The organism is Streptomyces ziwulingensis (assembly GCF_039542605.1).
Classification (GTDB): domain Bacteria; phylum Actinomycetota; class Actinomycetes; order Streptomycetales; family Streptomycetaceae; genus Streptomyces; species Streptomyces ziwulingensis.
Genome location: NZ_BAABIG010000022.1, coordinates 170332 through 228002, shown reverse-complemented (window position 1 = coordinate 228002; position 57671 = coordinate 170332). Strand labels below are relative to the sequence as shown.

Below are 57671 nucleotides of genomic sequence, written 5' to 3'. Positions count from 1 at the left end.
CGCGGGTGCGGGGCCCGGCCGGCCGTCGTGGGTCGTCGTCGTCATGCGCAGAGCTTGCGGGCGGGGCGGTTCAGGGGGGCTTCAGGGCGGTTTCAGTACACCCCGGTACGGTGCGCCGTACCGGGGCGTACTGAAACCGGACCGTCAGGCCACCGCGACCGTCAGGCCACCGTGACCGTCAGGCCGCCGTGGCCGCTGCCGGTCCCACCAGTTCGGACAGGACGTCCTCCATCGTCACGAAGCCCAGGACCGTGCCCGTCTCGCCCGTGACGGCGGCCAGGTGGCTGCCGGTGGAGCGCAGTGCGGTGAGCGTGTCGTCGAGCGGGGTGTCGATGCGGACGCGGGTGACCGGGTGCGGGGCCGTACGCGGGAACGGACGGTCGCGGTCGGTCAGACCCAGGGTGTCCTTGATGTGGAGGTAGCCGAGCAGGGTGCCGTTCGGGCCGGTGACCGGGAACCGGGAGTAACCCGCCTCGGCGGCCAGCCGCTCCAGCTCGGCCGGGGTGACGGTGTGCGCGACCGTACGCATCTGCGGGACCGGCACGAGGATCTCGCCGACCGGGCGGGTGCCCAGTTCCAGCGCGTCGCGCAGGCGTTCGCCGTCGGCCGGGTCGAGCAGTCCGGCCTCGCTGGCGTCGACCACCATGCGGGCGAGCTGGTCGTCGGTGAAGACCGCCTCGACCTCGTTCTTCGGCTCCACCCTGAGCAACCTCAGCAGGGTGTTGGCGAAGGCGTTGATGCCGAAGACGACCGGCTTGAGCGCCCGGGTGAGGGCGACCAGCGGCGGGCCGAGGACCAGCGCGGTGGCGGCCGGGGCGGCCAGCGCGATGTTCTTCGGGATCATCTCGCCGATCAGCATGTGCAGATAGGTGGCGAGGGCCAGGGCGATCGCGAAGGCGATGGGGTGGATCAGCGCGTGCGGGAGGTGCACCCCCTCGAAGGCGGGCTCCAGCAGGTGCGCGATGGCCGGTTCGGCGACCGCGCCCAGCACCAGCGAGGAGACGGTGATGCCGAGCTGGGCCGTGGCCATCATCGCCGAGAGGTGCTCAAGGCCCCACAGCGTCATCCGGGCGCGCTTGTCGCCCGCGCCGGCCCGCGGCTCGATCTGGCTGCGCCGCACGGAGATCAGGGCGAACTCACCGCCGACGAAGAAGGCGTTGGTCACCAGGGTCAGGGCGCCGATCAGCAACTGGACGACGGTCATCGGGCCACCTCCCGCTGCTTCTTGCGCTGCGGCCGCTGCTCCTGGGCGGGCAGGGCCGCCGGGGCGGGCGCGGTCAGGCGCAGCCGGTCGGCGCGGTGGTGGTCGACGTCGAGGACGTCGAGCCGCCAGCCGCCGTCCAGGTCGACCGAGTCGCCCTTGACGGGAATCCGGGACAGATGGGTGGCGACCAGGCCGGCCACGGTCTCGTACGGGCCCTGCGGCGCGGTCAGTCCGATCGCGGCGAGCCGGTCGATGCGGACCGAGCCGTCGGCCTCCCAGGCCGGGCGGCCGTCCGGCTCGGCGGCGGCGGGCTGGAGGTCGGGGATCTCGATGGGGTCGTGCTCGTCACGGACCTCGCCGACCACCTCCTCGACGATGTCCTCGACCGTGGCCACGCCCGCGGTGCCGCCGTACTCGTCGATGACGACGGCCATGGTGCGGGAGGCGCGCATCCGCTCCAGCAGGCGGTCGGCGGGCAGGCTGTCGGGGACCAGCAGGGGCGCGGTGGCCAGGTCGGTGACCGGGGTGACCGCGCGCCGGTCGGGCGCCAGCGCCAGTACGTCACGGATGTGGACCGTGCCGACGACCTCGTCCAGGCTCTCCCGGTAGACGGGGAAGCGGGACAGGCCGGTGGCGTGGGTGAGGTTGGCGGCGTCCGTGGCGGTGGCGTGCGCCTCCAGGGCCTTCACGTCCACCCGCGGGGTCATCACGTTCTCCGCGGTCAGCTCGCCCAGGTGCAGGGTGCGTACGAACAGTTCGGCGGAGTCCGCCTCCAGGGCACCCTCGGCGGCCGAGTGCCGGGCGAGCGCGACCAGCTCCGCGGGGGTGCGGGCGGAGGCCAGCTCCTCGGCGGGCTCCAGGCCGAGACGGCGTACGACACGGTTGGCGGTGTTGTTCAGGTGGCTGATGAACGGGCCGAACGCGGTCGTGAAGCCGCGCTGCGGGCCGGCCACCACCTTCGCCACGGCCAGCGGCCGGGAGATCGCCCAGTTCTTGGGCACCAGCTCACCGACGACCATCAGGACGACGGTGGAGACGGCGACACCGAGCACGGTCGCCACCGTCGGGGCGGCACCGCCCAGGCCGGCCGCCCGCAGCGGGCCGCGCAGCAGGACGGCGAGCGAGGGCTCGGCGAGCATGCCGATCACCAGGGAGGTGACGGTGATGCCGAGCTGCGCGCCGGAGAGCTGGAGGGTCAGGCGGCGGGCGGCCTTCAGGGCGCCCTCGGCGCCGCGCTCGCCGGCCTCGACGGCGCGCTCCAGGTCACCGCGCTCGACGGTGGTCAGCGAGAACTCGGCCGCGACGAAGAGGGCGCAGGCCAGGGTGAGGAGAAGGGCCAGCAGGAGCAGCAGGACCTCGGTCACCGCGCCACCCCCGCTCCCGCACGGGCCGCGGCGTGGTCACCGCGGCACAGGGCATGGCCGGTACTGGGAGGTTCCATTACGGAACGGGGCTCCTAACAGGTCGAACGGGGTGGGGCAGGAGTGGCGGTGGGGGCAGGGCCCGGCCACGCGCCACTCCATGGTAAAGGACGGGCAAAGCATGGGTCTCGGCCCGGGTGAGGTGAACAGTGAGGGAGGCCGCCTTGTTCCCGCCACCGGCCGGCGGGCTCACGCCGGATCGTCGGGCATCGCGGACCGGCTGGCCGCCGGCTTCCCCTTCGACGACGTGCACGTGGCCGGCAAGACCGGCAGCCTGCCCACCCTGCGCAACGAGGTGGGCGTCGTCGAGTACCCCGACGGCGGCCGGTACGCCGTCGCGGTCTTCACCCGCACCGCCCACACCGCCGCCGTCCTCCCGGCCGCCGACGCGGTGATCGGCACCGCGGCCCGCCTCGCGGTGGACGCGCCGCGCGCCCCGAGGACCCGGCCCCACCCACCCCGCCCTTCCTGACTCAACCATTCAACCCATTTGTCGCTTTTCTCACCCTTCGGGGTGATACTCGCAGTATGACTACAGCAACGGCCACGGCCGCCTACGAACTGCTGGCGGCGTCCCACGCACTCAAGATGACCGGGGCCTTCCTCTGCGGGCTGGTGGTCGCCGGCGCGCTGATCTGGGCCGTGCGCGTCGGCATGCGGGTCATGGAACGGGAGTCCGTTCGCCCCCGGGCGGACGAACAGACCAAGCTCCCGCTCACCGGTCCCGTCCGCGAGGAACGGGAGATGCGCGAGCCGGACGAGGTCCCCGTGATGACCGACGGAGGCGCCCGGCTGATGCCGTACGAGCTCCACCACGCGAGCACCCGCCGGGGCAAGGACCAGCAACGCCGCCGCTGGCTCCCGGGCTCCACCGGCTCCTTCGGGGGCGGAGGGCTGCCGCGGGGCCTGTGAGCCGCCCGTGGCCGGCGCCGCTACGGCGCCAGCCACACCGTCGTGTCCGCAGGGAGCAGGCCGTCGGGGAGGGGGGCGCTGCTCAGCAGGACGTCTCCGGGCGGGAGGCCGACCGGGTGGGGGGAGAGATTGGTGACGCAGCGCCAGGCCGGGGACCGGTCGAAGCGCAGGACGTCGGGCGGGGTGTCGTCCGCCCAGGTGAGGGACTCGCCGTCGAGGAGCCGGCGGCGCAGGCGCAGGGCCGCGCGGTACAGCTCCAGGGTCGAGCCCTCGACCCCGTCCTGGGCCTGGACGGAGTACCCGCCGAAGTCCGGTGGCTGCGGCAGCCACGCACCGCTCGCGCCGAAGCCGTACGACGGTCCGTGCGTCGTCCACGGCAGCGGCACCCGGCAGCCGTCGCGGCCCTTGCGGACATGGCCGGTCTGCTCCCAGATCGGGTCCTGGAGCACCTCGGTGGGCAGGCCGGCCACCTCGGGCAGGCCCAGTTCCTCGCCCTGGTAGACGTAGGCCGAACCGGGCAGCGCCAGCATGAGGAGGGTCGCGGCCCGGGCGCGGCGCAGGCCGGCCGCCTCGTCCACGGCCGGGGCGGTGCCGCCGGAGAGCAGCCAGGCGTCGGTGTCGGTGCCCGGCGGCAGCACCAGGCGGGAGGCGTGCCGTACGACGTCGTGGTTGGAGAGCACCCAGGTGGCCGAGGCGCCCGCGGCGGCGGCGTCGGCCAGCGAGGACTCGATGACCCGGCGCAGTTCGGCCGCGTCCCAGCCGGCCTGGAGGTACTCGAAGTTGAACGCCTGGCCCAGTTCGTCGGGACGGGCGTACAGCGCGCGGCGGGCACCCGGCACCCAGGCCTCGGCGACCGCCGCGCGGGGCGGGGCGTAGGCGTCGAGGATCTTGCGCCAGTCGCGGTAGATCTCGTGGACCTCGTCGCGGTCGTAGAAGGGGTGGGTGCCGGGGGCGAACTCGGCGAGCGCGTCCGCGTCGCTCAGCGCGGGGGTGCCGAGGTCGCGCAGCGGCTCGGTGAGGTCCTTGGCGAGCGCGTGGGCGACGTCGACGCGGAAACCGTCGACGCCGCGGTCCGACCAGAACTTCAGCGTGGTCCGGAAGTCCGCCCGGACCTGCTCGTTCTCCCAGTTGAGGTCGGGCTGCTGGGGCGCGAACAGGTGCAGGTACCACTGCCCGTCGGGAACCCGCTTCCAGGCGCTGCCACCGAACACGGACTGCCAGTCGGTGGGCGGCAGTTCACCGCGCGGACCCTGGCCGTCGCGGAAGACGTAACGGTCCCGGGCCGGGGAGCCGGGGCCCGCGGCCAGCGCCTCGCGGAACCAGGCGTGGCGGTGCGAGGTGTGGTTCGGGACGAGGTCGACGATGACCTTCAGACCCAGGCGGTGGGCCTCGGCGGCCAGCGCGTCGAAGTCGTCCAGGGTGCCGAGGCGCGGGTCGACGGCCCGGTAGTCGTCGACGTCGTAACCGCCGTCGGCCAGCTCGGAGGGGTAGAAGGGGCTGAGCCACAGGGCGTCCACGCCGAGCGCGGCCAGATGCGTCAGGTGCTGGGCGACACCCCTGAGGTCACCGAGCCCGTCACCGTCGGCGTCGGCGAAGCTGCGCGGATAGACCTGGTAGACGACGGCCTGCCGCCACCAGCCGGGGTCCTTGGACGACAGGTCGGCGGTGCCGGGAGCGGGACGTACGGACGCGGGGCGTACGGACACGCGGTCTCCTTCGCGGTGCGGGCGGGCGACACGAGGTGTACCCGCGCCCCCTGTCCCCACTCCCCCCGTCACCGTTCCACCGCCCCCAGGTACAGCTTCACGTAGCGCTCCACGTCGACCTCCAACGCCACGTCCACTAGGGGCTGTTCGCGGGTGCCCTCGTGGATCTCGGACTCGCCGGGGCGGGCGCGGCGGTCCACCAGGGTCTGGCCGCGGGCCGGGCCGGGGGCGAGGGAGATCTCCACGGGCAGGCGGTGGGTGGTCAGGCCCGCCGGGTCGAGGACCGCGCAGACCGCGCCCGCGTCGCCGAGGCCGCCGCCCGGGTCGCTCTCGTCGGTGGCGGGGCCGCGGTGGGCGAGCAGCTTCCCGGCGAGACGGGTGCCGGGCTCGGCGCTCGCGCACAGCCGCCGTACGTCCGGGCCGGGGACGACCACCCGCTCGAAGACGTCCAGGCCGTACATGGTGATCGGCACCCCGGCGGTGAGCAGCACCGCCGCCGCCTCCGGGTCGTGCCAGACGTTGAACTCGGCGACCGGCGTCGCGTTGCCGGTCGCGACCGCGCCGCCCATGAAGACGATCCGCTCGATGTTGCGGGTGACCTCGGGGTGGGTGCGCAGCAGCAGGGCGATGTTGGTGGCGGGCGCGGTGGGGATCAGGGTGACCGGGCGCGGGGAGGCGAGGATCTCCCGGCGCAGCAGGGTGACGGCGTCGGTGCCGGCGGCGGCGCGGGCCGGCGCGGGCAGGCCGAAGTCGCCCATGCCGTCGTGGCCGTGGACGTGCCGGGCGGTGCGTACGGCCTCGATCAGCGGGCGCTCGGCGCCGCGCGCGACGGGGATGTCGGGGGCGCCGGCCTGGTCCAGCACGGTCAGGGTGTTCCGTACCACCCCGTCCACGTCGGTGTTGCCGGCCACGCAGGTGACGGCCCGCAGGTCCAGGCCCGGGTGCCGGACCGCCAGCAGCAGGGCGAGGGCGTCGTCGATGCCGGTGTCGCAGTCGATGATGACCGGGATGGGCTGCGGGTCGGTGGGCACGCGGGGGCTCCTTGGGTTCTGCGGGAATCTCGCGCTCGACCCTACGCGGGGACCGCGCGACGCGGCCGCGGGCGCTCCCGCCACCCGGCCGGCCCCGCGCTCGCTCCGGTGGGCGGGCCGGGCCGATGACTGCCCGCCTCGGTCAGTCGGGCGCGTCGAAGTGGTGCCGGTGGGCGAGCACGTCCCGGGCCAGTTCTCCGACCGTGCGGTCGTGGGCGAAGGCGTGGGCGCGCAGCCGGGCCAGTGCCTCGTCGGCCTCGACGCCCAGTTGAGCCATGATCATGCCGACCGCCTGGAAGACCTCGTCGTGTCCGGCGGCGAGGCCGTCCAGCCAGGACGCGTCACCCGGCGCGTCACCCGGCGCGGTCTGCGGCAGGGCCATCAACGCCCTCGTCATGACCCCCGCGACCAGTTCGGCCGTCCGCAGCTCGCGGCCGGTGAGCCCGCCGGGGGTGTCCCGGTAGAGGTCGAGGGTGCCGACGCACACCGAGCCGGTGCCCAGCGGCAGCGCGTACACCGCGCGGACACCGGCGGCGGTCGCCTGCTGGGCGAAGACCGGCCAGCGGCCCGCGTCCGCGCCGGCCGCCAGGTCGCGGGCGAGCACCGGGGCGCCGGTCGCGGCGGCCTGTACGCAGGGCCCGTCGCCCAGCGTGGTCTGGATCTCGGCCATCCGGCCGGCCCGTTCGCCGCTGGCGCACAGCCGCACCGGTACGCCGTCGCCGCGCAGCGACGCGCTCGCGCCGTTCACCGGCAGCAACCGGACCGCCACCGCGCACAGCCGGGCGGGCACCTCGCGGGGCGGGGCGCCCCGGACGCCCTCGGCGATCAGATCGGCGTCGCTGGGCCGCACTCCCACCGCCTCCTTCGTTCCCGCGGTCGGTGCGTAGTCGGTGCGTAGTCGCTGCGTGGAGGCAGCCCGGTTACCCATGGTCGCCCCGGCGAAACCGAGGCACCTCCGAGGGGCCGCGCAGCCTCCCCGGTCCCGTCACAGGGGAGGCTGCGCGGGCGCCGGGCCGAGGGTGGTGGTACCGGGGGCCGTACGGTGTCCGAGGCCCGTGCGGTACGCGTCCAGGGCCGCCTCCACCCGGCCGGTGCGGCGCAGCAGGTCGCCCAGGAGCCGGCACAGGTCGGCCAGGTCACCGGCGGCCCCGGCCCGCTCCAGCAGGCTCATCGCGCGGACGTAGTGCTCCTCGGCGGCCTCGGTGTCCCGGGCGTCCTCGGCGATGATGCCGAGCAGCCGGTGCGCGGCGGCGGCGTGCACGGCGCCGCGCTCGGAGGACAGGTCGTCCAGGACACCGCGGAGCAGCTCGGCGGCCGCCGCGGAGCTGCCGCGCCGGTGCAGCACGTCGGCGAGTTCGACGGCGACCTGGCTGCTGTAGAGGGCGGCCCGCTTGGCCGACAGCATGTCCAGGGCCAGTCTCAGCTCGCTCTCGGCGCTCTCCAGTCGGCCGTTCTGCGCGTACACGTATCCGCGCATCCAGTGGCAGTTCGCCAGCTCGGTGCGGAGCTGGAGCGTGCGGTACAGCTCGGCCGCCCTGGCCAGCGAGGCGTCGGCCTCGGCGAAGCGGCCCTCGGCGAGCAGGGTGCGGGCGACGGAGCGGTGCATACGGGCCACCAGCGCCGGGTCGCCCGCCTGCGGGGCGAGCGCGAGGGCCAGCTCGGCGGCCTGCGCGGCCCGCGCGTGCGCGCCCATGTCCATGTACGGGCCGATGGCGCTGGCGTAGAGCAGGAGCAGCGCGTCGGGGTCGTGCAGGCCGGAGCGGTTCAGCTCGTCCAGGGTGGATTCGAGGAGGTAGACGGCGTAGCGGAGTTCACCGGCGAGGTAGTGGGCGACGGCCCGGCCGCGCAGCGCCGGGACGCGGGCCGGCAGGGGGGCGTCGGCCAGGCTCCGCTCGGCCCGCTCGAAGTACTCCCGGCCGGTGACCAGTTCGCCCTGCTCCACCGCGCACTCCCCGAGGCCGAGCAGCGCGGCGGCCGCCACCTCGGGCAGCCCGTGCGTCTCGGCCTCGGTGAGCAGCGCGGCGTAGCTCTCGGCCGCCGCCTCGGTGGCGCCGGTGGCCAGGGTGCGCTGGGCGCCGGTCAGCCGCAGCCGCAGGTCGGTGGCGAGGTGCGGCGGCCGGCCGGTCACCAGTTCCTCGTAGGCGACGCCGAGCCGCTCGGCGATGTGCCGCAGCGCCTCGTCGGAGGGGCGGACCCGGCCGGCCTCCAGGGTCGAGACGTAGGCCGGGGTGTACGCCGGTTCGGCGAGCTGTCGCTGCGTCAGTCCGCGCTCGGTCCGCAGCCGCTGCACCCGGCGTCCGATGACCACCGGATCGTCACGGTCTCCCACATTCAACGCCCCCTGTGCCTCTTGCCGTTCGGCTCGGCCAGCCCTAGGTTAAACCGAGAGTTAAGCGGGTTTAACCCGTCACTGTTCACCACGCCCGCCCCCGCGTCCACTTCACCCGCCCCACCGTTCGGTCCGTCGCACCACCGCGCTCATTCCGTCCGCCCTTCCCGTCTGCTCCCCCGCGTCTCCACCCCCATCCCTGTGGACCGCTGCTGCGAGGTCGCCGTGCTCGATCGCCCACGCACCGCCGAGCCCTACGCGCGGGGCAGCGCCGAGCGTTACGCGCGGGGTGTGGCCGCCGGTGTCGCGGCGGTGGCCTGTCTGCTGCTGGCCGCGAACGCGGGCCCGGCGCAGTCGGCGGCGCCCGCCACCCCGGCCGAGCGGACCGCCACCGACCCCGCGGAGTGACCGGGCCGCGCCCTCTCGCCCCCAGCACCCCCGTACCTCAGTCGGGCAGCGCCCGCCGCAGCTCGGCGTCCAGCCGCTCGGCGAGCGTCGCGTCGTCCGGCGGGTCCTCGGCGAAGAGCGCCCCGAGCTGAGCGGTGAACGTCTGGGTGAAGGCGCCGTACCGCGGGGTGCGCGGGCGCTGCACCGCCTTCCGCAGGGCCGGCAGCAGGACGGGGCGGGCGTAGGCGGGCCGGTCGGCCTTGTCCCGGGGCATGCGGTCGGGCCGCTCCCCGGTGGCCGCGGCGGACGGACCGGCGCCGGCCACCGCCACCGGGCAGTCGAGGCCGTCGTCGGAGTACGCCGAGGTACGGGTCGCCGCGAACCCGGCGTCCAGCAGGCAGCGTTCGCTCTCCCGGCCGGTGAGGAACTCGATCAGCTCGGTCGCCTTGGCCGCCCGGCGGGAGTCGGCGGTGACCGCCAGGTTCTGGCCGCCGAGCACCGCCCGGCCCGGCAGCGCCGTCACCCCGAGGTCGGCCGCGGCGAACGACTGGTACAGCGTGCGGTACACGTACGGCCAGTGCCGCAGGAAGGTGGTGCGGCCGTCGGCGAAGTCGCCGAGCGAGTCCGCCTCGTCGGACTGCACGGCGTCCGCCAGGGTGTACGGCTTCTGCGTGCGGCGGCGCAGCTCCGCGATGCCCCCGGTCAGCTCCTCGACCGTCGCCGTGTAGCGGCCCTCGTCGTCGGTGAGCCGGAAACCGGCGGCCGCGAACGCCTCCACCGCGTTGACCGTGCGGCCCTCGTAGGCGTCGAGCTGGGTCGTCCAGCCCTTCTCGTAGCCGGCCGGCTCCCGGGCGTCGAGGTCGTCCATCAGGTCTTCGAGGCCGGCCCAGTCGAGCCGGGGGCTCAGCTCCGTCGCCTCCACGCCGGCCTGGGCGAGGTGGTCGCGCCGGTAGTAGAGGAGGCCGACGTCGCTGTTGAAGGGCACGGCGTACACCTCGCCGTCCCAGCGGGCCGTGCTGGCCACGGAGTCGATGACGTCCGCGTCGATCAGAGCGCCGGGGAGCGGGCGGACCAGTCCGGCGGCGGCGAACTCCGGCACCCAGGTCACGTCCAGGTTGACCACGTCGTACGTGGCGCTGCCGGACTGGAGGGCGCCGAGCAGTTGCCCGCGCTGCTCGTCGGCGCTGCCGGGCAGTTCCACCAGGCGGGCCTGGAAGGCGGACCCCTCCCGCTGCTCCCGGTCGTTCCACGCGTCGATGAGCCGCTGCCGTACGCCGTCCTTGCCGGTGACGTCCCGGCCGCTGGCGATCACGATGTCACCGCTCACGTCGGCGGAGGACGCGGGCGCGGGTGCGGGCGCGGTGCCGTCGTCCCCGCCCCCCGTGCAGGCGGCGACCAGCGTCAACAGCACTACCAGCAAGCCGAGTCGGCGGGCCATCAGTCCTCCCCCGTGCCCGTGCGCGCCACCTCGTCGCGCAGGGCCGTGCCCAGGTCGTCGTCGGCGTCCAGGCAGCGGCCGCCGCTCGCCTCGGCGATCCGGGCGTCCGGCTCGCCCGCGTCACAGCCGCCGTGCGCCAGGGACACCATCGTCACCGGCACCCGGGCCGCGCCCAGGACGTCGGTGAGCCGGCCGCCGGCCAGCCGGCCCACGTCCTCGTCGTCGGTGACGTACACGATCAGGTCGGGCCGCTCCTGTGCGGCGCCGCGCTGTTCCAGGTGGTCGAAGGCGGCGAGCAGCGCCCGGCGCGGGTCGGCCTCGGCGTCCCGTACGGTGGCCTCCCGGTCCAGGGTGCGCACGGCGTCCGCCCGGCGGTGCGGGCCGAGCGGCAGCAGGGTTTCGTACGGGTCCGCACCCAGACCGGAGACGGCCCACACCCCGTACTCGTCCCGGCCGCCCAGGCCCCCGAGCGACTGTCTGAGCAGGCCGGGCCCGCCGCTCGGGCCCTCCCACTGCCCGCCCATCGAACCCGAGCTGTCCAGCAGGAACAGCACCCGGCCGGGCCCGTTGACACCCCGGTAGCCCTTCAGCGCCGCCTCCATCGCGTCCCGTCCGGCCCGTTCGATGAGCCGGGAGGGGGCCGCCAGCACCCCGTCCGCCACCTCCTCGTCGAGCAGTGCCCGGTCGTGGTCCGCCGCGCGGAAACCGGCGCGGCCGAACACGTCCTCCCCCGACGGCCCGGCGAGCCAGCGCCGGAAGTCCGCGACCGCCGCGTCCCGTCGCGCCTCGTCCCGGTCGGCGCCCTGCCAGCGCACCCGGACGAAGACGGGCTCCAGGCCGGGCACGTCGCCGGGGTACTGGGCCAGCCGTCCGGTGCGCCGCGCGCTGTCGCAGGCCACCCCGCTCTTCAGCAGGAACTCGGGGACGAGGGCGGCGGTGCGCTCGTCCACGGCGTCGTCGTCGGGCAGCGTGCACAGCAACTCGGCGGCGGTCGGCGAGGGCGGCCCGGACTGGGCGACCCGGCGTTCGGCCCCGGCGGCGTCCCGGGCGTCGCTGCCGGCGTGGGTGCCGTACAGCCCTATCGTGGCGAGCAGCCCGGTGTCGGTGAACTCGGGGTCCGGCCGCCGCACCTCGCCGCCCGGCAACCGGCCGCGGAAGGCGTCGATCATGCGGTTGAGCGGCGCCGCGACCCGGTCCTGGGTGAACTCGGCGGCGGCCGCCTCCGGCACGGCGAGGACGACGGGTGAGTAGGCGAGGGGATCCTCGTCGGCGTCCAGCGCGGCGACGGCGTCGGTGTCCTGACCGGAGATGACGCGGGCGACGTCGGCCTGCGAGGCGGGAATCCACACGTCCGGCTGGGGACCGACGTCGCGCTGCGGATTGATGTCGTCGCCGGGCTCGTGCCAGGCGCCGGTCTGCCGCCGCAGCGCGGTGACCGCGTCCTCGGTGCCCGCGCTGTACACGGTGATGCCACTGCGCCGGCAGCCGTCGCCGGTGGTGTTCGCGTCCGAGGTGAGGTAGGCGTCGGCGAGGGCGCGGACGGTGGACTCCAGATCGGGGTCGGTCAGCACCCGCAGCTCGGGCGGCGGCCCGCAGGACGCCTCGTCCCCGGCCAGGACCAGGCCGCGGTACGCGCCGACACCGAGGACGGCCAGGCCGAGCAGCACGACGAGGCCGGTCACCGCGCGGCGGACCCCCGGCGGGCGGGCGGGTTGCGCGCGGCGGCCGTCCGATGCGCGGCGGCCGTCCGGCGCGGGGTGGCCGTCCGGCGCGGGGTGGCCGTCCGGCGTGCCGGGCTTCACCGGTGCTCGGCGGCTCTCCGGTGCGCGGGAGCCCTCCGACGCGCGGCGGCCCCAGGGTGCGTGGGGGCTCTCGGGTGCGCGGGGGCCCTCCGACGCGCGGCGGCCTCCCGGTGGGGCGGGTCGCGCGCCGCGATCTTCCGGCGCGCGCCGGGCTCCCGGCAGGCCGGACTGTGCGCCGCGGCCCTCCGGCGCACGCCGGGCTCCCGGCGGACCGGGCCGCGCGCCTCGCCCCTCCGACATCCGGTGGCCCTCCGGCGCCCGGTGGTCGTCCGGCGCCCGGTGGTCGTCCGGCGCGCCGCGGCTCTCCTGTGCGGCGCGCCGGGCCCGGCGCAGCGGGGCGGTCAGCGCGCCGGTGGCGGTGCGCAGCCGTCCGAACAGGGCGAGCAGGGCGGCTCCGGGCGGATTCGGGGGCGCCGGGACGCGACCCCGGTCCGGCTCCGGGCCGACGGCCCCGCCGGTGCCGGTGTCGGCGGCCTCGCCGGTGTCCTGGACGGCGGCCCCGCCACCGACACCGGAGCCGGAGCCGAACCCGGAGCCGGACCCGGACCCGGAGCCGGACCCGGAGCCGGAGCCGGTGGTGGAGGCGGAGCCAATGGTGGAGGCGGAGCCGGTGGGTGCCCGCAGCAGTACGTCCTCGTCCGGCTCCGTGCGGCTCGGCGGCTCCTGCGGGTGGCCGCGCACGGTGCGGTGCCCGCCGGCCGCCATCTCCTCGCGCAACTCCTCCGCGAGCCGCCGGAACCACAGCCCGTCCCCGCCCCCGCCGTCGGCCCCGCCCTCACCCCCGTCCGGGGCCGTCTTCTCCTCCTCCAGCAACCGTACGAGGGCGGCGGTGAACGGCGTCGGCGTGCCCGGATCGCCCGCGTCCACGCGGTGGTTGGCCTGGACGCCCATCAGCAGCAGCACCCGCCGCTTGTCCCGGAACGTCTCCCACACCCAGGCCGCGTTGCCCGCGAAACAGCAGTCCAGGATGATCACGACGCGCCGCGCCGGGCTGCTGGCCAGCACGGTCAGCACGGTGGTGAACATCTCCGCGCCCGGGAAGACCGCGTGCCCGCCCGCCACCACGCTGGCGTTGCGCATCTGCAGGAACAGTTCGTCGCCCGCGCTCGGGATCGCCCCGTGCCCGGCGAAGTAGAGCAGCAGGACGCCCTCGGCCTCCACCGCGGCGGTGCGCAGCGCCCGGCTGAAGTCGTCCAGGGTGGGCGAGCGCGACAGGACGATCTCCCGCTCGCCGAAGACCCGGCCCTGCTGGAGCGCCTCGCGCAGCCGGTTGAGGTTGTGCTTGACGGCGGGCAGGTCGCAGGGGACCCCGTGCGGCGGCTCGGTGAGGTCGTACTCGGACACCCCGACCAGCAGTGCCCGGTTCACCAGCCCACGCGGGTCGAGAGCGGCCACCGGCCTACCTGTCGCGGTGGTTCACCGGGTCGACACGGCCTTCGGGCGGTTCACCGTCCTCCACTTCGCGCCGGTTCTCCCGCCACGCCTCCACCGCGCCCTTGACCTGGTCGAGCAGGTCCCGGAAGGCCACCGAGGCGGCCCCGGAGACCATCGCCACGACGATCTCCATGCCGACGCCCATCGGGGCCCCGGTCTCGTCGGGGTCGGTGCTGCTGCGTTCGTGGATCTGGAGCCGGCCGGCCCGGACCAGCTCGTCGAGCGGTGTCTCCCGCTCCAGCCATTTGCGCAGGGCGCCCACGTCGCTCTCGGTCGCGCTGCCGTCCAGTCGCACACGAATGTCCTGTGTGGCCACTTCGTCCCCCTCAGCCATAACGCCCCATCATGGCACCGGGCTCGCGCGCGGGCGAGGGTCCGTACACCCCGAAAGAGGGACGGGCCCGGTCAGCCCCACGTCAAGGAGGGGCGGGCCGGTCAGCCCTGCGTCAAAGAGCGGCGGGCCGGTCAGCCCTGCGTCTGCAACTGGCTCAGCTTGCGTCGTACGTCGTTCAGGGCGCCCTCGCGCCGGCCGGGCACCCGGCCGCGCACCTCGGCGAGCCGGGAGCCCAGTTCACGGGCCCGGTCCGGTTCGCGGATCTGCCCCCACTGGTGGTGGGCCCGGTCCACCGCGGACTCGACGGCGGGCGCGTCCGGCGACTGGCCGGCGTTCAGCCGGATTCCGGCCACCGCCAGCCAACTGCGGCAGCTCCGCGCCGGGTCCCCGGCGAACATCGCCAGGTCGGCCCGGACCTCCGTCCAGTGCAGCGCCTCCTCGGAGGCCGGGCCGTGCGCGTAGGACGCGGCCCGCTCGTGGGAGGCGGCGAGCGCGTCGGCGTCGGCGTGCCGCCCGGCCTGCACGGCCGCGGTGACGGCGGCGTGCGGATCACCGCTGACCGGGCCGGGCACCGCGAGGACCAGGTCCCCGAACCGGCCGCCGTTCTCCGCGGCACTGCGGGCCAGCGCCTGCTGGTGAAGCTGCTCCAGCGACGGCCGGTGCCCGCTGCGCAGCAGCGTCGCGACGCCGCGCATGTAGGTGGGGACGGCCACCTCGCGCCGGGCCGGGGGCGGCGCGATCCGCCCGTAGACGGCGTTGTCGCGCCCGCAGTCCAGCGGGTGGGCCCGCAGCCACTCCCAGGTCTCCTGGTCGGCGTGCAGATCCAGCAGCAGCGTCGTCGCGCCGCTCGGCCGCAGCCGGAGTTCCTCGGCGATCCAGTGCCAGGGCAGGGCGGTGTAGCGGACGGTCGCCGGGGTGGTGCGGGCCAGCGCCAGATGGGGCAGGCGCTGGCGGCGGTCGAGCTGGAGCTGCCCGGTGACGTACACCGTCAGCGGCCCCGGTGCCGCCGCGGCGGCCCGCAGCCGGGTGAGTACCGCCTGCGGCTCCAGCGGGTCGGCGAGTTCGACGACGTTGGCGGTGTCGGTGCCGGACAGGACGGCCGGTGACACCGCCGCGAGCACGGGGAGCACCGAGGCGGCGTCCACCAGGCACCCCTTGCCCACCGGCGAGGCCGCGAGCAGCAGCACGGTTCCGGGCATGTCCCCTCCCCTGTCGATCACGTACCGCAGCACGGTAACCGCTGCGACCGCGTAGAGGGGCACCGGAGGCGGACCGGTCACCCCTCGGGGCGGGGCCGGCGCACCGCGAAGACGGTCGTGTCGTCGCCGAGCCGACCCCCGCAGTGCCGCAGCGTGCCGTCCCTGACCAGCGCGACCAGCCGCCGGGGCGCCGCGGCGCGGGGGTCGGCGGCGACCGCGCGCGCGACCTCCTCGGCGTGCCCGTAGAAGCAGCCCTGGCGGTCGCGGGCCTCGGTCACCCCGTCGGTGACCATGAGGAGCGTCTCGTCGGGCGCGAGGCGGAGCCGGGAGACCGGCGGCGGACCGGAGCCGAGTTCGGCGAGGCCGAGCGGGAGCCCGCCGGTGACGGGCAGCGGCCGTACGCCGTGCGGACCGACCGCGAGCGGCGCCTCGTGGCCGAAGACGACGGCGTCCACGACGCCGGGGGCGTCCTCGGGGAAACCGATCAGCACGGCGGTGGCGAAGCGGTCTCCGTCGGCCCGCCCGAGGGCCGCGGTGTGCCCCCGGTGCCGCATCATCCGCACCTCCAGGCGGTCGGCGACGGTGGCCAGGTCGGGTTCGTGGTAGCCGGCCTCCCGGAAGGCACCGAGCAGCGCCGCCGCGGTCTCGACCGCGCCCAGCCCCTTGCCCTGCACGTCGCCGATGAGGACGCGGGTGCCGTGCGGGCCGGGCTGGATGTCGTAGAAGTCGCCGCCGACCCGGGCGTCGGCGTCGGCGGCGAGGTAGACGGCGGCGTGCTCCAGGCCGCCCCAGCCGGGCGGCAGCGGGCGCAGCACCGCGCGGCGGGTGGTGTCGGCGACGTCCCGGATGTGCAGCATCCGGCGCTCGCCGCGCACCCGCAGCGCGCACGCCAGCGTGGCGAGCAGGCCGCCGACGGCGACCAGGATGAAGTCGGGCAGTCCGCTCTGGTACTGGTGCGGCCAGGCGCTGTCCACGGCGAAGTACACGGCGACCGCGAGGACCGCGTAGACGGCGGTGCCCCACACCCCGCAGATCGCGGCGGCGATACCGGGGACGAGGACGATCCAGGAGATCATCCGGAACCGCCCGCCGGTGTTGGCGTCGGCGACCGCGACGGCGATCAGCAGCAGCAGCGGCGGCACCCAGCCGACGCTCAGGCCGCCCACCCGCACGAGTTGGTGCCGGTGCACGGCGTCGTCGTCGCGGGTGGGGTCCCCGGCGTGGGCGGCGTCGCCGAAGCGCCGGCCGAGCCGTCCCGGCCGGCCGCTCACCGGCCTCAGGACGCGACCCCTCACCGGCCCAGCGAACCACGGCCCCCGGCGGCCCGCATCCTGACTTGCCCGCACCCGGCAGCGGGTGTGCGCTGGTAGGCGGGGGCGATCGGGGGCGAGAGAAGAGGAGTGCGCTCATGGCACAAGCGGCATCCGCGTCCACCGGGACGACCAGGACCGGCGCGAGGACCGGCCCGGCCGACCGCCGTGGCGGGGCGAGCGGGCCGGGCGGTGCGGTTCCGGACGTCTTCGGCCCCCGGGCCCACCTGGCCGGGAAGGTGGCCCTGACCGTCGTACTGGGCCTGCTCTTCGGCTTCTGGGCCGCCGCCAACCGGCGCGACGGCGGGCCGATAACGGGCTGGAACGCGCTCTTCGGCTGGCTGGCCGCGCTCGCGTTCATCGTCGTGTTCACGGCCGTCGGACTGCTGGCGTCGAAGCTGCCGCGGGAGCGGCGCGCCCTGCTGTGGGCCGTGTTCGCGGGCATCGCGACCGGCTTCCTGATCAGCCAGTCGCCGCATGTGAGCCTGTTGCGGTCGGTGATCCCGGCACTGGCGACGGCGGTGGGCGTCTTCGCGGTGCTCTTCTACCGCTCCTACGCGAGCGAGGCCGGCGCGGAGACGGAGACGGAGGGACACCGCCGCATCTGACCGGAGCGGGACGGCGGTCGCCCCGAGGACAGCGGTCGCCCCGAGGACAGCGGCCGTCCCGTCGAGACGGTCGGTGGTTCGCGCACTGGTCCGCGCACTGGTCCGCGCACTCCGGCATTCGGCTCGACCTGTGCGCCCAGACGCAGTCACGGCGCCGGTGTGCGGTGACCGGCCCCGGCCGGCCGGGTCATGCCTCACAGGGTGCCCACACGTCTTCTCCGCAGCACCCTGTCGGCCGTACTGATCGCCCTCGCCTGCCTGCTCACCCCGTGCGGCGCGCTGGCCGCCTGGGCGACGTACGGGCTCTTCGACACCGGCCGGTACGCCGACGCCATGGCGCCGCTCGCCGCCGACCCGGCCGTGCGCGAGGTGGTCGCGGACACGGTGCGCGACGGCGTACTGGACCGGATCGCCGCCTCCGACCTCACGGCCTCGGACCTGGCCGCCTCGGCCACCAGCGCCTCGGACCCGAAATCCGTACGCCAGTTCGTCCACGACGCGGCGGAGTCCTTCACCCGCACCGCGGCGTTCCGGGCCGGCTGGGACGCGGCGAACCGGACCGTCCACGGCGCGGTACTGCGCGCCCTGCGCGAGGAGCGGGGCGCCGGCCGCGCGGTCACCGTCGACCTGGCCCCCGTCACCGCCCGCGTCAAACACCAGCTCGCCCGCGACCACGTGCCCTTCGCCCACCGCATCCCGGTCACCCACACCGCGGTCACGGTGCTGCGCGCCCCCGAGGCGGACCGGCTGCGCAGGGGCTACCGCGCGCTGGACGTCGCCGCCTTCTGGCTGCCGCTGACGGCCGTGGTCTGCGCGGCGGCGGGCATCGCCGTGGCCGCCTGCCGCCGCCGCGCGGTCACCGCCGCCGGCCTCGGCACCGCCCTGGGCGGCGCGCTGCTCGGCCTCACCGTCGTGATCGGCCGCCGGCTCACCCTGGCCGAGCTGCCCGGCACAGCCCACGGCCCGGCCGCCGCGGCGGTGTACGACGCCCTCACCGAAACCCTGCGCACAGCCGCCTGGCTCCTGCTGGGCCTCGGCCTCACCACCGCCCTCGCCTCCTGGCTCACGGGCCGCCGGACCCGCACCCGCACCCGCGCCCGACGGACGCCGCAACCGGACGAACGCCCCGGCTCCCGGACGCCCCTGTGACGAACGGACCCGAGGACCCGAAGAACCCGAGGACCCGAGGAGCCCGAGGAGCCCGAGGAGCCCGAGGAGGGCATCCGCGCTCCGGGCCGGGGAACTTTCCGGCCGTGCCCCCCGTCCTTGAGTAAGGCCGGGCCCCACCGCGGCCGCCCCGCCCCACCCGACCACGTCACCTCCGAGCGGAAGGCCGGGACTTGGACACGGACATCGCGGCCGCCGGACCGGCCGCCTCGCCGGGCGCGTCCGGACACCGGCGGGCCGGGCGGCGGGCCGGTGCCTGGGGCGCGGGGCTGCTCATGACCGGGGTGAGCATGGTGGTCGCCTGCCGTACCGCCGGCAACGACGGTGTCACCCCCGTGCCGCAACTGCTCGCCTTCCTGCCCTGGCTGCTGGTGCCCACCGGCGTCGCGCTGCTGCTGACGGTGCTGACCCGCTGGTGGCTGGGGCTGCTGTGGGGGCTGACACTCCTCGGCATGCTCGCCTGGTTCCTCCAGCCGTACGGCAGGACCGGCGATCCCATAGGGCTGGCCGTCGCCGAACTGCGCGTGCTGACCTCGAACGTCGAGTTCGGGCAGGGCACGAACGCGCTGGTGGCGGCCGTCCGCCGCGAGAAGCCGGACCTCGTGTTCGTCCAGGAGTGCGAGTACACCTGCGACGCGAGACTGAAGCGGGAGCTGGGCGCCGCCTATCCCCATCGCCGGGCCGTCGAGGGCGGCGGCTCCGAGGGGTCCGTGATCCTCAGCCGCCGGCCGCTGCGGGCCACCGCGGGCGTCAAGGGCACGATGGGCATGCCGGGCGCCGTCGCCGAGGTCGACGGCAACGAGATACGGCTCCAGCTCGCCCACCCCGTGCCCCCGGTGCCCGGCCAGGTCGGCCGCTGGCGCACCGAGCTGTACGCGCTGCGCGACGCCGTCGCCGGGGACGACCGGACGCCCACCGTCGTGGCCGGCGACTTCAACGCCTCGCAGGACCACGCCGCGTTCCGCCGTGTCATCGACACCGGCCTGAGCGACGCGGCCCGGCTGGCCGGCTCCGGCCGGACCCCGAGCTGGCCGGCCCGGACCACCCCGACCTTCGGCGTGCAGATCGACCACGTACTGGTCTCGGAGGACTTCTCCGTCCGGGACGCCCGCTTCCTCGACCTGGCCCGCACCGACCACCGCGCCCTGCTCGTCGACCTCACCCTGCACCGGGCCGGCTGACCGGCGGCCGGCCGGCCCGGGGCTCCACGGGTGCCGTCGGCGTGCGGGGTCAGACGCCGATGTCGGCGCCGTCCGCGCGCCACACCGCCACGACCGCCGGGCGTACGATCTTCCCCGGTCCGTCCGGCCAGGCGCTCGCCGGGTTGTCCACCGTGGCGCCGGTGATCTCGCCCGGGTGCTGCACGGCGACCAGGACGCGCCGGTCCTGGATGAGCGGACCGCAGGTCTCGGCGCCGTTCGGCACGGTCAGGAACTGCTTCAGCTCACCGCGCCGCGCACCGGCCGTCGCCACGCCGAAGAGGCCGTCGTGGGTGCCGAGCGCGTTGCCGTCCGTGGAGATCCACAGGTTGCCGTGGTCGTCGAAGGCCACGTTGTCCGGGCAGGAGATGGGGCTGACCGACTCCTTGGGGAAGCCCGCGAAGTACGTCGAGGGGTCCTCCGGGTCGCCCGCCACCAGGAACAGCGACCAGCCGAACCGCAGGCTGTCGGCCCGGTTGCGGTGCTCGGTCAGCTCCAGGACGTGCCCGTGCTTGTTGGCGTTGCGCGGGTTGGCCTCGTCGGCCTTGGCGTTGGCGCCGACACCGCGGTTGGTGTTGTTGGTGAGGGCGACGTACACCTTGCCGGAGTGCGGGTTCGGCTCGATGTCCTCGGGCCGGTCCATCTTGGTCGCGCCGACCTTGTCACCGGCGAGCCGGGTGAAGACGCACACCTCCTCGGCGCTCATCCCCTCGACGTGCGAGACGGCCCCGTCCTCGTCCGCGGTGACCAGCGGGATCCACACCCCGGCGCCGTCGAACTCGCCGTCGGCGGGCAGCTTGCCGGTGCCGTCGATCTCGATCGCCGGGGAGTCCCCGGTGAGCCTGGCGACGTACAGCGTCCCCTCGTCGAGCAGCGACAGGTTGTGCTCCCGCACGGACCTGCCCGACCCCTTGCGCATCCGCTTGCTGCCGATGAACTTGTAGAAGTAGTCGAACCGCTCGTCGTCGCCGGTGTAGACGACCGGCCGCCCGTCGGAGGTCAGCCGCACGGTCGCCGCCTCGTGCTTGAACCGGCCGAGCAGCGTGTGCTTGCGGGGCGTGGAGTCCGGGTCGTACGGGTCCAGCTCGACGACGTAGCCGAAGCGGTGCACCTCGTTCGGCTCCCGGGCGACGTCGAACCGCTTGTCGAACCGCTCCCACTTGCGCTCGGTCGCCCCGGTGCCGATGCCGTACCGCTTGTCGGTGGCGCTGGAGCTGTTGGCGAAGTACTGGTTGAAGTTCTCCTCGCCGTGCAGGGTCGTGCCCCACGGGGTGGTGCCGCCGGAGCAGTTGTTGAGGGTGCCGAGCACCTTGCGGCCGGTGCGGTCGGCGGAGGTCTTCACCAGGTCCGACCCGGCGGCGGGCCCGGTCAGCCGGAACTCGCTGGTGGCGGTGGCGCGGCGGTTGAGGTGGTGCCGGGGGACGGGCGTCAGCTTCCCGCTCCGCCGGTCCTCCTCCACGACGACGGCGGACAGCCCGTGCGCCGCCCAGGCGATCTCGACCTGCTCACGGGTCGGGTTCTCCGCGTCGTAGCCGCGGAACATGAGGATCTCGTCGGTGTACTCGTGGTTGGCGACGAGGACCTGCCGGCCGCGCTCGCCGGGCAGCGGCAGCAGGGCGAGGAAGTCGTTGTTGTACCCGAACTGGCCGGCCTGGGCCTTCGCCGTCTGCTTCTCCGGGTCGAAGGCGGGCGCGCCCCGCAGGATGGGCTCGCCCCAGCGGATCACGACGTCCTGGCGGTACCCGTCCGGGATGACGACGGCGTCCTGGAGGTTGGGCGCGACGGGCGTGAACCGCAGCCCCTTCGCCCCGCCGGGTTTCTGCCCATGCCCGTTCCCGTTCCCGTGTCCGTGCCCGTTGCCGTGGCCCTTGCCGGCCGCCGGGGCGGCCTGCGCCTGGCCGGCGCCCGCGACGCTCACGGCTCCCGCGCCCGCCGCGGCGACGGTGACCACGGCGGCGGCCCGCATCATCGAGCGGCGGCTGAGCGCACCGGCGATGACGTCACCGACGTACTCGTTGGCGCTGGTGTTGGGCACCTCGTGGAAGCAGGCGTCACCACACCGGAAACGACAGGTCATGGCGGAACGGCCGCCAGGGTGGGAATCGGACGGTGTTCCGATCAACGGCAGCAGCTTGCGCACTTTGCTCTCCCCTTGGATGCCCTTGGTGTCAGCGTGACCGTAGGAGCACATATGTGCGGCAGTCGGGCGCCGGGGTGAACACGGAGTGAACCGGCGCCATCCGGCGGAAAGTCGAGCGGAAAGTCGAGCGGGAGGCGGACCCGGCGGCCCGCCGTCCGCTTCCCGCCCTTGACGCGGGCGGGCCCGCTGTGCCAGACCCTGCCCTGGATCGGAAACGAGGGCCGCTAACCTTACGTGTCCGTCCTGGCCAGGGATTTACGGGCATCAACTCATGCGAAGGGTTGCGCACATGGGCATTCTCACTCTCCTGCGGAACGCGTTCGGCCGCTCACGCAAAGCGCGGGCCGCCCAGGCGGAGGAGACCACACAGGAGACGGCACCCTCGCGGGAACCGTCCCCCGAGCCCACCAAGGACCCCACGGTCCCCTCCCAACCCACCAAGGCTCAGCCTCCCGAGCCGGTCTCGGCGGAGGTCCCCGAGCCCAGAAAGAGCGATGACGACGACGGCGTCCACGACCTGGTGACGGCGGCCTTCGACAACGTCACGGTCCCCAGCCCCACCCGGTCCCCGGAATCCACATCACCGTCCGACCCGGCCTCGACTCAGCGCACCGAGGCCACCACGTCCCCGTCCCCGGACACCGACGCGGACTCGACTCCGGGTACGGCGGACACCGCCGCGGCCCCGGACTCCGACGCGGACTCGACTCCGCCCACGGACACCCCGGCGACCCCGGACGCCGAGCCGGCCTCGGCCCCGGTCTCCGACACCGCTACGACCCCGGAAGCGACGGTTCCGGCCCCGGAGCCCAGCACCACGACTCCGGAAGCCCCGGAGGTCACCGGCCAGGAGGCCGCGGCCCCGGAGCCCGCGCCGGAACCCGAGCCGGAGCCGGAGCTGGAACCGGAAGCCGTAACGGAACCGGAGCCGGAGGCCGCGCCTCAGTCCGAGCCCGAGGCGAAGCCGACGACCGCGACGGAGCCCGAGCAGATCCCGCAGCCTGAAGCGGAGACCAAGCCGGAACCCGAGCCCGAGGCCCGGCCGGAGCCCGCCCCGGAGCCTGCAGCCGAGGTCGTGCCGGAGCCCGAGCCGAAGGCCACCATCCCGGCCCCCGAGCCGACCCCGGGACCGGTCGTGGAGCCCACCCCCGAACCCGAGGCGAAGCCGAAGGCCGCCACCCCGGTGCCCACCCCCGAACCCGAATCCGAACCCGCACCCGCCGACGGCGAGGACGCCCCACAGGGGCCACCCGCACCCGACGACGAGAGCCGCACGGGCGGTGCGGGTGGGAACACTCAGGCCGAAGGCGAGTCCGAGGCCGAGTCCGAGGCCGAGTCCGAGACCCCCCCGACAACCCTCGCCCCCCACCTCCTCACCCCCCACAGAACCGCCGCCACCACCCTCGCCAAGCACAACCTCACCCACACCCGAGCCAAGATCTACCTCGTCCTCGACCGCTCCGCGAGCATGCGCCCGTACTACAAGGACGGCTCCGCCCAGTCCCTCGCCGAGCAGACCCTCGCCCTCGCCGCGAACCTCGACCCCGCCCCCGACACCACCGTCCACGTCACCTTCTTCTCCACCGAGGTGGACGGCACCGGCGAACTGACCCTCACCGACCACGAGAACAAGATCGACACCCTGCACGCGGAGCTGGGCCGCATGGGCCGTACCAGCTACCACGCAGCCGTCGCAGAGGTCATCGCCACGCACGAGAAGTCCGCCGACCCCAGCGCCCCCGCCCTGGTCGTCTTCCAGACGGACGGCGCCCCGGACGCCAAGACCCCGGCCACCCAGTCCCTCGCGGACGCGGCCAAGGACCACCCCGGCCTCTTCTTCTCCTTCGTCGTCTTCGGTGACCCGGAGAACAAGGCGTTCGACTACCTCCGCAAGCTCAAGACCGGCAACACGTCGTGCTTCTTCGCCGGCGAGACCCCCCGCGAACTGACCGACGAGGAGCTGTACGAGGGCGTCCTCGCCTCCTGGCGCCCCTGAGACGCCCCGAGACGCCCCCGAGACGCTCCTGAGACGCCCCCGCGGAAAGACTCGTGGAGTCGACCCCCGACCCCGAGCCCATCCGGGCCGCCCCTTCCCACCCCGTAGAACGGGAAGCGGGCGGCCCCCCCATGTCGGCTACGATTTCAAGGTTCCGTAGACGACCACCCGTGCGTCACCCGCGTAGCTACTTGGGAGCAGCCTCCGATGGCTCGACACCTCATCACCAGCGCCCTTCCGTACATCAACGGAATCAAGCACCTGGGCAACATGGTGGGGTCCATGCTCCCGGCGGACGTGTACTCCCGGTACCTCCGCCTGCGCGGCCACGACGTCCTCTACATCTGCGCGACGGACGAGCACGGCACCCCGGCCGAGCTGGCGGCGAAGGAGCAGGGCCTGCCGGTCGACACGTTCTGCGCGCAGGCGCACGACGCGCAGAAGGCGATCTACGACGGCTTCGCCCTCGCCTTCGACCACTTCGGCCGCAGCTCCTCCCCGCAGAACGCGGAGCTGACCCAGCACTTCGCCCGCAGGCTGAACGAGAACGGCTTCATCGAAGAGCGCGCGATCCGCCAGGTCTACTCGCCCACCGACGGACGTTTCCTCCCGGACCGCTACGTCGAGGGCACCTGCCCGCACTGCGGTTACGACAAGGCCCGCGGCGACCAGTGCGAGAACTGCACCCGCGTGCTGGACCCGACCGACCTGATCGACCCGCGCTCGGCGATCTCCGGCTCCACCGATCTGGAGGTCCGCGAGACCAAGCACCTCTTCCTCCTCCAGTCCAAGCTCCAGGGCGAGGTCGAGGCGTGGATCGACGAGGTCGCGGACGAGTGGCCGCAGCTCGCCTCCTCCATCGCCCGCAAGTGGCTCACCGAGGGCCTGCACGACCGGGCCATCACCCGTGACTTGGACTGGGGCGTCCCGGTCCCGGCCGACACCTGGCCGGAGCTGGCCGCCGAGGGCAAGGTCTTCTACGTCTGGTTCGACGCCCCGATCGAGTACATCGGCGCGACGAAGGAGTGGGCGGAGGCCGCCCCCGACGAGAACCGCGACTGGAAGTCCTGGTGGTACGGCCCGGACGGCGCGGACGACGTCCGGTACACGGAGTTCATGGCGAAGGACAACGTCCCCTTCCACAGCGTGATGTTCCCGGCCACCGAGATGGGCGTACGGGAGCCGTGGAAGAAGGTCGACTTCCTGAAGGCGTTCAACTGGCTGACGTACTACGGGGGCAAGTTCTCCACGTCCCAGCGGCGCGGGGTCTTCACGGACCAGGCGCTGGACATCCTCCCGGCCGACTACTGGCGCTACTTCCTGATCGCCAACGCCCCGGAGTCGGACGACTCGTCGTTCACCTGGGAGCACTTCACGGCGACGGTGAACAAGGACCTGGCCGACACCCTCGGCAACTTCGTCAACCGCGTCCTGTCCTTCTCCCGCAAGCGTTTCGGCGACGACGTACCGGCGGGCGGCGAGCCGGGCGAGGCGGAGCGGAAGCTGGGCGAACAGATCACCGCGCTCCTCTCGGAGTACGAGACCCAGATGGAGGCGCTCCAGTTCCGCAAGGCGGCCGCGGCCCTGCGGGCGCTGTGGTCGGCCGGAAACTCCTACCTGGAGGAGAAGGCCCCCTGGCTGGAGATCAAGACGGACCAGGACGGCGCGGCCCTCACCCTGCGTACGGCGATGAACCTGATCCACCTCTACGCGGTGGTGTCGGAGCCCTTCATCCCGGCCTCGTCGAAGGCGATGCGCGCGGCGTTCACGCTCGCCGACGACACGGCGACCTGGGTGACCCCGGACGAGGCACGGTCCCTCACCCGCATCCCGGCGGGCACCCCGTTCACCGTCCCCCCGGTCCTCTTCGCCAAGATCACGGACGAGGACCTGGAGTCCTACAAGGAACGCTTCGGCGGCGCCCCCGAGTAACCCGAGCCGAGCAACCGCACGGGCCCGGGAACGCGGTCACCGTGCGCGACCGGGACATCACTCACGACGGTGCGCACCACCCCCCGCGCCCGTGGCCGGAATACGGCGAACTCCACCCGGCCCGAAGCATGTCTGGACAGCGCGCCACAAGCACGAAGATCATGAGCAGAGTCGGCCGAACCCGGCCGGTCGGACGGTCAACTCAAGGGGGATCACCCATGGCGCTCTTCGGCAACGCCCACAGCATCGACCCGGCCCAGGCCACCCAGGAGTACGCCCGTCTGCTCGGCCAGGGTGAGCAGGTGCAGGCCGCCTACCTGCTGATCCGGGACACGATCCTGTTCACCGACCGCCGTCTGATCCTGGTCGACAAGCAGGGCATCACCGGCAAGAAGACGGAGTACCACTCCATCCCGTACCGGAGCATCACGCACTTCGCCGTCGAGACGGCCGGCACCTTCGATCTGGACGCCGAGCTGAAGATCTGGATCTCCGGCACCCCGACCCCGGTCCAGAAGACCTTCACCAAGGGCGTCGACATCTACGAGGTACAGGCGATCCTCACCCAGTTCGTGGCGCGCTAGCGGCGGGCGCCCGCCCGCTCGCCGCACCTCACCGCACCTCACCGCACCTCACCACTGCTTCACCCGTTGTTTACCGGGCGGATAAGGTTTGCTCACCCGTGCGGCGGCGTCGAACCGATGGCAGCCGTGTCCGACCCGCGTACCGAGGGACCGTCGTGAAGCGCATTCTCATCCGATCCGGCAAGAGCCCGTTCCGCGTGGCGAGCCCGGCCGAGTTCATCCAGCAGGATTTGATCGGAACCAACACCGGCAACCTCATCTTCAGCGACTCCGCGCACAAGATGCTGTCGGCGCCGGACACCGAGGTCACCTCCAACGGCATCCGCACCGACCCCTCGGCCCGCCGCGCAGCGGAGATCAACGAGCGGTACGACGTGTTCGTCGTCCCGCTCGCCAACGCCTTCCGGCCCACCTTCCAGGCCTCGCTGGACCGGCTCTCCACCCTGATCGAGCAGCTCACCATCCCGGTGGTGGTCTTCGGCGTCGGCGCCCAGGCCCCCGACGACTACGACACCGGCCGGCTCGGCCCGATGGAGCTGTCGGTGAAGCGCTTCGCCTCCGCCGTCCTGGAGCGCTCCGCCTCCCTCGGCGTCCGCGGCGAGCTGACCGCCCGCTACCTGAACGACCTCGGCTTCAAGGACGTCGACATCATCGGCTGCCCGTCGATGTTCCTGTACGGGGAGAAGTTCCCCGGCATCCGGCCCGCCGACCTGACCGCCGACTCCCGCATCGCCCTCAACCTCTCGCCGGACGCGATACCCGTCGGCGACATCTCCGGCATCACCCGCCACGCCTTCGAGAACTACCCCCACCTCACGTACTACGCGCAGAACACCGAGGACGCCGAGCTGCTGCTCTGGGGCGACACCTCACCGGAGTCCGGGCACGAGGACCCCTTCCCGCGCCGGCTCAGCCACCCACTGCTCCGGGAGAACAAGGTCCGCATGCCGCTGGACCCGGCGACCTGGATCAAGGAGCTGGGCACCTACGACTTCGCCTACGGCACCCGCATCCACGGCAACGTCGCCGCCCTGCTGGCCGGCACCCCGAGCGTCGTCCTCACCCACGACTCGCGCACCCTGGAGCTGTGCCGGTACTTCGACATCCCGCACCGGCAGCTCGCGGGCCTCCCCGCCGAGACCGACCCGCGCGAGCTGTACGAGCACGCCGACTTCTCCGCGATGATCGACGGCCACGGCGAGCGGTTCGAACGGATCGTCGCCTTCCTGGACCGCAACGACCTGAAGAACACCTACACGCACGGCGACGGCGGCGCCGCCTTCGACGCCCGCATGGCCGGACTGGACCTGCCCGCCTCGATGCCGGTCTGGGACGGCTCGGACGACGGGCAGCTCCGCTACCGGTTCAGCCGGCTGCGCGAGCAGATCACGGCCGGCACCGAGAAGACCCGGGAGCAGGCGCGCAAGCAGGCCAAGGAGAACAAGGACCTGCGGGCCAAACTCGCCAAGGCCGAGAAGCGGGCCGACGAGACGGCGAAGACGCTGGACACCCTGGCGAAGGAACTGGCCGCCACCCGCGCGGCCCTGACCGCCGTGGAACGCAAGGTCACCGGCATCGACAAGCGCCTCCTGGTCCGCCTGGGCCCGGCCCTGCGCCGCCGCACCCGCAAGCTGTCCGCCGGCGGCAAGAGCTGACGGCACCCGAAGACGAAGGGGAGCGGCCGGGACGGATACCGTCCCGGCCGCTCCCCTTCGTACGCCCGCGCCCGCAACCCCAATCGCGACCGCGACCGCGACCGCTGTCGCGGTCGCTGACTCTGCCGCCGCCTACTTCGGCTGCGGCTTGCGCACCGTCAGGTGCAGTTCCCGCAGCCGGGACTCGTCCAGCTCGGTCGGCGCGCCCATCATCAGGTCCTGAGCGTTGCCGTTGAGCGGGAAGGCGATGGTCTCGCGGATGTTCGGCTCGTCGGCCAGCAGCATGACGATGCGGTCCACGCCCGGGGCGATGCCACCGTGCGGCGGGGCGCCGAAGCGCAGGGCGCGGAGCATCCCGGCGAACTCGCGCTCGACCGTCTCGGCCTCGTAGCCGGCGATGCCGAACGCCTTGAGCATGATCTCCGGCTCGTGGTTCCGGATCGCGCCGGAGGACAGCTCCACGCCGTTGCAGACGATGTCGTACTGCCAGGCGAGGATGTCCAGCGGGTCCTGGTTCTCCAGCGCGTCCATGCCGCCCTGCGGCATCGAGAACGGGTTGTGAGAGAAGTCGATCTTCCCCGTCTCCTCGTCCTTCTCGTACATCGGGAAGTCGACGATCCAGCAGAAGCGGAAGACGTTCTCCTCGAAGTGCCCGGCGCGCTTGGCGGCCTCGACCCGCACCGCGCCCATGATCTTCGAGACCTCGCCGAACTCGCCCGCGCCGAAGAAGACCGCGTGGCCGGGGGCGAGCGCGAGGCGCTTGGTCAGCTCCGCGACGTTCTCCTCGGTGAGGAACTTCGCGATCGGGCCGGTCAGGCCGCCGTCCTCGCCGACGCGGACCCAGGCCAGGCCCTTGGCGCCCTGCGCGACGGCGTAGTCGCCGAGCTGGTCGAAGAACTTGCGGGGCTGGCCGGAGACGTCCGGCACCGGCAGCGCGCGCACGTGCTTGCCGGCGAACGCCTTGAACTCCGAACCCTCGAAGACGTCGGTGATGTCGACCAGTTCGAGCTGGGCGCGCAGGTCCGGCTTGTCGGAGCCGTACTTCAGCATCGACTCGCGGAACGGAATGCGCGGGAACGGGGAGGTGACCTCGCGTCCGTCGCCGAACTCGGTGAACAGCTCCGTCATCAGCTTCTCGATCGGCTGGAAGACATCCTCCTGCTCGACGAAGCTCATCTCGACGTCGAGCTGGTAGAACTCGCCCGGCGAGCGGTCGGCGCGGGCGTCCTCGTCGCGGAAGCAGGGCGCGATCTGGAAGTACCGGTCGAAGCCGGAGATCATCAGGAGCTGCTTGAACTGCTGCGGGGCCTGGGGGAGGGCGTAGAAGCGGCCCGCGTGCAGCCGCGAGGGCACGACGAAGTCGCGGGCGCCCTCGGGGGAGGTGGCGGTGAGGATCGGCGTCGCCATCTCGTTGAAGCCGAGCGCCACCATCTTGCTGCGGATCGCGGAGACGACCGAGGTGCGCAGCATGATGTTGCGGTGCATGCGCTCCCGGCGGAGGTCCAGGAAGCGGTACTCCAGGCGCCGCTCCTCGTTCACCCCGTCCTCGGCGTTGATGGTGAAGGGCAGCGGCTGGGCGGCGCCGAGCAGTTCGACCTCGCCCACCTCGACCTCGATCTCACCGGTGGGCAGGTCGGCGTTGATGTTCTCCGCACCGCGGGAGACGGCCTTGCCGTCGATCCGGACCGTCGACTCCTTGGTCAGCTTGTCCAGCGCCTCGTAGGCGTCCGTCCCCGGACGGGCGACGAGCTGGGTGATGCCGTGGTGGTCGCGGAGATCGATGAAGAGGATGCCGCCCAGGTCGCGCCGATTGTGCAGCCAGCCGCTCAGCCGGACGTCGGTGCCGACGTCAGAGGAGCGGAGCTCGCCGCAGGTGTGGGACCTGTACCGATGCATCGTCGTTCATCCAGTCTTCGCGTATCGAGGAGGGTGCGGAAAAGGTGTTTCACGTGAAACAACACCAGCGTACCGGGCAGCCCGTCCCTGTTTCCTCCCCATGGGCGCCGCCGCGACCGGTGGCAGCGCTGATCACCCCTTCTTAGAGTGGGGCAATGCGCACTGGTGAGCCCCTGCCCCCCGTGGGGGACGTGCTGGCCGCCCTCGCGACCGGTCTGTGGCAGTGGAACACCGCCGCCGGACTCGTCACGGTCGACGCCGAGGCGGCCCGGCTGCTCGGGCTGCCCGCCCGGGAGGCGAGCCTCACCGAGGCCGAGGTCCGCTCCCGGCTGCACCCGGTCGACTGGAACGAGATCACCGGCGTGGTCCGGCTCGCCGTCGCCGAGGGCACCCTCGCCGAGGTGCGGATCCGGATCATGGACGAGCAGAGCCGTGTGGTGCGCGTGGTCCGCAGCCGTTCCAAGCCCTCCTTCGACCCCGAGCGCCGGGCGTACCTGCTGATCGGCACGCTCCAGGAGGTCACCGAGCCGGCCCCGGGCACGGCCGCCGGGCGCAGCGCGGTCACCGGCGACTGGCGCCGCTCGCGGGAGGCGTTCCTGCTGGACGCGGGGCGGGCGCTGGCGGAGGCGCGGTCGACCGAGGAGGTGCTGCGGGTCGCGGCGGGGCTGTCGATGCCGGGCTTCTCCCCCGCCGGGCTCGCGGTCTTCGGCGCGCGGGGCGACCGGCTGACGATCATCGGTCACCACGGGCAGTCCCGGAAGGACGAGAGCCCCTTCGCGCAGATGGAGCTGGAGACGGACTACCCGGCCGCCGAGGTGGTCCGTACCGGCCGCGCGGTCTACCTCTCCTCTCCCGAGGAGTACCGCTCCCGCTATCCGCTCACCTGGCCGCTGGCCGAGCGCTTCAAGCGGCGGTCCTGGGCGTTCCTGCCGCTGACCGTGGCGGGCCGCACGCTGGGCACCTGGATGGCGGCCTTCTCCTACCCGGTCGCCTTCACCCCGGACGAGCGGTCGGTGCTGACCACGGTGGCCCGGATGATGGCGCAGGCGCTGTCCCGGGCGGGCGCCGACGAGACCCGGCGGGAGCTGACCGACGGACTCCAGCGCTCCATGCTGCCGGTGCTGGGCCCCGAGATCCCCGGCGTGACCCTCGCCGCCCGCTATGTGCCCACCGGCGGCGGGCTCCAGGTGGGCGGCGACTGGTACGACATGATCCCGCTGCCCCGGGGCCGCTTCGCCCTGGTCATCGGTGATGTGCAGGGGCACGACGTGCGGGCGGCCGGGCTGATGGGCCAGCTCCGCATCGCCCTGCGCGCCTACGCCGCCGAGGGCCACCGGCCCGACGCCGTGCTCTCCCGCGCCTCCCACTTCCTGCACGGACTCACCCACTCCGACCAGGACCCCGGCGACCTCCGCTTCGCGACCTGCCTCTACGTCGAGGTCGACCCCGGCACCGGCACGGTGGAGACCGCGCGCGCCGGGCACCTCGACCCGGTGGTGCGGATGGTGGACGGCACGGTGCTGGTGCGGGCCACGGCCGGCGGGCTGCCCCTCGGCCTCGACCCGGACTGCGACTACCCGACCACCCGCCTCGCCCTGGAGCCGGGCGAGACGCTGCTGCTCTGCACGGACGGGCTGCTGGAGACCGGCGGGCACGACCTGGAATCGGGCTGGCAGCGGCTGCGTCCGGTGCTGGAGGCGCACGTCGGCGGCATGGAGGAGCTGGCCGACGCGCTGATCCAGGCCGTGCACGGACCGTCCTCCCACCACACCACCGGCCCGCTCGCCGACCGGCGCGAGGACGACGTCGCCCTGGTGCTGCTCTGCCGGCAGGGCGCGGAGGGGGAGGACGGCTGCGGCGCGGGCTCCGTGCCGCGGTCGCCGCGGCGGCGCACCATGCTGTCGGTCGCGCAGGCCGAGCCCGAGCGGATCGCCTCCGCCCGGCAGCATCTGCGGGACCTGCTGCACGACTGGCCGAGCGAGGACCAGACGGACTCGGCGGTACTGCTGCTCTCCGAGACGCTGACCAACGTCCTGGTGCACACCGACGCCGACGCGCTGGTGCTCGCGGAGGTCACCGGCGCTCCGGGCGAGCGCCGGATCAGGGTCGAGGTCACCGACAACGGCGACGACCTGCCGCACAAGCGGCGGCCGGGGGAGATGGCGTCCAGCGGCCGCGGTCTGATGCTGATCGAGCTGCTCGCCGACGAGTGGGGGGTGGCCCCGCGCGGCGAGGGCAAGAGCATCTGGTTCGACCTCTACGAGTCGGCCGGCGGCGAGGACGGCGGCGGGGACTTCCCGGTGGACGGGTCCGGGGCGGAAGGGGCGGCCGGGGCGGCGTAACGGCCTTGCAGCTCGTGGAAGATGCCGAACGCGGCGGCGGTCAGCGGCACCGCGAGGAGCAGGCCCAGGATGCCGGCCACCGAGGCGCCCGCGGTCAGCGCCAGCAGCACGAGCGCCGGGTGCATCTGCACGGTCCGGCTCTGGACCATCGGCTGGAGCACGTGTCCCTCCAGCAACTGCACGGCGACCACCACCCCGAGCGCCCACAGCGCGATGCCGAACCCGCGGTCGGCGAGCGCGACCAGTACCGCCACCGCCCCGGAGATGAAGGCGCCGAGGTAGGGAATGTAGGCGCCGACGAAGACCAGCGCGCCCAGCCCGACGGCACCGGGCACGTCCAGCACGAGCAGTCCGACGGTGATGCAGACCGCGTCGATCAGCGCGATCAGGGTGGTCCCCCGCATGAACCCCTCGACCGCCCCGAAGGCCCGCCGCGCGATCGCCTCGGCCGTGTCGGCGCCTCGGTGCGGGACCATCGCGCGCACGGTGGTCACGGCCCGGTCGGAGTCGCGCAGGAAGAAGAAGACCAGCAGCAGGGCGAGTACGGCCATGGCGATGGTCTCGCCGACCACGCTGACGCCGCTGATCACCCCGGAGGCGGCCGTCCCGCCGAACTTGCCGAGCAGTTCGCGCGCGTTGCCGGCGAGGTCGTCCAGTGAGGTCCCGGCCGCGCCGAAGTGGTCGGCGAGGTCCTGCGCGGCCGTCCGCAGCGAGGCGACGATCTGGTCCCCGCTGTCGATCAGCGCGGCGACCACGATGTATCCGGCCCCGCCGACCACCGCCACCACGGCGACGCAGGTCAGTCCCGCCGCCAGCGAGCGCTGCACGTGGGCCGCGACCAGCCGCCGGTGCAGCGGGCGCAGCAGGGCGGTGCCGAGCAGCGCCAGCAGCGCGGGCGTCACCGCGGTGCGCAGCTCCTCGCAGAGCCGGATCGCGACGTAGCCGACCCCGGCGGCGAGCAGGACGACGGCGCACCAGGCGGCGAAGCGGCGGACCGGCACGGGGAGGAGCTGCACACCGCCAGCCGATCACGCGCCGGGCGGGCCGTCCTGTCGGGACGGCCCGCCCGGGTGAGGCGGCGCGGTCAGTTCTCCGGGCCGGAGGCCGTCATGCCGTGCACGGCCGGGACCGACCCGAGCCGGCCCTTCTGGAAGTCCTCGAACGCCTGCTGCAGCTCGTCGCGGGTGTTCATCACGAAGGGGCCGTAGTGGGCCATGGGCTCGCGGATCGGACGGCCGCCGAGGAGGACGACCTCCAGGTCGGGCGTGTGCGAATCCTGCTTCTCGTCCGCGCGGACGGTCAGCGAGCCGCCGGCGCCGAAGACGGCGGACTGGCCCAGGTGGACCGGGCGGCGCTCGGCGCCGACCGAGCCGCGTCCGGCGAGGACGTAGGCGAGGCCGTTGAAGTCCTCGCGCCAGGGCAGGGTGATCTCCGCGCCCGGCGCGAGCGTCGCGTGGATCATCGTGATCGGCGTGAAGGTGGACCCGGGGCCCTGGTGACCGTCCAGCTCACCGGCGATGACGCGGATCAGCGCGCCGCCGTCGGGGGAGGCGAGCAACTGGACGCTGCCGCCGCGGATGTCCTGGTACTTCGGGGCCATCATCTTGTCCTTGGCCGGCAGGTTCACCCAGAGCTGGAGCCCGTGGAAGAGTCCGCCGGACATCACCAGCGACTCCGGCGGCGCCTCGATGTGCAGCAGGCCGCTGCCCGCGGTCATCCACTGGGTGTCGCCGTTGGTGATGGTGCCGCCACCGCCGTGGCTGTCCTGGTGGTCGAAGATGCCGTCGATGATGTAGGTGACGGTCTCGAAGCCGCGGTGCGGGTGCCAGGGGGTGCCCTTGGGCTCTCCCGGCGCGTAGTCCACCTCACCCATCTGGTCCATCATGATGAACGGGTCGAGGTGGCGGTAGGCGATCCCGGCGAACGCACGGCGCACCGGGAAGCCCTCGCCCTCGAAACCGCTGGGCGCGGTGTGCACGCTGAGCACGGGACGCGCCACGGCGTCGGCGGGCGCGGTCACACGGGGAAGCATGAGCGGGTTCTCGACGGTCACGGCAGGCATGTCGACCTCCTTGGGCGGCGTGCGTCCTACTTTAGTTGAGCGTTGAACTTCTTGCTACCCCGAACCCCGAAAGCCCGGAGGGAATTCCCTCCGGGCTTCGTCGAGGCACGAGACCTCCGGCCATACGCGGCATATCAGCCGTACGGGGTGTTTCAGCCGTACATCCGCCGCATAGCGAAGTCGACCATCTGTTCGACTGCCTTGGCGTCGAAGACCATCCGGTGCTCCCCCTCCATGTCGAGCACGAAGCCGTAGCCGGTCGGCAGCAGGTCGAGCACCTCGGCGCCGGTGATCACGAAGTACTTGGACTCCTTGCCCGCGTACCGGCGCAGCTCCTTGAGCGTGGTGAACATGGGGATCACCGGCTGCTGGGTGTTGTGCAGGGCGAGGAAACCGGGGTTGTCGCCGCGCGGGCAGTAGACCTTGGAGGTCGCGAAGACCTGCTGGAAGTCCTCGGCGGCCAGTTGTCCCGTGGTGAAGGCCCGCACCGCGTCCGCGAGCGAGGGCGGGGACGGCTCCGGGTACAGCGGCGGCTGCTGCCCGTATCCGCCGGACATCGGCTGCTGCGGCGGGGCGTACTGCGCCTGCGGGCCCGCGTTCTGGTCGTAGCCGTACATGCCGCAAAGAGTAGCGAGTGAAGAGTCACAGAAGGCACGCCCGGGGTTGCGGCTTATTACCGACGGGTAGCATCATCGTAGCTACTTGTCGGTACGAACACAGGAGCGAGGAGTCAGTGCCTCGCCGGTCGCTTAACGGAGCTGTCGCCATGGGGCACTACAAGCCGAACCTCCGAGACATCGAGTTCAACCTCTTCGAGGTCCTCGGCCGGGACAAGGTGTACGGCACCGGCCCGTTCGCCGAGATGGACACGGACACCGCCAAGAGCGTCCTGGAGGAGCTGACCCGCCTCTCCGAGAACGAGCTGGCCGAGTCCTTCGCGGACGCCGACCGCAATCCGCCGGTCTTCGACCCGGAGACCAACACCGCGCCGGTCCCCGCCTCCTTCAAGAAGAGCTACCAGGCGTTCATGGACTCCGAGTACTGGCGTCTGGGCCTGCCCGAGGAGATCGGCGGCACCACCGCGCCCCGCTCCCTGATCTGGGCCTACGCGGAGCTGATCCTCGGCGCCAACCCGGCCGTGTGGATGTACTCCTCCGGCCCGGCCTTCGCCGGCATCCTCTTCGAGGAGGGCAACGAGGCGCAGAAGCACATCGCCGCGCTCGCCGTCGAGCGGCAGTGGGGCTCCACGATGGTCCTCACCGAGCCGGACGCCGGTTCGGACGTCGGCGCCGGCCGCACCAAGGCGGTCCAGCAGGCGGACGGCTCCTGGCACATCGAGGGCGTCAAGCGCTTCATCACGTCCGGCGAGCACGACATGTCGGAGAACATCCTCCACTACGTCCTCGCCCGCCCCGAGGGCGCCGGCCCCGGCACCAAAGGCCTCTCCCTCTTCCTCGTGCCCAAGTACGAGTTCGACTTCGAGACCGGCGAGCTGGGCGCGCGCAACGGCGTCTACGCCACCAACGTCGAGCACAAGATGGGCCTGAAGGCGTCCAACACCTGCGAGATGACCTTCGGCGACCGGCACCCCGCCAAGGGCTGGCTGATCGGCGACAAGCACGAGGGCATCCGCCAGATGTTCCGCATCATCGAGTTCGCCCGCATGATGGTCGGCACGAAGGCGATCTCCACCCTCTCCACGGGCTACCTCAACGCCCTGGAGTACGCCAAGGAGCGCGTCCAGGGCCCCGACCTGGCGAACTTCATGGACAAGACCGCCCCCAAGGTCACCATCACCCACCACCCCGACGTCCGCCGCTCGCTGATGACGCAGAAGGCGTACGCCGAGGGCATGCGCGCGCTGGTGATGTACACCGCCTCCGTGCAGGACGAGATCCAGGTCAAGGAGGCGAACGGCGAGGACACCACCGCCGACCACGCCCTCAACGACCTGCTCCTGCCGATCGTGAAGGGCTACGGCTCGGAGAAGGCGTACGAGCAGCTCGCCCAGTCGCTGCAGACCTTCGGCGGCTCCGGCTTCCTGCAGGAGTACCCGATCGAGCAGTACATCCGCGACGCCAAGATCGACACCCTGTACGAGGGCACCACGGCGATCCAGGGCCAGGACTACTTCTTCCGGAAGATCGTCCGCAACCAGGGCGCCGCGCTGAACTCGCTCGCCGAGGACATCAAGAAGTTTCTCGCGCTGGCCACCGGCGGCGAGGAGCTGGCCGCCGCCCGCGAGCACCTGGCGAAGGCCGCCGTCGAGCTGGAGGCCATCGTCGGCCTGATGCTCACCGACCTCGCCGCCACCGAGCAGGACGTCAAGAACATCTACAAGGTCGGGCTCAACACCACCCGCCTCCTGCTCGCCTCCGGTGACGTGGTCGTCGGCTACCTGCTGCTCAAGGGCGCCGCCGTCGCCGCCGAGAAGCTGCCCACCGCGTCCGCGCGGGACAAGGCGTTCTACACCGGCAAGATCGCCGCGGCGAAGTTCTTCGCGGCGGACGTGCTGCCCGGCCTCACCCTGGCCCGCAAGATCGCCCAGGGCGTCGAGCTGGACCTGATGGAGCTGGACGAGGCGGCCTTCTGAGCCGACCGGGTCCTGAACACGGCGGCGGCCCGCATTCCCGGCAAAGGGGGTGCGGGCCGCCGCCGTGCGCGTACCGAAGGGGCCCGGGTCGGCCCGGCGGGACCCACCGCGCCGCTCAACCCTCACCGAAAGCGCACCTCGTCCCGGCGGCACGGCACCTTAGGCTGGCTGTCATGAGCAGCAGCCCCTCCCGCTTCGACCGCGGGCACACCGACGACCTGATGACCTTCCTCGCGGCCTCCCCGACGCCGTACCACGCCGCGGCGAACGCCGCCCAGCGGCTGGAGAAGGCCGGCTTCCGGCAGGTCGCGGAGACGGACGCCTGGGACGGGACCAGCGGCGGCAAGTACGTGCTGCGCGGCGGGGCGATCGTGGCCTGGTACGTCCCCGAGGGCGCCGAGCCGCACACCCCCTTCCGCATCGTCGGCGCGCACACCGACTCGCCCAACCTCCGGGTCAAGCCGCGGCCCGACACCGGGGCGCACGGCTGGCGCCAGGTCGCCGTGGAGATCTACGGCGGTCCGCTGATGAACTCCTGGCTCGACCGCGACCTGGGGCTGGCCGGCCGGCTCAGCCTGCGCGACGGCTCCACCCGCCTGGTGAACGTCGACCGCCCCCTGCTGCGCGTCCCCCAGCTCGCCATCCACCTGGACCGCAACGTCTCCGCGGACGGCCTCAAACTCGACAAGCAGCGCCACCTCCAGCCCGTCTGGGGCCTCGGTGACACCGTGCGCGACGGCGACCTGATCGCCTTCCTTGAGGAGGAGGCGGGGCTCGCGGCCGGCGAGGTGACCGGCTGGGACCTGATGACCCACTCCGTGGAGCCCCCGGCGTACCTGGGCCGGGACCAGGACCTCGTCGCCGGGCCGCGGATGGACAACCTGTTCTCCGTGCACGCCGCCACGGCCGCGCTGGCCGCCGTCGCCGCCGAACCGGCGTCCGCGTGGCAGGGAAGCCGGCCGCACATCCCGGTCCTCGCCGCCTTCGACCACGAGGAGACCGGCTCGCAGTCGGACACCGGCGCGGACGGGCCGCTGCTCGGCACCGTGCTGGAGCGCTCGGTGCTGGCCCGCGGCGGCTCCCTGGAGGACCGCGCCCGCGCCTTCGCCGGCAGCGTCTGCCTCTCCTCCGACACCGGCCACGCCGTCCACCCCAACTACGCGGAGCGGCACGACCCCACGCACCACCCGCGGGTCAACGGCGGCCCGATCCTCAAGGTGAACGTCAACAACCGGTACGCCACCGACGGTTCGGGCCGGGCGGTCTTCGCCGCGGCCTGCGAGCGGGCCGGCGTCCCCTACCAGACGTTCGTCTCCAACAACTCCATGCCGTGCGGCACCACGATCGGCCCGATCACCGCCGCCCGGCACGGCATCCGCACCGTCGACATCGGCGTGGCCATCCTGTCGATGCACAGCGCCCGGGAGTTGTGCGGCGCCGACGACCCGCATCTGCTGGCCGCCGCGCTGGTCGCGTTCCTGGAGGGGTGGTGAGAAGCGGGCCGGAAGGCTCAACCGCCCGCCCCCGCATGTGTGTTCCACCCCGGGGTACTCGAACGCCACCGGATCGACCGGAACAGCCCGGACCGACCGGATCTACAGGGAGGCGACACTCATGGGCCTCGGCGGGTGCATCATCCTCATCGCCGTGGGAGCCATCCTCACGTTCGCGACGGACTGGGACATGCAGGGCGTCAACCTCGATCTGGTCGGCGTCATCTTCATGATCGTCGGTCTGATCGGTGTCGCGACCTTCAGCAGCATCGCCCGCCGCCGGCGCGTCGTGATGCAGCCGACCACCCCCGTGGTCGAGGAGCGGCCCCGCGGCGACGGCTACCACAACGGCTACGGCGCCTGACCCCCGACAACAACGCCCGACCCCCACGACAGCGGGCCCGCCGGCCTTCCCGGCGGCCGGACGGCCGGACGGCGGGGTCAGCCCGTCGGCCTACCGCGGGCGTTTCCGGGCGGGCACGGGGGAAGCGATGGCGACATGAGATTCCTCGTGTACGACCGGCTCCTCGGCTTCGGTGACGACTACTGGATCGAGGACGACCGCGGCAACAAGGTGTACCTCGTCGACGGCAAGGCCATGCGGCTGCGGGACACCTGGGAGCTGAAGGACACCCGGGGGCGGGTCCTGATCGGCATCCACCAGAAGATGTTCGCGCTGCGCGACACGATGGTGGTCGAGCGCGGCGGCGAGCCGCTGGCCACCCTCCGGCGCAAACGGCTCTCGCTGCTGCGCAACCACTACCGGGTCGCCCTGGCCGACGGCAACGAGCTGGACGTCAGCGGCAGGATCGTGGACCGGGAGTTCGCCATCGAGTACGACGGCGAACTGCTCGCCGTCGTCTCCCGGCGGTGGCTGACCCTCCGCGACACCTACGGCCTCGACGTCGTCCGCGACGACGTCGACCCGGCGCTGCTGATCGCCCTGACGGTGTGCGTGATCCACCTGGCCGAGAAGGAACGGGAGAGGGCCCGGGAGGGCGACGAGGACTGACATCCACCGGCGCGTCCCCCGCTCCCCGGGGCCCCCTACACCTGGAAGGCGTCCCGCCGCGGTGTCTCCAGCCCCAGCACCCGGTCCTTCAGGGCCGGGAACCGCTCCCTGGTCCGCGCCACCTCCGCCGGGTCGAAGTCGACCGTGAGGACCTCCTCGCCGGCACCGGCCTCCGCGAGCACCTCACCCCACGGGTCGACCACGATCGAGTGACCGGCCTGCGGAACCCCGGCGTGCGTCCCGGCCGTTCCACAGGCGAGGACGAACGCCTGGTTCTCCACCGCCCGCGCCCGGGCCAGCAGCGTCCAGTGCGCGCGGCGGCGCTCCGGCCAGCCCGCCGGGACGACGAGGACCTCGGCGCCGGTCTCGACCAGGGCGCGGAAGAGTTCGGGGAAGCGGAGGTCGTAGCAGGTCGCCACCCCGAGGGTGGTGGCGGGCAGCGGGACGGTCACCGGTGCGCGTCCCGCGCCCATCAGCACGGCCTCGCCCTTGTCGAAGCCGAAGCGGTGGATCTTGCGGTACGAGGCGGCCAGGTCACCGGCGGGGGAGAAAAGGAGGGACGTGTTGTACAGGGTGCCGTCCGGGTCGCGTTCCGGGACCGACCCGGCGTGCAGCCACACGCCCGCCTCGACCGCCGCCTCCGCCATCACCTCGTACGTCGGTCCCCGCAGCGGCTCGGCCTCGGCCGCGAACTCCTCGAAGGCGAACGCCCCGGTGGTCCACAGCTCCGGCAGGACGACGAGATCGGCGCCCGCCTGCTCCCGTACCAGCGACGCCACGCGGCCACGGCGCGCTTGCACCGTTTCGCCCTCGTTCACGGCGATTTGCATCAGTGAGGCGCGCACGTTACCACCGTCCTGCGATCGGAGCCGTCCACAAGGGGTTCCCCACGGGCCTACGATCGTCACACGAAAGCACTGCAGGGGTGCCGCACAGCAGCGTAACTTAGCGTCCCAAGACGCCCGCCGACCGCAGCCGCAGCCACCTCCCACAGGCACTGCCGCCACATCCGCCCGTGTACCGACCGCCGAGGGGTCCCGTTTCCGTGAGTCTGCATCCCACCCTCCAGCCCTACGCCGACGCCTGGACTCACTCCATCGAGGCGATATCCGAGCTGGTCCAGCCCCTCGTGGAGGCAGAGTGGAACCGCCGGACGCCGTGCCCGGGGTGGTCGGTGCGCGACATCGTCTCGCACGTCATCGGTCTGGACTCGGAGATGCTCGGCGACCCGCGTCCCATCCACACGCTGCCGCGCGACCTGTTCCACGTCACCAACGACCACCAGCGCTACACGGAGATGCAGGTCGACGTCCGCCGCCACCACACGGCGCCCGAGATGACCTCGGAGCTGGAGTACTCGATCATCCGGCGCAACCGGCAGTTGCGCAACGAGTCGCGGGACCCGGGCGCCAAGGTGCGCGGCCCGCTCGGCGCGGAGCTGACGCTGGAGGAGTCCATGCGCACGCACGCCTTCAACGTGTGGGTGCACGAGCAGGACCTGCGCGCGGCCCTCGGCCACCCCGGCGGCCTCGACTCCCCCGGCGCGCACGTCGCCCGTGACGTGCTGCTCGGCGAGCTGCCGCGGGTGGTCGCCGAGGACGCGGACGCGCCCCGCAGCTCGGCCGTCGTCCTCGACGTGCACGGACCCCTGGAATTCCTGCGCACCATCCGGGTGGACATCCAGGGCCGCGGCACCCTGGAGACCGCCCCCGCCCTCGGTCCGGCCGCCACCCTGGCCCTGGACTGGGAGACCTACGTCCGCCTGGCCTGCGGCCGGGTGACGCCGAAGGCGGTCGCGGACCGCGTCAAGACGGAGGGCGACCCGGCCCTGACGGCGGCCATCCTGCGCCACTTCGCCGTCACCAGGTGACGGAAGCCGGTCCCCTACACGGGCACGTGCACCGTCTCCACCCGGCTGGCCACCAGCCGCTCCCGCTCCCGTCGCGCCGCGCGCCCGCGCAGCCGCAGGATCTGCGTCACGCCCAGCACCTGGAGCACGAAGACGGACGAGAAGGCGACGGCGTAGTCGTCCCCCGTGACGTCCAGCAGCACCCCGATGGCGAACAGCGTCGTCATGGAGGCGAGGAAACCGCCCATGTTGGTGATGCCGGAGGCGGTGCCCTGCCGCTCGGGCGGATTGGCCGGGCGGGCGAAGTCGAAGCCGAGCATCGACGCCGGTCCGCAGGCGCCCAGCACCGCGCAGAGCACGATCAGCAGCCACATCGGGGCGTGCTCGGCCGGCCAGGCGAGCGTGGCCGCCCACACCGCCGCGGTCGCGGCCGCGGTGGCCAGCGCCAGCGGCAGCCGCGCCGCGTGGTGCCGGGCGACGACCTGGCCGTAGACCAGCCCGACCACCATGTTGGAGAGGACCACCAGGGTGAGCAGTTCGCCCGCGGTGGCCCGGGACAGGCCCTGCGCCTGGACCAGGAACGGCAGGCCCCACAGCAGCAGGAAGACCATGCCGGGGAACTGCGTGGTGAAGTGCACCCACATGCCGAGCCGGGTCCCCGGCTCCCGCCAGGAAGCGGCGATCTGCCGCCGTACGTACGCCGCGCCCCGGTGCGGGAACGGCTCCGGCTCATGGCCCTCGGGGTGGTCCTTGAGGAAGACCAGCAGCAGGACGAGGACCACCACTCCGGCGAGCGAGCTGCCCGCGAACGCCGCCGTCCAGCCGATGCCGTGCAGCAGACGGGCCAGGACCAGGGTGGAGACCAGGTTGCCGGCCATGCCGGCCAGCCCGGCGAGCTGGGCGACCAGCGGACCGCGCCGGGCGGGAAACCAGCGGGTGCCCAGCCGCAGCACGCTGATGAAGGTCATCGCGTCGCCGCAGCCCAGCAGCGCCCGCGAGGCGAGCGCGGCGCCGTACGACGAGGAGAAGGCGAAGCCGAGCTGTCCGGCGGTGAACAGCACCACGCCGATGGCCAGCACCTTCTTGGTGCCGAGCCGGTCGACCAGCAGGCCGACGGGTATCTGCATGCCGGCGTAGACCAGCAACTGGAGTATGGAGAAGGTGGAGAGCGCCGAGGCGCCCACCTGGAAGCGGTCGGCGGCGTCGAGGCCGGCCACCCCCAGTGAGGTACGGAAGATGACGGCGACGAAGTAGACGGCGACGCCGACGCTCCAGACGGCGAGCGCGCGCCGGCCGCCCGGCGGGTCACCGGGCAGGGCGCCGCGGCCGAACGCGGCCGAACTCATCGGACCTCCCCCCGGGCCAGGTGCGAGAACCAGCCCACGTGCCGGTTGACCACGGCGACGGCCCGCTCGGCGTCCCCCGCGCGCAGCGCGTCCAGGATCTCCGCGTGCTCGGTGAGGGTCTTGGCGATCCGGTCGGGGTGCGAGTGCATGACGGCCACGCCCATCCGCAACTGCCGGTCGCGGAGCTGGTCGTAGAGGCGGGAGAGGATCTCGTTGCCGCCGCTGCGGACGATCTCGGCGTGGAAGCAGCGGTCGGTGACGGCCGCGCCGCCGTAGTCCCCGGCGGCGGCCTGCTCCCGCTGCCGGGCCAGCAGTTCCGCCAGCCGCTCCAGCAGACCGGGCGGGGCGGGTACGGCCTTGCGCGCCGCGTGCTCCTCGACCAGCAGCCGCGTCTCGACCACGTCCGCGATCTCCTGCGCGGAGACCGGCAGCACCAGCGCGCCCTTCTTGGGGTAGAGCCGGATCAGCCCCTCGGCCTCCAGCCGGAGCAGCGCCTCGCGCACCGGCGTGCGCGAGACCCCGGTGGCCTCGGCCAGCTCGCCCTCGGTGAGCAGGGTGCCGCCCTCGTAACGGCGGTCGAGGACCGCCTGTTTGACGTGGGTGTAGACGCGGTCGGCGGCGGGGGGTTGCTTCACGGCCAGGGTCATGCCGACAGGATAGATACAACAGGGACGCATGAGGGGTGCCGTCCATCATGCGGACCGGCGCGTCCAAGGTCCGCGGCCAAGGTCATCGCAGACCGGTCCGCCGGCTCACCCGTCACGGGCGTGTCGTAGATTCCCTCCCGCAGCGGCACAACCATCCGCCCCCTTGACGAGTCGGAGAGATGCGGCCCCATGCTGTTCAGACCTCAACTCGGCCGCACCGCAAGGGCATTCAACCTTAATCGGGGTATCTGACTTGAAAACCGGCATCCAGGGCATCCGCCTCCGCAGGGCGACCGCCGTCGCCGTCACCACCGGCACCCTGCTCGTGAGCGGCGTGCTCTCCGTGGCACCCGCGCAGGCCGCCACCGCGCCCACGATCGCCGCCAAGGGCGGCTACCTGATGAACAACTCGAACGCCAAGTCGCTGTACACCAAGGCGGCTGACACCAAGCTCTCCACCGGCTCCACCACGAAGATCATGACCGCGAAGGTGGTGCTCGGGCAGAAGAGCCTCAACCTGGACACCAAGGTCACGATCCAGATGGCGTACAGCGACTACATCGTGTCGAAGAACGCCTCGTCGGCGCGGCTGATCGTGGGCGACAAGGTCACCGTCCGCCAGTTGCTCTACGGCCTGATGCTGCCGTCCGGCTGCGACGCGGCGTACGCGCTCGCCGACAAGTTCGGCAAGGGCTCGACGCGGGCGGCCCGGGTGAAGTCCTTCATCGGGCAGATGAACACCAGCGCCAAGAGCCTCGGGCTGAAGAACACGCACTTCGACTCGTTCGACGGCATCGGCAACGGCAGCAACTACTCCACGCCCCGCGATCTGACGAAGATCGCGAGCAGCGCGATGAAGAGCTCCACCTTCCGCGGCATCGTCAAGACGAAGAAGTACACCGCCAAGACGACCACCAAGTCCGGCGGCACCCGCACCATGGCGCCCTGGACCAACACCAACACGCTGCTCGGCAGCTACAGCGGCACCATCGGCGTGAAGACCGGTTCCGGCCCCGAGGCCAAGTACTGCCTCGTCTTCGCCGCGACCCGGAGCGGCAAGACGGTCATCGGCACCGTCCTCGCCTCCACGTCGTCCACGCAGCGCACCACGGACGCGAAGAAGATCATGACCTACGGCTTCGGCAAGGTCTGAGTCCGGAAGGTCTGAGACCGACCGGACACCGGAAAGGGGCCCACCGCGCACTCGCGGTGGGCCCCTTTCCGGTGTCGGACGGTCAGGCCCAGGTGATCAGCCGCCTGGGCCGCTCCAGTACGGCCGCCACGTCGGCGAGCACCTTGGAGCCCAGCTCGCCGTCGACCAGGCGGTGGTCGAAGCTCAGGGCCAGGGTGGTGACCTGGCGGGGCTTCACCTTGCCCTTGTGCACCCAGGGCCGCAGCTTGATCGCGCCGATCGCGAGGATCGCCGACTCACCGGGGTTGAGGATCGGCGTGCCGGTGTCGACGCCGAAGACGCCGACGTTGGTGACGGTGACCGTGCCGCCGCGCATGGCGGCCGGGGAGGTCTTGCCCTCCCGGGCCGTCGCCACCAGCTCGCCCAGCGAGCGGGCCAGCTCCGGCAGCGTCAGGGCCTGGGCGTCCTTGATGTTCGGCACCAGCAGTCCGCGCGGGGTCGCCGCCGCGATGCCCAGGTTGACGTAGTGCTTGACCACGATCTCCTGGGCGGCCTCGTCCCAGGAGGCGTTGATCTCCGGGTGGCGGCGGATCGCGACCAGCAGGGCCTTGGTGATCAGGAGCAGCGGGTTGACCCGCAGGCCCTCGAACTCCTTGTCCCGCTTCAGCTCCTCGACCAGCTTCATCGTGCGGGTCACGTCGACCGTCACGAACTCGGTGACGTGCGGCGCGGTGAACGCCGAACCGACCATCGCCGCGGCCGTCGCCTTGCGGACGCCCCGGACCGGGACGCGCGTCTCACGGGCGGTGTCGTACGACACCGGGGCCGGGGCGGCGCTCGCCGGGGCGGCCGGCTCCTGGACCGGGGCGGCCGGGGCCGGCGCCGGCGCGAGGGCCGCGTGCACGTCCTCGCGCGTGATGACGCCGTCCGGACCGGTCGGGACCACGGTCGCCAGGTCGACGCCGAGATCCTTGGCGAGCTTGCGCACCGGCGGCTTGGCCAGCGGCCGCTCCCGGGTGGACCCGGAGGAGGAGGACCGGCCGGCGCCGTTCAGCTCGGCCTGGAGGGCGGTGGCGGCCTCGGAGGCGGTGGGCTGCGGGGCGGTCGGCTGCGGGGCGCTGGGCTGCGGGGCGGTGGGCTGCGGGGCGGTCGGCCCGGCGGCCGCCGGGGCGCCCTTGCGGGGGCGGCGGCGGGTCGAGGAGGTCGCCACCCCGTAGCCGACCAGGACCGGCTGCCGGGCCGGCGGCGCGGGCTCCGCCGCCGCGGGCTTCCCGGCCGCGGCGGTCCGAGCGGCGGACGTCCCGTCCCCGGACGTCGGACCGGCGGCCGGCCCGTCCCCCGGCGTCAGGTCCCCGGGCTGTCCCGTCCCCGTCTCTCCTCCGGGCCCGGCGGCCCCGGCCCCCGTGTCCACGGTGATGATCGCCGTGCCGACGTCCACCGTGGTGCCCTCGGGGAAGCGCAGCTCGCGGACCACGCCGTCGTAGGGGATGGGCAGTTCGACGGCGGCCTTGGCCGTCTCGACCTCGCACACCACCTGGCCGTCGGTGACCGTGTCACCGGGCCGCACGTACCACTTGAGGATCTCCGCCTCGGTGAGTCCCTCGCCCACGTCGGGCATCTTGAACTCGCGCACGGCGCCTTCCGTCATCGTCGTCACGACCCTCTCCTCAGTACGCCAGCGAGCGGTCGACGGCATCCAGCACCCGGTCCAGGTCGGGCAGGTACTCCTCCTCCAGGCGGGCCGGCGGGTACGGCGCGTGGTAGCCGCCGACCCGGAGCACCGGGGCCTCCAGGTGGTAGAAGCAGCGCTCGGTGATCCGGGCGGCGATCTCCGCGCCGGAGCCGAGGAAGACCGGCGCCTCGTGCACCACGACCAGGCGGCCGGTCTTCTCCACCGAGGTCTGGACCGCGTCGAAGTCCAGCGGGGAGATCGAGCGCAGGTCCACCACCTCCAGGCTCCGGCCCTCCTCGGCGGCGGCGTCGGCCACCTCCAGGCAGAGCTTCACCATCGGGCCGTAGGCGACCAGGGTGAGGTCGGTGCCCGTACGGGCCACCCGCGCGCGGTGCAGCGGGTCCGGGATCGCCTCCGTGTTGACCTCGCCCTTGTCCCAGTAGCGCCGCTTCGGCTCGAAGAAGATCACCGGGTCGTCGCTCTGGATCGCCTGCTGCATCATCCAGTAGGCGTCCGAGGCGTTCGACGGGGTGACCACCTTCAGGCCCGCGACGTGGGCGAAGAGCACCTCGGGGGACTCCGAGTGGTGCTCGACCGCGCCGATGCCGCCGCCGTAGGGGATGCGCACCACGACCGGCATCTTGACCCGGCCGAGCGCGCGGGCGTGCATCTTCGCGAGCTGCGTGACGATCTGGTCGTACGCCGGGAAGACGAAACCGTCGAACTGGATCTCCACCACCGGGCGGTAGCCGCGCAGGGCGAGGCCGATCGCCGTGCCCACGATGCCGGACTCGGCGAGCGGGGTGTCGATGACGCGCGTCTCGCCGAAGTCCTTCTGCAGGCCGTCCGTCACGCGGAAGACGCCGCCGAGCTTGCCGACGTCCTCTCCCATGACGAGGACCTTGGGGTCCGTCTCCAGGGCGTGGCGCAGCGACTCGTTGATCGCCTTGGCCACCGCCATCTTCTGCACGGTCTTCTCCGCCATGATCAGACCTCCTCCCCCGCGGCGAGGCCGCTGTCGGACTCGGTGGCGAACGACGCCTGGTAGGCGGCGAACTGGGCGCGCTCCTCGTCGACGAGCGCGTGCCCGTCCGCGTACGCGTGCTCGAAGAGGGCGAACCGGTCCGGGTCGGGCATGGCCCGGACCGCTTCGCGCACTCGTCTGCCCAACGTCTCGCTCTCCGTCTCCAGTTCCGCGAAGAATCCCTCGTCCGCGTGGTGTGCGCTCTCCAGGTGGCGGCGCAGCCGCAGGATCGGGTCCTTCGCCTCCCAGGCGAGGCGCTCGTCGTCGTGGCGGTAGCGCGAGGGGTCGTCGGAGGTGGTGTGGGCGCCCATCCGGTAGGTGTACGCCTCGATCAGCGCGGGGCCCTCGCCGCGCCGGGCCCGCTCCAGCGCCCAGCGGGTGACGGCGAGGACGGCCAGCACGTCGTTGCCGTCGACGCGGACACCGGGGAAGCCGAAGCCCTGCGCGCGCTGGTAGAGCGGCACCCGGGTCTGCTTCTCGTTGGACTCCGAGATCGCCCACTGGTTGTTCTGGCAGAAGAACACCACCGGGGCGTTGTACACCGCGGCGAAGTTGAACGCCTCCATGACGTCGCCCTGGCTGGAGGCGCCGTCACCGAAGTAGGCGACCACGGCCGAGTCGGCGCCGTCCATGGTGATGCCCATCGCGTAACCGGTGGCGTGCAGCGTCTGCGAGCCGATGACGATGGTGTACAGGTGAAAGTTGTTGCTGTTGGGGTCCCAGCCGCCGTTGTTCACGCCGCGGAACATGCCGAGCAGGTTGGTCGGGTCGACCCCCCGGCACCAGGCGACGCCGTGCTCCCGGTAGGTCGGGAAGACGTAGTCGTCCTCGCGGGTGGCGCGTCCGGAGCCGATCTGGGCGGCCTCCTGGCCGAGCAGCGAGGCCCACAGGCCCAGCTCGCCCTGGCGCTGCAGCGCGGTGGCCTCGGCGTCGAAGCGGCGGGTGAGGACCATGTCCCGGTACAGGCCGCGCAGCTCGTCGGGGGTGATGCCGGCGGCGTAGGGGTCGAACTCGGCGTTCTTGACCCGCTTGCCCTCGGGGGTCAGCAGTTGGACGAGCTGCGTCCCGTCGCTCTCGGCCGCGCCGCGGGCGGTGCGCTTGGTGCCGGGGGCGCCGGCCGCCTTCGTACCGGTGGTCCCGGTCTTGCTCCCGGCGCTGCGTCGCGGCTTGCGCGCGGCAGTGCTCTCCACGGTCACGTGTGCTCCTCCGTCGGTCCGGCCCCCGGGTTCGCCGGAAACCAGTGCGGCTCACCTGCGCCCGGCGGGCGCACGGGGTGGGTGCGCCGGAGTCGGGAACAGGCGTGACAGGTGCCCCGGCGAGCATCCTGCGAACAGCACGTTACCCAGTGCTCCACATTTCTGTGAAACCCCTCCTGACCTGCAGATTTACTTGGGTTTCCAAGTAAATCGCAAAAATCGGGAACAGTTACTGGTCAGAGCCTCGCAGGGGGCCGGAACACCGGCACGTTATCCCGCGTACCCCGGACCCGGGAAGAGTCCGTACGGGGCTGCGGACGAGGTCAGCCGCCGACGCCCTCCGTGCCGCCGCTCAGCACGCCGCCGTCCTCCTCCTCGCCGCCGGTGCCGCCGTCGGTGGCCGTGGCCGACGGCTCACCGCCGCCGCCCGTGGACTCCTCCTCGGTCGGCTCGGCGGGGGGCGTCGTCTCCGGCGTCTCCTCGCCGGTCGGCTCCGCGGACGGCTGCTGGGTCTGCTCCTGCGACTGCTCGTAGGAGGGGGTGTACTCCGGCGTGTAGCCGCCGCCGGTGCCGCCGCCGTCGCCCTGCTCGGTGCCCGTGTCGCCGGTGGGCTCCTCGGACGCCTCGTCGCTCGGCGACTCGCTCTTCTTCTCCTCGTCGGTGGACTGCGAGGCGGACGGCGACTTGGTGGTGTCGGTGCCGCCCCCCTCACCGCCGCCGCCGCCGTTCAGCGCCAGGGCGACGCCCGCGGCGATCGCGACCACCGCGAGCACGGCCACGATCCACAGCTTGCCCCGGCCGCTGCCTCTGTTGCCGTGGCCCTCGAAACCACCGTCGTCGCCACCGCCGTACCCGCCGCCCGGCAGGATCGGCTGCGGGATCGGGGCGGTGCCCGGACCGTGGTCCGAGTGCGGCAGCACGGAGGTGCCGGCCAGACCGGCCGCCGGGGTGTGCCGCCCGTCGTGGTCGACCGGGCCGGTGTTCCAGGTACCGGTGTGGCCGCCCTGGTCGTACAGCATCTGCAGGCCGTACTGGACCATGCCGCGCATTTCCTCGGCGGTCTGGAAGCGGTCGTCGGGCTCCTTGGCGAGCGAGCGCATGACGAGGCCGTCCAGCTCCGGCGGGACCGCGTCGGAGACATGGGACGGGGGCGTCGGGATGTCCTGGACGTGCTGGTAGACCACCGACAGCGGGGTCTCGCCGGTGAACGGCGGACGCAGCGCGAGAAGCTCGTAGAGCAGGCAGCCGGTGGCGTACAGGTCGGAGCGGTGGTCGACGGCCTTGCCGAGGGCCTGCTCCGGGGAGAGGTACTGCGGGGTGCCCATGACCATGCCGGTCTGCGTCATGGTGGTGGACGCGCCGTGCAGGGCGCGGGCGATGCCGAAGTCCATCACCTTCACCGCGCCGCCGTGGGTGATGATCACGTTGGCCGGTTTGATGTCGCGGTGCACGATGCCGTGCTGGTGCGAGTAGGCAAGCGCCTCCAGGACCCCGGAGACGATGATGAGCGCCTGCTCGGGACCGGGTGCCTCGGCGTTCAGGAGGAGGTCGCGGATGGTCCGCCCCTCGACGATCTCCATCACGATGTACGGCACGGACTGACCGGCGACGACGTCCTCACCGGAGTCGTACACGGCGACGATGGCGTGGTGGTTGAGACCGGCCACCGACTGTGCCTCGCGCGTGAAGCGCGCCTTGGAGACCGGGTCCTCGGCGAGGTCGGCGCGGAGCAGTTTGACCGCCACCGTGCGGCCGAGGCGGACGTCCTCGGCGGCGAAGACCTCGGCCATGCCGCCCCGCCCGAGCCTGCGGGTCAGCCGGTACCGGCCGTCGCCGACCAGCCCGCCGTTCCCCCAGGCTTCCGGCGCGTCCGTCGTTCCGCCGCCAGTCGCCTCGGGGTCGGACGGGCCCTGAGCGCGCTGCTGCTGTGCCATCAGTCCTCGCCGTCGTTTCTGCCCGCGGTGCGCGCGGTGTTGTTACGGTCTCCGTCGGCCACGCTACAGCCTCCGCCGGGGCCTCCGGTCCGGGATGGGGCGACCGGACCGGCTCCGGACGGACCGGTCATGAAACCCTGGTTCCGCGCCGCCGTGCAAATTCTGTGTGCCGGCCGTACGCCCCCCGTAACGCTTACGAGACGCTTCTTTCGCGTACGGTCACGGAACGGGCACCGCACTTGACGTGTCACTGCCCTCGGGCAGACTTGGCCGGGAACAGCAGCCGGATCAAGACATCCGGGCACGTCCGGTCGGAACGAGTGGCGGCGCCGGCAGGCCGCGCGGGGGAAGCAGAGGTCATGACCCAGGACGGCGCACGGGACCGGTATGCGGGGCGGGCGCTGGCCGGCGGACGCTATCAACTGCGCGAGCTGCTCGGGCAGGGCGGCATGGCCTCGGTGCACCTGGCCTACGACTCGGTCCTCGACCGCCAGGTCGCCATCAAGACGCTGCACACCGAACTCGGCCGCGAGCAGGCGTTCCGCGAGCGTTTCCGCCGCGAGGCGCAGGCCGTGGCGAAGCTCACCCACACCAACATCGTCTCGGTCTTCGACACCGGTGAGGACACGCCCCCGGGCGGCCCGGCCGACGCGCTGCCGACGCCGTACATCGTCATGGAGTACGTCGAGGGCCGCCCGCTCGGCTCGGTGCTCGACGAGGACGTACGGCAGTGGGGGGCGATGCCCGCCGACAAGGCGCTGAAGATCACCGCGGATGTGCTGGCGGCCCTGGAGATCAGTCACGAGCAGTCACTGGTGCACCGGGACATCAAGCCGGGCAACGTGATGGTCACCAAGCGCGGCGTGGTGAAGGTGATGGACTTCGGCATCGCGCGCGCCATGCAGTCCGGGGTCACGTCGATGACGCAGACCGGCATGGTCGTCGGCACCCCGCAGTACCTCTCGCCGGAGCAGGCGCTGGGCCGCGGCGTGGACGCCCGCAGCGATCTGTACTCCGTCGGCATCATGCTCTTCCAACTGGTGACCGGGCGGCTGCCGTTCGACGCGGACTCGCCGCTGGCCATCGCCTACGCGCATGTGCAGGAGGAGCCGCCGGCCCCCTCGTCGGTCAACCGCTCGCTGCCGCCGGCGCTGGACGCGCTGGTCGCCCGCGCGCTGAAGAAGAACCCGAACGAGCGTTTCCCGAGCGCCGAGGCCATGCGGGACGAGTGCCTGCGGGTGGCCCGGTCCTTCCAGGCGGCACCGCCCAGCATCGTCCCCGGCGCCCCCGCGGCGAGCGGTTCGGGCGTCGGCTCCGCGGTCTTCCCGCCGGTGGCGCACTCCGGTCCGCACCCCGCGGGCCAGGTGCGGACCCCGTACCAGCCGGGGCCCGCACCGCAGCGGTACGGCACCCCCACCCCGCCGCCGGGCCCGGCCTACGGCTATCCGCAGCAGGGCGGCGGCTACCCGACGCCGGCGCCGTCCGGGTACGCGCAGCAGCCGCACCTGGCGCCGACGCCTCCCCCTTACTACGGCGGCCCGACCGCGACGACCGGGCGGCCGGGCTCCTCGGGCGGCGGGCGGAGCAACAGGGCGCTGCTCGTCGGGTCGGCCGTGGTCGCCGTCGTGGTCGCCGGCGGTCTGATCGCGGCGCTGGCGATGAACAAGGACGACGGGTCCGGGGGCGGCGGCTCGGACGCCCGGGCCTCCGCGTCGGCGTCCGTGTCCGCCTCCAGGGACGCGGCGTACCGCGGGCCGGACACGAGCAAGACGATCGAGTTGGACGAGTGCGAGGAGCCGCTGGAGTCGTACCGCGACCCGGACAAGATCCGGGTGCCGAACTTCCAGTACAAGTACATCGGCTCGGTCGAGGAGTGCTTCGAGTCGGTCGGCTGGACCATGAAGGTCGAGCACGTGGACGAGAACACCTTCGGCGAGGGTTCCGTCCTGGAGCAGACCCCGGCCGCCGGCACGGACGTCGACCCGGACGCCATGCCGGAGATCGAGTTCAAGGTCTCCACGGGCAATCCGGCCTGAGCCGCGGCAGCCCGCTGGGGGCTGCGGGGTCACGCGGGGACATGTCGAGGGCCCGGCAGCGCGCGCTGCCGGGCCCTGAGGGGTACGGGTGCCGCTGACCTCACGGGTCCAGCGGTACGACGGGTGTGAGGGGTACGGGTCCGAGGGGTACGGGTCCGAGGGGTACGGGTCCGAGGGGTACGGGTCTCAGAGGTACGGGCCGCCGGTGCGGCCGCCGGGGCCGGGGCCGTCCTCCGGGTCGCCGCCGACGCCCGGCGGGAGGGCCCGGCGCATCTGCTCCAACTGGGCGCGGGCCGCCATCTGCTGGGCGAACAGCGTGGTCTGGATGCCGTGGAAGAGGCCCTCCAGCCAGCCGACCAACTGGGCCTGCGCGATCCGCAGTTCCGCGTCGCTCGGGGTGGCCTCCTCCGTGAACGGCAGGGAGAGCCGCTCCAGCTCCTCGACCAGCTCCGGCGCGAGACCGTCCTCCAGCTCCTTCACCGAGCTGGCGTGGATCTCCTTGAGCCGGGCCCGGCTCGCGTCGTCCAGCGGAGCCAGGCGCACCTCCTCCAGGAGCTGCTTGATCATGCTGCCGATCCGCATGACCTTCGCGGGCTGCTCGACCTGCTCGGTCACCGGGATCTCACGGGGGTCCTCGTCTCCTGCGGCGCCACCGCCCAGCGCCATGCCGTCCTGGCCGACAACCAGAATCTTGGGGTTCTCCGACGGCCTGTCGTTCCTCGGCATCTCCATACCGCCATTGTCTCGCACGTCCGCACCCGGCCGGTGTGGCGCCCCCGCCCGAACACCGTCCCGCCGCGTACGGCGGCGCCCGGAATGCCGGAACCGGCGGGGAGTGTGAGGCTTGTCCCGTCGATCTTGCCGACGGGTACCGGGAGGTCACCGACGTGACTCCATGGCTGCGCACACTGCGGGCGACGGGAGTGGCGGGGGTCCTGGGGGCCGGCGCGGTGCTGTCGCCCCAGGTGGCGGGGGCGGCGTACGGCGCGGGGTCCGCGACGGCTCGGGCCGCCGCGTCCGTCCCGTCTGTTGCGTCTGTTACGTCCGCCGCGTCCGCCGCGTCCGCCGGGGTGACGCCCTCGCCGCCGTCCGTGTCGGGGCCTGCGGAGGGGGGTCCGGGGCAGGCGGGTCCGGCGGGGCCGCCCGGTCCCTCCGCCCCCTCGGGTCCCTCAGGTCCCTCAGGTCGCTCAGAGCCCTCGGGGTCCTCGGGGTCCTCCGCTTCCTCCCGTGGCGAGGAGCCGTCCCGTCCGGAGGGTTCGCCGTCCGCCGGGGCCGGCCGCTCCGAGAGCCCCGGGGCCGGTGCGGCGCGGGGTTCCGCGTCCCCGTCCGGCTCGTCCTCCGCCTCCTCGGCGTCCCCGTCCGGCGGCGAGCCGTCCCGGGCGGGGAGCCGGGCCGGTGAGGGAAGGCAGCGGCCGGGGCGGCAGGAGACACGGGAGGACGAGGGCGGCGGGGCCCATGAGCACGCCCGGCGCCGTCCGGACGGGGACGGCCACGAAGCGGACGTACCGGTCGTCCCGGACACCTCCGCGGGGCCCGGCGACGCCGGACTCGTACCGTCAGCGCCCGCCACCGGCCCCGTTCCCCGGACCGTGTCCCGGGCCGAGGGCGGCGGCGGGCCGGTCCTGGACGCCCTGGTGCTCGGCAGCGGACTGGTCCTGGTCGGCCTCGGTCTGGCCTTCGCCTTCGTCGGCCTGCGGCTGCGCCGCGGCCGGGTGTGAGCGTGGAGCGCACCCGGCCACGTCCTCGTGCCGCTCGCCGCCGTTACTCCAGCACCAGCAGCACCTTGCCGATGTGACCGCTCTCCTCCACCACCCGGTGGGCGGCCGCCGCCTCGCTCATCGGCAGTTCGCGGTCGACGACCGGCCGTACGTGGCCCTCGGCGAGCAGCGGCCAGACGTGCTCCCGCACGGCCGCCACGATCGCCGTCTTCTCCTCCAGGGGCCGGGCGCGCAGGCTGGTGGCGGTCACCGCGACGCGCTTGGCGAGCATGGTGCCGATGTCCAGTTCGGCCTTCCGGCCGCCCTGGAGCCCGATGACGGCCAGGCGTCCGTTGACGGCCAGCGCCTGAAGGTTGCGGTCCAGGTACTTGGCGCCCATGTTGTCCAGGATGACGTCGACGCCGGCACCGCCGGTGGCCTCCCGCACCTCGGCGACGAAGTCCTGCTCCCGGTAATTGATCAGGATGTCCGCGCCCAGCTCGGCGCAGCGCTCCAGCTTCTCCTTGCTGCCGGCCGTCACGGCGACCCTCGCGCCGACCGCCTTGGCCAACTGGATCGCCATGGTGCCGATGCCGCTGGAACCGCCGTGCGCCAGCAGGGTCTCGCCGGGGCGCAGGTGGGAGACCATGAAGACGTTCGACCAGACCGTGCAGACCACCTCGGGCAGCGCCGCGGCCTGCCGCAGGTCGATGCCCTCGGGGACCGGGAGCAGTTGTCCGGCCGGGACGACGACCTTCTCGGCGTATCCGCCGCCGGAGAGCAGCGCGCACACCTCGTCGCCGACCGACCAGCCGGACACGCCGGTACCGAGCCGGGCGATCCGGCCCGAGCACTCCAGGCCCGGGTAGGGGGAGGCGCCGGGCGGCGGGTCGTAGAAACCCTGGCGCTGCATGATGTCGGCGCGGTTGACGGCCCCGGCCACCACCTCGACCAGCACCTCGCCCTCACCGGGCACCGGATCGGCGACTTCGGCCCAGACCAGCGCCTCGGGGCCGCCGGGTTCATTGATCGTGATCGCATGCATGAAAGGGACGCTACTCCTGCCCGTCCGGCGGAGCGCGTCACACGTCCGGGGACAGGGCGCCCCACCCCCACCCCGGCCCCCCGCCTCCGGAGGGCCGGGCCGTCGGCCGTCGGCCGTCGGGCGCGATCGAGGCTGCGGGCCGGGTGAAGACGTTCGGCGAGACGCGCCGGGAGGGAAGCCGGGAGACGCGGCTTCCCTCCGGGCCGTCGCCGGGTCAGTCCCGGGGCAGGGGGCGGACGTCGGGGGCGATCTGCGTCGCCGGTGTCGCCCGGACGATCGTGATCAGCCGGTCCGTCAGTTCCAGCCCGCCGACCGCCTTGTCGTCGTAGCCGAGCACCCGGTGTCCGCGCAGCACGCTCAGCACCAGGTCGTCCATCTCCCGCGGGTGCTTGCCCACCTCGGCCTTTATGACCGGCCGTTCGACCAGGTCGAGCCCGCTGCCCTGGCTGATGAGGTCCTCCATCACCATGCCGGCGGCCGGGCTGAGCACGGAGAGCCCGAGCAGCCGGCCGGCGGCGCTGGCGGAGGTGATCACCGCGTCCGCGCCGGACTGCTTCAGCAGCGGCGCGTTCTCCTCCTCGCGGACCGCGGCGACGATCTTCGCCCCCCGGTTGAGCTGCCGGGCGGTGAGGGTGACCAGTACGGCCGTGTCGTCGCGCTGGGTGGCGATGATGATCTGCCGTGCCTTGTGCACCTCGGCCCGCATCAGGACGTCGCTGCGGGTGGCGTCCCCTATGACGCCCGCGAAACCGTCGGCCGTCGCGGCGTCGATGGCCTTGCCGCTCGGGTCGACGACGACGACCTGCTCCTTCCTCAGTCCCGTCGCGCAGACGGTGTGGAGTGCCGACCGTCCCTTCGTGCCGAAACCGACGACGACGGTGTGATCGCGCAAGGTGGACCTCCAGCGGTTCAGGCGCCATTCCTCCCGGGTGCGTTCGGTGAGGGCTTCCAGCGTGGTGCCGACCAGGATGATCAGGAACAGCACGCGCAGCGGTGTGATGACGAAGATGTTGGTCAGCCGGGCGGCGTCGCTGACCGGTGTGATGTCGCCGTACCCGGTGGTGGAGAGGGTGACGGTCGCGTAGTAGAAGGCGTCGAGAAGGTCCACGGAGCCGTCGGAGTTGTCCGTGTAGCCGTCGTGGTCGACGTAGACGACGAACGCGGTCGCCACCAGCACGACCAGCGCCAGCGACAGCCGCTTGCCGACCTGGCGGAACGGGTGCTCGACCAGCTTCCTGGGGAGCTTCACCTTGTGGGTCACGAGGTGCTCGTCCGCCTGGCGGGCGATCGCGTCCTGGCCCGAAAGTTTCACGTGAAACACACTCCGATTCCGGCGGCGGCCCACGGCAGGTCGAGCAGCTCGGTCTCCTGCCCCCGCCGCGTGCCGCCCGGCGGGACGACGGCCAGGGCGTCGGCGACCGCGATGCCTCGCAGCATGGCCGGTCCGTTGTAGTGCAGCGGCACGGCGCCCTCGTCCCGCAGGACCACGGGGACCAGCCGGGTGTCGTACGGATGCCCCTGCACCGCGTCCCGCAGGCGCAGCGGGTACGGCTCCGGGGCCGGCCGGGCCGCGAGGCTCCGCAGCAGGGGTTCGGCCAGGGTGAGCAGGCCGGAGACGGCCGCCAGGGGGTTCCCGGGCAGGCCCACGAGGTGCTGGCGCTCCCGGAGGCGGGCCAGCAGCATCGGATGGCCGGGACGTACCTCGACGCCGTCGACGAGGAGTTCGGCACCGATACGGCCCAGCGTGGGGTGGACGTGATCGACCGGACCCGCGGCGGTGCCCCCGGTGGTGACCACGACATCGGCGTCGGAGCCGGTCACCGCCCGGTGCAGCGCCCCGGCGTCGTCGCCGAGCCGCCGGACGGCGGTGACCTCGGCACCCATCGACCGCAGCCAGGACGGCAGCATCGGGCCGAGCGCGTCCCGGATCAGGCCGTCGCGCGGCGGCCCCTGGGTGAGCAGTTCGTCGCCGAGGACGAGGACCTCGACGCGGGGCCGGGCGACCGCGGTGAGCGTGTCGTACCCGGCGGCCGCCGCGAGCCCCAGCACCGCCGGGGTCACCAGCGTGCCGGCCATCAGGAGCCGGTCGCCGCTGCGGCACTCCTGGCCGCGCGGCCGGATGTCCTGCCCCGGCACCACCGCGTGGAGGGCGTGGAGGCGGCCCCGGTCGTCGGTGCGGCCGTGCTCGCCGCGCAGTACGCCCGTGGTGCCGTCGGGGATCCGGGCACCGGTCGCGATCCCGACGGCCTCCCCGTCGGCGAGCGGCCGGTGCGCGGCGTGCCCGGCGAGGACACCGTCCCGCCCCGCCTTCCAGGGGCCGGGCCCGGAGACCGCCCAGCCGTCCATCGCCGAGGTGTCGAAGGAGGGCAGGTCGCTCAGGGCGTCGAGGGGGGCGGCCAGGGTCAGGCCGAGGGCCGCGTCGAGCGGGACGGAGAGGGGGGCGCGGTGCGCGGCACGGGCGGCGGAACGCCCTGTCTCTTCCGCGATCGCGCGCGCCCGCGGCCAGGAGACGGCCCGGTGGCTGGACTCCTGCGGGCCGGCCGGACCGGGCGGGCCGGCCGGGCCTCGGCGGCCGGCCGGGCCTCGGCGGGTGGCCGAGTCGCCTCGGGTGGCCGGATCGTGCTGGGTGGCCGCGCCGTGCTGGTGAGAGGTGCGGTGCCGCTGGTCCGGTGGTGCGGGCTCCGGCTCGGCGGCGCCGGGGTCTTCCTCGGGCGGGCCCGGGGCTTCCTTCACGAGGGCGAGCGCCTCCTCGACGTCGAGGTCGTCTCCCTGCCACGCGCCCGGCCCGGTCCGGACGCCGCGGGCGGTCATCCGGCGTCCGGGCGGCTGCCGGGTTCCGGACGGTCGTCCGGGGAGCCCGGCACCGCAGGGGCGTCGGCGGAGGCGGTGTCCTCGGCCGTCTCCCCG

At 73.2% G+C, this 57671-nt stretch carries 47 protein-coding genes and 1 pseudogene (2 of these 48 only partly in view); 19 read left to right on the top strand and 29 right to left on the bottom strand.

From position 1 onward, the window contains the following. From ABEB00_RS12065 to ABEB00_RS12055, 3 genes are all read right to left on the bottom strand, one after another. Positions 1-45 carry the beginning of an ATP-binding cassette domain-containing protein gene (locus ABEB00_RS12065; protein ID WP_345619391.1) on the bottom strand. Its footprint begins 957 nt before the window's first position, so the window shows 45 of its 1002 coding nt (coding positions 1-45); it begins with the start codon at positions 43-45; the stop codon falls past the left edge of the window. Positions 46-178: 133 nt separating this feature from the next. Further along, positions 179-1204, bottom strand: coding sequence for a hemolysin family protein (locus tag ABEB00_RS12060; RefSeq protein ID WP_345619390.1), 1026 nt, complete (start codon positions 1202-1204; stop codon positions 179-181). After that, on the bottom strand, positions 1201-2568 hold the full coding sequence (locus ABEB00_RS12055) for a hemolysin family protein (RefSeq protein ID WP_345619389.1): 1368 nt from the start codon (positions 2566-2568) through the stop codon (positions 1201-1203). Before ABEB00_RS12055 ends, ABEB00_RS12060 begins: the two co-directional genes overlap by 4 nt. 274 nt (positions 2569-2842) lie before the next feature. Here ABEB00_RS12055 and ABEB00_RS12050 point away from each other — a divergent pair. After that, a pseudogene (locus tag ABEB00_RS12050) lies at positions 2843-3097 on the top strand (serine hydrolase); the annotation flags it as partial. 56 nt (positions 3098-3153) lie between these two features. Then, a complete protein-coding gene (locus ABEB00_RS12045; protein WP_345619387.1) occupies positions 3154-3537 on the top strand; it encodes a DUF6479 family protein in 384 nt (127 codons plus the stop codon). 20 nt (positions 3538-3557) lie between these two features. Here ABEB00_RS12045 and ABEB00_RS12040 read toward each other — a convergent pair whose 3' ends face one another. From ABEB00_RS12040 to ABEB00_RS12025, 4 genes are all read right to left on the bottom strand, one after another. Next, positions 3558-5243: a glycoside hydrolase family 13 protein gene (locus ABEB00_RS12040; RefSeq protein ID WP_345619385.1), complete on the bottom strand. Its 1686-nt coding sequence runs from the start codon at positions 5241-5243 to the stop codon at positions 3558-3560. 68 nt (positions 5244-5311) lie between these two features. Continuing rightward, on the bottom strand, positions 5312-6274 hold the full coding sequence (locus tag ABEB00_RS12035) for a nucleoside hydrolase (protein ID WP_345619383.1): 963 nt from the start codon (positions 6272-6274) through the stop codon (positions 5312-5314). Between the two features lie 142 nt (positions 6275-6416). Then, entirely contained in the window at positions 6417-7130 is a 714-nt protein-coding gene (locus tag ABEB00_RS12030) for a GAF and ANTAR domain-containing protein (RefSeq protein ID WP_425586474.1), read from the bottom strand. 129 nt (positions 7131-7259) lie between these two features. Further along, positions 7260-8603, bottom strand: a complete 1344-nt coding sequence (locus ABEB00_RS12025; RefSeq protein ID WP_345619381.1) for a helix-turn-helix domain-containing protein — start codon at positions 8601-8603, stop codon at positions 7260-7262. Between the two features lie 225 nt (positions 8604-8828). Between ABEB00_RS12025 and ABEB00_RS12020 the strand changes: the two genes are divergently transcribed. After that, positions 8829-9011 carry a hypothetical protein gene (locus ABEB00_RS12020; protein WP_345619379.1) on the top strand — a complete coding sequence of 61 codons (183 nt, stop codon included), beginning with the start codon at positions 8829-8831 and terminating at the stop codon, positions 9009-9011. A 37-nt stretch (positions 9012-9048) separates the two neighbouring features. Here ABEB00_RS12020 and ABEB00_RS12015 read toward each other — a convergent pair whose 3' ends face one another. The 5 genes from ABEB00_RS12015 to ABEB00_RS11995 form a co-directional block, all read right to left on the bottom strand. Continuing rightward, a complete protein-coding gene (locus ABEB00_RS12015; protein ID WP_345619377.1) occupies positions 9049-10428 on the bottom strand; it encodes an extracellular solute-binding protein in 1380 nt (459 codons plus the stop codon). Next, positions 10428-13625, bottom strand: a complete 3198-nt coding sequence (locus ABEB00_RS12010) for a substrate-binding domain-containing protein (protein ID WP_345619375.1) — start codon at positions 13623-13625, stop codon at positions 10428-10430. Before ABEB00_RS12010 ends, ABEB00_RS12015 begins: the two co-directional genes overlap by 1 nt. 4 nt (positions 13626-13629) lie before the next feature. Further along, positions 13630-13959, bottom strand: coding sequence for a hypothetical protein (locus ABEB00_RS12005; protein ID WP_345619373.1), 330 nt, complete (start codon positions 13957-13959; stop codon positions 13630-13632). A 170-nt stretch (positions 13960-14129) separates the two neighbouring features. Then, positions 14130-15197, bottom strand: a complete 1068-nt coding sequence (locus ABEB00_RS12000; protein WP_345619371.1) for a hypothetical protein — start codon at positions 15195-15197, stop codon at positions 14130-14132. A 77-nt stretch (positions 15198-15274) separates the two neighbouring features. Then, entirely contained in the window at positions 15275-16387 is a 1113-nt protein-coding gene (locus ABEB00_RS11995; protein WP_345619673.1) for a PP2C family protein-serine/threonine phosphatase, read from the bottom strand. A 218-nt stretch (positions 16388-16605) separates the two neighbouring features. Between ABEB00_RS11995 and ABEB00_RS11990 the strand changes: the two genes are divergently transcribed. The 3 genes from ABEB00_RS11990 (at position 16606) to ABEB00_RS11980 (ending at position 19463) form a co-directional block, all read left to right on the top strand. Next, on the top strand, positions 16606-17115 hold the full coding sequence (locus ABEB00_RS11990) for a hypothetical protein (protein ID WP_345619369.1): 510 nt from the start codon (positions 16606-16608) through the stop codon (positions 17113-17115). A 189-nt stretch (positions 17116-17304) separates the two neighbouring features. Continuing rightward, positions 17305-18264, top strand: coding sequence for a hypothetical protein (locus tag ABEB00_RS11985; RefSeq protein ID WP_425586473.1), 960 nt, complete (start codon positions 17305-17307; stop codon positions 18262-18264). A gap of 191 nt (positions 18265-18455) precedes the next feature. Beyond that, on the top strand, positions 18456-19463 hold the full coding sequence (locus ABEB00_RS11980) for an endonuclease/exonuclease/phosphatase family protein (RefSeq protein WP_425586472.1): 1008 nt from the start codon (positions 18456-18458) through the stop codon (positions 19461-19463). 49 nt (positions 19464-19512) lie between these two features. On the opposite strand, the gene ABEB00_RS11975 is transcribed toward ABEB00_RS11980, so the two are convergent. Further along, positions 19513-21621, bottom strand: coding sequence for a PhoX family protein (locus ABEB00_RS11975; protein WP_345619365.1), 2109 nt, complete (start codon positions 21619-21621; stop codon positions 19513-19515). A gap of 289 nt (positions 21622-21910) precedes the next feature. On the opposite strand from ABEB00_RS11975, the gene ABEB00_RS11970 reads away from it, so the two are divergent. The 4 genes from ABEB00_RS11970 (at position 21911) to ABEB00_RS11955 (ending at position 27788) form a co-directional block, all read left to right on the top strand. Beyond that, entirely contained in the window at positions 21911-23617 is a 1707-nt protein-coding gene (locus tag ABEB00_RS11970; RefSeq protein ID WP_345619364.1) for a VWA domain-containing protein, read from the top strand. 207 nt (positions 23618-23824) lie between these two features. Continuing rightward, entirely contained in the window at positions 23825-25549 is a 1725-nt protein-coding gene (gene metG, locus ABEB00_RS11965; protein ID WP_345619363.1) for a methionine--tRNA ligase, read from the top strand. 218 nt (positions 25550-25767) lie between these two features. After that, positions 25768-26133 (top strand): PH domain-containing protein, encoded by a 366-nt coding sequence (locus ABEB00_RS11960; protein ID WP_345619362.1) that lies wholly within the window; start codon positions 25768-25770, stop codon positions 26131-26133. A gap of 155 nt (positions 26134-26288) precedes the next feature. Further along, positions 26289-27788 carry a polysaccharide pyruvyl transferase family protein gene (locus ABEB00_RS11955; protein WP_345619361.1) on the top strand — a complete coding sequence of 500 codons (1500 nt, stop codon included), beginning with the start codon at positions 26289-26291 and terminating at the stop codon, positions 27786-27788. 132 nt (positions 27789-27920) lie between these two features. On the opposite strand, the gene aspS is transcribed toward ABEB00_RS11955, so the two are convergent. After that, positions 27921-29684 (bottom strand): aspartate--tRNA ligase, encoded by a 1764-nt coding sequence (gene aspS, locus ABEB00_RS11950; protein WP_345619360.1) that lies wholly within the window; start codon positions 29682-29684, stop codon positions 27921-27923. A 155-nt stretch (positions 29685-29839) separates the two neighbouring features. On the opposite strand from aspS, the gene ABEB00_RS11945 reads away from it, so the two are divergent. Next, on the top strand, positions 29840-32026 hold the full coding sequence (locus ABEB00_RS11945; RefSeq protein WP_345619359.1) for an ATP-binding SpoIIE family protein phosphatase: 2187 nt from the start codon (positions 29840-29842) through the stop codon (positions 32024-32026). Here ABEB00_RS11945 and ABEB00_RS11940 read toward each other — a convergent pair. The 3 genes from ABEB00_RS11940 to ABEB00_RS11930 all read right to left on the bottom strand — a co-directional run bounded on the left by ABEB00_RS11940 (position 31942) and on the right by ABEB00_RS11930 (position 34705). Further along, entirely contained in the window at positions 31942-33042 is a 1101-nt protein-coding gene (locus ABEB00_RS11940) for an AI-2E family transporter (RefSeq protein WP_345619358.1), read from the bottom strand. The genes ABEB00_RS11945 and ABEB00_RS11940 overlap by 85 nt on opposite strands. Before the next feature lie 68 nt (positions 33043-33110). Then, entirely contained in the window at positions 33111-34088 is a 978-nt protein-coding gene (locus tag ABEB00_RS11935; protein ID WP_345619357.1) for a pirin family protein, read from the bottom strand. Positions 34089-34240: 152 nt separating this feature from the next. Next, the gene (locus ABEB00_RS11930; RefSeq protein ID WP_345619355.1) at positions 34241-34705 is read right to left on the bottom strand and encodes an SseB family protein; all 465 of its coding nucleotides are present in this window, start codon (positions 34703-34705) and stop codon (positions 34241-34243) included. Positions 34706-34854: 149 nt separating this feature from the next. Between ABEB00_RS11930 and ABEB00_RS11925 the strand changes: the two genes are divergently transcribed. From ABEB00_RS11925 to ABEB00_RS11910, 4 genes are all read left to right on the top strand, one after another. Further along, a complete protein-coding gene (locus tag ABEB00_RS11925) occupies positions 34855-36681 on the top strand; it encodes an acyl-CoA dehydrogenase (protein WP_345619353.1) in 1827 nt (608 codons plus the stop codon). 173 nt (positions 36682-36854) lie between these two features. Further along, positions 36855-38174 carry a M18 family aminopeptidase gene (locus tag ABEB00_RS11920; RefSeq protein WP_345619352.1) on the top strand — a complete coding sequence of 440 codons (1320 nt, stop codon included), beginning with the start codon at positions 36855-36857 and terminating at the stop codon, positions 38172-38174. Between the two features lie 121 nt (positions 38175-38295). Then, the gene (locus tag ABEB00_RS11915; protein ID WP_345619350.1) at positions 38296-38538 is read left to right on the top strand and encodes a DUF6458 family protein; all 243 of its coding nucleotides are present in this window, start codon (positions 38296-38298) and stop codon (positions 38536-38538) included. Between the two features lie 135 nt (positions 38539-38673). Next, positions 38674-39186 (top strand): LURP-one-related/scramblase family protein, encoded by a 513-nt coding sequence (locus tag ABEB00_RS11910; protein WP_345619349.1) that lies wholly within the window; start codon positions 38674-38676, stop codon positions 39184-39186. A 35-nt stretch (positions 39187-39221) separates the two neighbouring features. Here the strand turns inward: ABEB00_RS11910 and ABEB00_RS11905 are convergent, their stop codons facing one another. Then, positions 39222-40031, bottom strand: a complete 810-nt coding sequence (locus ABEB00_RS11905) for a carbon-nitrogen family hydrolase (protein WP_345619348.1) — start codon at positions 40029-40031, stop codon at positions 39222-39224. A gap of 200 nt (positions 40032-40231) precedes the next feature. Here ABEB00_RS11905 and ABEB00_RS11900 point away from each other — a divergent pair, with 200 nt between their 5' ends. Next, a complete protein-coding gene (locus tag ABEB00_RS11900; RefSeq protein ID WP_345619346.1) occupies positions 40232-41056 on the top strand; it encodes a maleylpyruvate isomerase family mycothiol-dependent enzyme in 825 nt (274 codons plus the stop codon). Between the two features lie 14 nt (positions 41057-41070). Here ABEB00_RS11900 and ABEB00_RS11895 read toward each other — a convergent pair whose 3' ends face one another. Next, on the bottom strand, positions 41071-42381 hold the full coding sequence (locus tag ABEB00_RS11895) for an MFS transporter (protein ID WP_345619344.1): 1311 nt from the start codon (positions 42379-42381) through the stop codon (positions 41071-41073). Continuing rightward, the gene (locus tag ABEB00_RS11890) at positions 42378-43028 is read right to left on the bottom strand and encodes a GntR family transcriptional regulator (RefSeq protein WP_345619343.1); all 651 of its coding nucleotides are present in this window, start codon (positions 43026-43028) and stop codon (positions 42378-42380) included. Before ABEB00_RS11890 ends, ABEB00_RS11895 begins: the two co-directional genes overlap by 4 nt. Positions 43029-43281: 253 nt before the next feature. On the opposite strand from ABEB00_RS11890, the gene ABEB00_RS11885 reads away from it, so the two are divergent. Continuing rightward, on the top strand, positions 43282-44181 hold the full coding sequence (locus tag ABEB00_RS11885; RefSeq protein ID WP_345619341.1) for a D-alanyl-D-alanine carboxypeptidase family protein: 900 nt from the start codon (positions 43282-43284) through the stop codon (positions 44179-44181). 82 nt (positions 44182-44263) lie between these two features. Here the strand turns inward: ABEB00_RS11885 and ABEB00_RS11880 are convergent, their stop codons facing one another. The 4 genes from ABEB00_RS11880 to ABEB00_RS11865 form a co-directional block, all read right to left on the bottom strand. Continuing rightward, complete coding sequence (locus tag ABEB00_RS11880) at positions 44264-45817, bottom strand: dihydrolipoamide acetyltransferase family protein (RefSeq protein ID WP_345619339.1); 1554 nt, start codon at positions 45815-45817, stop codon at positions 44264-44266. Between the two features lie 10 nt (positions 45818-45827). Next, complete coding sequence (locus ABEB00_RS11875) at positions 45828-46817, bottom strand: alpha-ketoacid dehydrogenase subunit beta (protein ID WP_345619337.1); 990 nt, start codon at positions 46815-46817, stop codon at positions 45828-45830. Positions 46818-46819: 2 nt separating this feature from the next. After that, positions 46820-48052: a pyruvate dehydrogenase (acetyl-transferring) E1 component subunit alpha gene (gene pdhA / locus ABEB00_RS11870; RefSeq protein WP_345619336.1), complete on the bottom strand. Its 1233-nt coding sequence runs from the start codon at positions 48050-48052 to the stop codon at positions 46820-46822. A 323-nt stretch (positions 48053-48375) separates the two neighbouring features. After that, positions 48376-49986 carry a protein kinase domain-containing protein gene (locus ABEB00_RS11865; RefSeq protein ID WP_345619335.1) on the bottom strand — a complete coding sequence of 537 codons (1611 nt, stop codon included), beginning with the start codon at positions 49984-49986 and terminating at the stop codon, positions 48376-48378. Positions 49987-50345: 359 nt separating this feature from the next. Between ABEB00_RS11865 and ABEB00_RS11860 the strand changes: the two genes are divergently transcribed. Continuing rightward, positions 50346-52022 carry a Stk1 family PASTA domain-containing Ser/Thr kinase gene (locus ABEB00_RS11860; RefSeq protein WP_345619334.1) on the top strand — a complete coding sequence of 559 codons (1677 nt, stop codon included), beginning with the start codon at positions 50346-50348 and terminating at the stop codon, positions 52020-52022. A gap of 186 nt (positions 52023-52208) precedes the next feature. Here the strand turns inward: ABEB00_RS11860 and ABEB00_RS11855 are convergent, their stop codons facing one another. Continuing rightward, positions 52209-52754, bottom strand: a complete 546-nt coding sequence (locus ABEB00_RS11855) for a bacterial proteasome activator family protein (protein ID WP_345619333.1) — start codon at positions 52752-52754, stop codon at positions 52209-52211. A gap of 857 nt (positions 52755-53611) precedes the next feature. Between ABEB00_RS11855 and ABEB00_RS11850 the strand changes: the two genes are divergently transcribed. Then, complete coding sequence (locus tag ABEB00_RS11850; RefSeq protein ID WP_345619332.1) at positions 53612-53740, top strand: hypothetical protein; 129 nt, start codon at positions 53612-53614, stop codon at positions 53738-53740. Positions 53741-53783: 43 nt separating this feature from the next. On the opposite strand, the gene ABEB00_RS11845 is transcribed toward ABEB00_RS11850, so the two are convergent. The 4 genes from ABEB00_RS11845 to ABEB00_RS11830 form a co-directional block, all read right to left on the bottom strand. Then, the gene (locus ABEB00_RS11845; protein WP_345619331.1) at positions 53784-54764 is read right to left on the bottom strand and encodes an NAD(P)H-quinone oxidoreductase; all 981 of its coding nucleotides are present in this window, start codon (positions 54762-54764) and stop codon (positions 53784-53786) included. A gap of 214 nt (positions 54765-54978) precedes the next feature. Continuing rightward, on the bottom strand, positions 54979-56076 hold the full coding sequence (locus ABEB00_RS11840) for a potassium channel family protein (RefSeq protein WP_345619330.1): 1098 nt from the start codon (positions 56074-56076) through the stop codon (positions 54979-54981). Then, positions 56073-57575: a molybdopterin molybdotransferase MoeA gene (locus ABEB00_RS11835; RefSeq protein ID WP_345619329.1), complete on the bottom strand. Its 1503-nt coding sequence runs from the start codon at positions 57573-57575 to the stop codon at positions 56073-56075. Before ABEB00_RS11835 ends, ABEB00_RS11840 begins: the two co-directional genes overlap by 4 nt. Further along, positions 57572-57671 carry the final stretch of an NTP transferase domain-containing protein gene (locus ABEB00_RS11830; protein ID WP_345619328.1) on the bottom strand. 887 nt of this gene lie beyond the right edge of the window, so 100 of the gene's 987 nt are visible here — the last part of the coding sequence; the start codon falls outside the window, past its right edge — the gene reads right to left on this strand; its stop codon occupies positions 57572-57574. The genes ABEB00_RS11835 and ABEB00_RS11830 overlap by 4 nt, the downstream gene beginning before the upstream one ends.

Coding starts and splice junctions, on each gene's coding strand:
- ABEB00_RS12060 (WP_345619390.1), bottom strand. CDS start 1,204: ATGACCGTCGTCCAGTTGCTGATCGGCGCCCTGACCCTGGTGACCAAC.
- ABEB00_RS12045 (WP_345619387.1), top strand. CDS start 3,154: ATGACTACAGCAACGGCCACGGCCGCCTACGAACTGCTGGCGGCGTCC.
- ABEB00_RS12015 (WP_345619377.1), bottom strand. CDS start 10,428: ATGGCCCGCCGACTCGGCTTGCTGGTAGTGCTGTTGACGCTGGTCGCC.
- ABEB00_RS12000 (WP_345619371.1), bottom strand. CDS start 15,197: ATGCCCGGAACCGTGCTGCTGCTCGCGGCCTCGCCGGTGGGCAAGGGG.
- ABEB00_RS11990 (WP_345619369.1), top strand. CDS start 16,606: ATGGCACAAGCGGCATCCGCGTCCACCGGGACGACCAGGACCGGCGCG.
- ABEB00_RS11985 (WP_425586473.1), top strand. CDS start 17,305: ATGCCTCACAGGGTGCCCACACGTCTTCTCCGCAGCACCCTGTCGGCC.
- ABEB00_RS11970 (WP_345619364.1), top strand. CDS start 21,911: ATGGGCATTCTCACTCTCCTGCGGAACGCGTTCGGCCGCTCACGCAAA.
- metG (WP_345619363.1), top strand. CDS start 23,825: ATGGCTCGACACCTCATCACCAGCGCCCTTCCGTACATCAACGGAATC.
- ABEB00_RS11960 (WP_345619362.1), top strand. CDS start 25,768: ATGGCGCTCTTCGGCAACGCCCACAGCATCGACCCGGCCCAGGCCACC.
- aspS (WP_345619360.1), bottom strand. CDS start 29,684: ATGCATCGGTACAGGTCCCACACCTGCGGCGAGCTCCGCTCCTCTGAC.
- ABEB00_RS11945 (WP_345619359.1), top strand. CDS start 29,840: ATGCGCACTGGTGAGCCCCTGCCCCCCGTGGGGGACGTGCTGGCCGCC.
- ABEB00_RS11935 (WP_345619357.1), bottom strand. CDS start 34,088: ATGCCTGCCGTGACCGTCGAGAACCCGCTCATGCTTCCCCGTGTGACC.
- ABEB00_RS11930 (WP_345619355.1), bottom strand. CDS start 34,705: ATGTACGGCTACGACCAGAACGCGGGCCCGCAGGCGCAGTACGCCCCG.
- ABEB00_RS11925 (WP_345619353.1), top strand. CDS start 34,855: ATGGGGCACTACAAGCCGAACCTCCGAGACATCGAGTTCAACCTCTTC.
- ABEB00_RS11920 (WP_345619352.1), top strand. CDS start 36,855: ATGAGCAGCAGCCCCTCCCGCTTCGACCGCGGGCACACCGACGACCTG.
- ABEB00_RS11915 (WP_345619350.1), top strand. CDS start 38,296: ATGGGCCTCGGCGGGTGCATCATCCTCATCGCCGTGGGAGCCATCCTC.
- ABEB00_RS11910 (WP_345619349.1), top strand. CDS start 38,674: ATGAGATTCCTCGTGTACGACCGGCTCCTCGGCTTCGGTGACGACTAC.
- ABEB00_RS11895 (WP_345619344.1), bottom strand. CDS start 42,381: ATGAGTTCGGCCGCGTTCGGCCGCGGCGCCCTGCCCGGTGACCCGCCG.
- ABEB00_RS11890 (WP_345619343.1), bottom strand. CDS start 43,028: ATGACCCTGGCCGTGAAGCAACCCCCCGCCGCCGACCGCGTCTACACC.
- ABEB00_RS11875 (WP_345619337.1), bottom strand. CDS start 46,817: ATGGCGGAGAAGACCGTGCAGAAGATGGCGGTGGCCAAGGCGATCAAC.
- ABEB00_RS11865 (WP_345619335.1), bottom strand. CDS start 49,986: ATGGCACAGCAGCAGCGCGCTCAGGGCCCGTCCGACCCCGAGGCGACT.
- ABEB00_RS11860 (WP_345619334.1), top strand. CDS start 50,346: ATGACCCAGGACGGCGCACGGGACCGGTATGCGGGGCGGGCGCTGGCC.
- ABEB00_RS11855 (WP_345619333.1), bottom strand. CDS start 52,754: ATGGAGATGCCGAGGAACGACAGGCCGTCGGAGAACCCCAAGATTCTG.
- ABEB00_RS11845 (WP_345619331.1), bottom strand. CDS start 54,764: ATGCATGCGATCACGATCAATGAACCCGGCGGCCCCGAGGCGCTGGTC.
- ABEB00_RS11835 (WP_345619329.1), bottom strand. CDS start 57,575: ATGACCGCCCGCGGCGTCCGGACCGGGCCGGGCGCGTGGCAGGGAGAC.